The 57,131-nt window shown below is 61.8% G+C and carries 51 protein-coding genes and 2 pseudogenes (1 of these 53 running past the window's edge); 25 read left to right on the top strand and 28 right to left on the bottom strand.

Features of this window, described 5'->3' with window-relative positions; translation table 11 throughout:
- Positions 1-841, top strand: the 3' portion of a protein-coding gene (locus tag F753_RS42800) for a cyclic nucleotide-binding domain-containing protein (protein WP_023446332.1). It extends 263 nt beyond the left edge of the window; only the last 841 of its 1,104 coding nucleotides appear in the window; its start codon lies off the left edge, out of view; the stop codon is at positions 839-841.
- A gap of 26 nt (positions 842-867) precedes the next feature.
- On the opposite strand, the gene F753_RS42795 is transcribed toward F753_RS42800, so the two are convergent.
- Positions 868-2,262, bottom strand: a complete 1,395-nt coding sequence (locus F753_RS42795; RefSeq protein WP_031298131.1) for an MATE family efflux transporter — start codon at positions 2,260-2,262, stop codon at positions 868-870.
- Between the two features lie 121 nt (positions 2,263-2,383).
- Between F753_RS42795 and pdxB the strand changes: the two genes are divergently transcribed.
- The 8 genes from pdxB (at position 2,384) to F753_RS42755 (ending at position 10,202) form a co-directional block, all read left to right on the top strand.
- The gene (gene pdxB / locus F753_RS42790; protein WP_023446330.1) at positions 2,384-3,529 is read left to right on the top strand and encodes a 4-phosphoerythronate dehydrogenase PdxB; all 1,146 of its coding nucleotides are present in this window, start codon (positions 2,384-2,386) and stop codon (positions 3,527-3,529) included.
- A gap of 87 nt (positions 3,530-3,616) precedes the next feature.
- Positions 3,617-5,629, top strand: coding sequence for a DNA polymerase III subunit gamma/tau (gene dnaX, locus F753_RS42785; RefSeq protein WP_031298129.1), 2,013 nt, complete (start codon positions 3,617-3,619; stop codon positions 5,627-5,629).
- A gap of 18 nt (positions 5,630-5,647) precedes the next feature.
- Positions 5,648-5,974 (top strand): YbaB/EbfC family nucleoid-associated protein, encoded by a 327-nt coding sequence (locus tag F753_RS42780; RefSeq protein ID WP_023446328.1) that lies wholly within the window; start codon positions 5,648-5,650, stop codon positions 5,972-5,974.
- Positions 5,975-6,134: 160 nt separating this feature from the next.
- Positions 6,135-6,734 carry a recombination mediator RecR gene (gene recR, locus F753_RS42775; RefSeq protein ID WP_014820524.1) on the top strand — a complete coding sequence of 200 codons (600 nt, stop codon included), beginning with the start codon at positions 6,135-6,137 and terminating at the stop codon, positions 6,732-6,734.
- A 145-nt stretch (positions 6,735-6,879) separates the two neighbouring features.
- Positions 6,880-7,869, top strand: a complete 990-nt coding sequence (locus F753_RS42770; protein ID WP_023446327.1) for an ABC transporter substrate-binding protein — start codon at positions 6,880-6,882, stop codon at positions 7,867-7,869.
- 102 nt (positions 7,870-7,971) lie between these two features.
- Positions 7,972-8,718 carry an ABC transporter ATP-binding protein gene (locus tag F753_RS42765; RefSeq protein WP_023446326.1) on the top strand — a complete coding sequence of 249 codons (747 nt, stop codon included), beginning with the start codon at positions 7,972-7,974 and terminating at the stop codon, positions 8,716-8,718.
- On the top strand, positions 8,715-9,488 hold the full coding sequence (locus F753_RS42760; RefSeq protein ID WP_023446325.1) for an ABC transporter permease: 774 nt from the start codon (positions 8,715-8,717) through the stop codon (positions 9,486-9,488). The genes F753_RS42765 and F753_RS42760 overlap by 4 nt, the downstream gene beginning before the upstream one ends.
- 9 nt (positions 9,489-9,497) lie before the next feature.
- Positions 9,498-10,202, top strand: a complete 705-nt coding sequence (locus F753_RS42755; RefSeq protein WP_023446324.1) for a type 2 periplasmic-binding domain-containing protein — start codon at positions 9,498-9,500, stop codon at positions 10,200-10,202.
- Between the two features lie 28 nt (positions 10,203-10,230).
- Here the strand turns inward: F753_RS42755 and F753_RS42750 are convergent, their stop codons facing one another.
- From F753_RS42750 to hemN, 4 genes are all read right to left on the bottom strand, one after another.
- The gene (locus F753_RS42750) at positions 10,231-10,833 is read right to left on the bottom strand and encodes an SCO family protein (protein ID WP_023446323.1); all 603 of its coding nucleotides are present in this window, start codon (positions 10,831-10,833) and stop codon (positions 10,231-10,233) included.
- Positions 10,834-10,880: 47 nt separating this feature from the next.
- Positions 10,881-11,429 (bottom strand): adenine phosphoribosyltransferase, encoded by a 549-nt coding sequence (locus tag F753_RS42745; RefSeq protein WP_014820518.1) that lies wholly within the window; start codon positions 11,427-11,429, stop codon positions 10,881-10,883.
- 27 nt (positions 11,430-11,456) lie between these two features.
- On the bottom strand, positions 11,457-12,191 hold the full coding sequence (gene fnr, locus F753_RS42740; protein ID WP_023446322.1) for a fumarate/nitrate reduction transcriptional regulator Fnr: 735 nt from the start codon (positions 12,189-12,191) through the stop codon (positions 11,457-11,459).
- 117 nt (positions 12,192-12,308) lie between these two features.
- Positions 12,309-13,685 carry an oxygen-independent coproporphyrinogen III oxidase gene (hemN, locus tag F753_RS42735; RefSeq protein ID WP_023446321.1) on the bottom strand — a complete coding sequence of 459 codons (1,377 nt, stop codon included), beginning with the start codon at positions 13,683-13,685 and terminating at the stop codon, positions 12,309-12,311.
- 206 nt (positions 13,686-13,891) lie between these two features.
- Between hemN and nadE the strand changes: the two genes are divergently transcribed.
- On the top strand, positions 13,892-14,719 hold the full coding sequence (gene nadE / locus F753_RS42730) for an ammonia-dependent NAD(+) synthetase (RefSeq protein WP_023446320.1): 828 nt from the start codon (positions 13,892-13,894) through the stop codon (positions 14,717-14,719).
- 18 nt (positions 14,720-14,737) lie between these two features.
- On the opposite strand, the gene F753_RS42725 is transcribed toward nadE, so the two are convergent.
- The 12 genes from F753_RS42725 to ccoN (F753_RS42670) all read right to left on the bottom strand — a co-directional run bounded on the left by F753_RS42725 (position 14,738) and on the right by ccoN (F753_RS42670) (position 26,829).
- The gene (locus F753_RS42725; protein WP_023446319.1) at positions 14,738-15,454 is read right to left on the bottom strand and encodes a sulfite exporter TauE/SafE family protein; all 717 of its coding nucleotides are present in this window, start codon (positions 15,452-15,454) and stop codon (positions 14,738-14,740) included.
- Positions 15,447-15,659, bottom strand: a complete 213-nt coding sequence (gene ccoS / locus F753_RS42720) for a cbb3-type cytochrome oxidase assembly protein CcoS (RefSeq protein ID WP_023446318.1) — start codon at positions 15,657-15,659, stop codon at positions 15,447-15,449. Before ccoS ends, F753_RS42725 begins: the two co-directional genes overlap by 8 nt.
- Positions 15,660-15,738: 79 nt before the next feature.
- Complete coding sequence (locus F753_RS42715) at positions 15,739-18,153, bottom strand: heavy metal translocating P-type ATPase (protein ID WP_023446317.1); 2,415 nt, start codon at positions 18,151-18,153, stop codon at positions 15,739-15,741.
- Between the two features lie 7 nt (positions 18,154-18,160).
- On the bottom strand, positions 18,161-18,661 hold the full coding sequence (locus F753_RS42710; RefSeq protein WP_023446316.1) for a FixH family protein: 501 nt from the start codon (positions 18,659-18,661) through the stop codon (positions 18,161-18,163).
- Positions 18,662-18,673: 12 nt separating this feature from the next.
- Positions 18,674-20,086, bottom strand: coding sequence for a cytochrome c oxidase accessory protein CcoG (gene ccoG, locus F753_RS42705; RefSeq protein WP_023446315.1), 1,413 nt, complete (start codon positions 20,084-20,086; stop codon positions 18,674-18,676).
- A 150-nt stretch (positions 20,087-20,236) separates the two neighbouring features.
- Complete coding sequence (gene ccoP / locus F753_RS42700; RefSeq protein WP_023446314.1) at positions 20,237-21,154, bottom strand: cytochrome-c oxidase, cbb3-type subunit III; 918 nt, start codon at positions 21,152-21,154, stop codon at positions 20,237-20,239.
- On the bottom strand, positions 21,155-21,340 hold the full coding sequence (locus tag F753_RS42695; protein ID WP_031298125.1) for a CcoQ/FixQ family Cbb3-type cytochrome c oxidase assembly chaperone: 186 nt from the start codon (positions 21,338-21,340) through the stop codon (positions 21,155-21,157). It lies immediately after the preceding gene.
- A gap of 6 nt (positions 21,341-21,346) precedes the next feature.
- The gene (ccoO, locus tag F753_RS42690) at positions 21,347-21,958 is read right to left on the bottom strand and encodes a cytochrome-c oxidase, cbb3-type subunit II (RefSeq protein WP_023446312.1); all 612 of its coding nucleotides are present in this window, start codon (positions 21,956-21,958) and stop codon (positions 21,347-21,349) included.
- An 11-nt stretch (positions 21,959-21,969) separates the two neighbouring features.
- Positions 21,970-23,397 carry a cytochrome-c oxidase, cbb3-type subunit I gene (gene ccoN / locus F753_RS42685; protein ID WP_023446311.1) on the bottom strand — a complete coding sequence of 476 codons (1,428 nt, stop codon included), beginning with the start codon at positions 23,395-23,397 and terminating at the stop codon, positions 21,970-21,972.
- Between the two features lie 352 nt (positions 23,398-23,749).
- A complete protein-coding gene (gene ccoP, locus F753_RS42680; RefSeq protein ID WP_023446309.1) occupies positions 23,750-24,685 on the bottom strand; it encodes a cytochrome-c oxidase, cbb3-type subunit III in 936 nt (311 codons plus the stop codon).
- Positions 24,686-24,779: 94 nt separating this feature from the next.
- Complete coding sequence (gene ccoO / locus F753_RS42675; protein ID WP_023446308.1) at positions 24,780-25,391, bottom strand: cytochrome-c oxidase, cbb3-type subunit II; 612 nt, start codon at positions 25,389-25,391, stop codon at positions 24,780-24,782.
- A gap of 13 nt (positions 25,392-25,404) precedes the next feature.
- A complete protein-coding gene (gene ccoN, locus F753_RS42670) occupies positions 25,405-26,829 on the bottom strand; it encodes a cytochrome-c oxidase, cbb3-type subunit I (RefSeq protein WP_023446307.1) in 1,425 nt (474 codons plus the stop codon).
- 62 nt (positions 26,830-26,891) lie between these two features.
- Between ccoN (F753_RS42670) and F753_RS42665 the strand changes: the two genes are divergently transcribed.
- On the top strand, positions 26,892-27,584 hold the full coding sequence (locus tag F753_RS42665) for an alpha/beta family hydrolase (RefSeq protein ID WP_031298124.1): 693 nt from the start codon (positions 26,892-26,894) through the stop codon (positions 27,582-27,584).
- 44 nt (positions 27,585-27,628) lie between these two features.
- Here F753_RS42665 and F753_RS42660 read toward each other — a convergent pair.
- A pseudogene (locus F753_RS42660) lies at positions 27,629-29,196 on the bottom strand (methyl-accepting chemotaxis protein).
- A 341-nt stretch (positions 29,197-29,537) separates the two neighbouring features.
- Entirely contained in the window at positions 29,538-32,213 is a 2,676-nt protein-coding gene (gene acnA, locus F753_RS42655) for an aconitate hydratase AcnA (RefSeq protein ID WP_023446303.1), read from the bottom strand.
- A 164-nt stretch (positions 32,214-32,377) separates the two neighbouring features.
- Between acnA and rlmM the strand changes: the two genes are divergently transcribed.
- The gene (gene rlmM / locus F753_RS42650; protein WP_023446302.1) at positions 32,378-33,427 is read left to right on the top strand and encodes a 23S rRNA (cytidine(2498)-2'-O)-methyltransferase RlmM; all 1,050 of its coding nucleotides are present in this window, start codon (positions 32,378-32,380) and stop codon (positions 33,425-33,427) included.
- Between the two features lie 65 nt (positions 33,428-33,492).
- A complete protein-coding gene (gene tusA, locus F753_RS42645; RefSeq protein WP_014820499.1) occupies positions 33,493-33,744 on the top strand; it encodes a sulfurtransferase TusA in 252 nt (83 codons plus the stop codon).
- Between the two features lie 29 nt (positions 33,745-33,773).
- Here tusA and F753_RS42640 read toward each other — a convergent pair whose 3' ends face one another.
- The 4 genes and pseudogenes from F753_RS42640 to coxB form a co-directional block, all read right to left on the bottom strand.
- Positions 33,774-34,601, bottom strand: coding sequence for a cytochrome c oxidase assembly protein (locus F753_RS42640; protein ID WP_014820498.1), 828 nt, complete (start codon positions 34,599-34,601; stop codon positions 33,774-33,776).
- A gap of 11 nt (positions 34,602-34,612) precedes the next feature.
- Entirely contained in the window at positions 34,613-34,972 is a 360-nt protein-coding gene (locus F753_RS42635; RefSeq protein WP_023446301.1) for a hypothetical protein, read from the bottom strand.
- Entirely contained in the window at positions 34,972-37,500 is a 2,529-nt protein-coding gene (gene ctaD, locus F753_RS42630; protein ID WP_023446300.1) for a cytochrome c oxidase subunit I, read from the bottom strand. Before ctaD ends, F753_RS42635 begins: the two co-directional genes overlap by 1 nt.
- Positions 37,497-38,388 (bottom strand): annotated as a pseudogene (gene coxB / locus F753_RS42625) (cytochrome c oxidase subunit II). The gene ctaD and the pseudogene coxB overlap by 4 nt, the downstream one beginning before the upstream one ends.
- A 147-nt stretch (positions 38,389-38,535) precedes the next feature.
- Between coxB and F753_RS42620 the strand changes: the two are divergent.
- Positions 38,536-39,012, top strand: a complete 477-nt coding sequence (locus F753_RS42620; RefSeq protein ID WP_003285475.1) for a DUF2231 domain-containing protein — start codon at positions 38,536-38,538, stop codon at positions 39,010-39,012.
- Between the two features lie 121 nt (positions 39,013-39,133).
- Here F753_RS42620 and F753_RS42615 read toward each other — a convergent pair whose 3' ends face one another.
- Together F753_RS42615 and F753_RS42610 are read right to left on the bottom strand one after the other, a co-directional pair.
- Positions 39,134-39,547 carry a CopD family protein gene (locus F753_RS42615; RefSeq protein ID WP_003285474.1) on the bottom strand — a complete coding sequence of 138 codons (414 nt, stop codon included), beginning with the start codon at positions 39,545-39,547 and terminating at the stop codon, positions 39,134-39,136.
- Positions 39,548-39,668: 121 nt separating this feature from the next.
- The gene (locus F753_RS42610; protein WP_031298120.1) at positions 39,669-40,520 is read right to left on the bottom strand and encodes an ion transporter; all 852 of its coding nucleotides are present in this window, start codon (positions 40,518-40,520) and stop codon (positions 39,669-39,671) included.
- 189 nt (positions 40,521-40,709) lie between these two features.
- Between F753_RS42610 and moaA the strand changes: the two genes are divergently transcribed.
- The 9 genes from moaA (at position 40,710) to F753_RS42565 (ending at position 53,781) form a co-directional block, all read left to right on the top strand.
- Positions 40,710-41,705 carry a GTP 3',8-cyclase MoaA gene (gene moaA / locus F753_RS42605; RefSeq protein ID WP_023446296.1) on the top strand — a complete coding sequence of 332 codons (996 nt, stop codon included), beginning with the start codon at positions 40,710-40,712 and terminating at the stop codon, positions 41,703-41,705.
- Between the two features lie 206 nt (positions 41,706-41,911).
- On the top strand, positions 41,912-45,400 hold the full coding sequence (gene smc, locus F753_RS42600; RefSeq protein WP_023446295.1) for a chromosome segregation protein SMC: 3,489 nt from the start codon (positions 41,912-41,914) through the stop codon (positions 45,398-45,400).
- A 181-nt stretch (positions 45,401-45,581) separates the two neighbouring features.
- Positions 45,582-46,403 (top strand): cell division protein ZipA, encoded by an 822-nt coding sequence (gene zipA, locus F753_RS42595; protein ID WP_023446294.1) that lies wholly within the window; start codon positions 45,582-45,584, stop codon positions 46,401-46,403.
- A gap of 303 nt (positions 46,404-46,706) precedes the next feature.
- Positions 46,707-49,073: an NAD-dependent DNA ligase LigA gene (ligA, locus tag F753_RS42590; RefSeq protein ID WP_023446293.1), complete on the top strand. Its 2,367-nt coding sequence runs from the start codon at positions 46,707-46,709 to the stop codon at positions 49,071-49,073.
- 404 nt (positions 49,074-49,477) lie between these two features.
- Positions 49,478-51,010: a flagellin gene (locus F753_RS42585; RefSeq protein ID WP_023446292.1), complete on the top strand. Its 1,533-nt coding sequence runs from the start codon at positions 49,478-49,480 to the stop codon at positions 51,008-51,010.
- Positions 51,011-51,124: 114 nt separating this feature from the next.
- A complete protein-coding gene (locus tag F753_RS42580; protein WP_003302379.1) occupies positions 51,125-51,418 on the top strand; it encodes a flagellar protein FlaG in 294 nt (97 codons plus the stop codon).
- Positions 51,419-51,483: 65 nt separating this feature from the next.
- Positions 51,484-52,932 (top strand): flagellar filament capping protein FliD, encoded by a 1,449-nt coding sequence (fliD, locus tag F753_RS42575; protein ID WP_023446291.1) that lies wholly within the window; start codon positions 51,484-51,486, stop codon positions 52,930-52,932.
- Between the two features lie 122 nt (positions 52,933-53,054).
- Complete coding sequence (gene fliS, locus F753_RS42570) at positions 53,055-53,441, top strand: flagellar export chaperone FliS (protein ID WP_026006571.1); 387 nt, start codon at positions 53,055-53,057, stop codon at positions 53,439-53,441.
- Between the two features lie 46 nt (positions 53,442-53,487).
- Positions 53,488-53,781 (top strand): flagellar protein FliT, encoded by a 294-nt coding sequence (locus F753_RS42565; RefSeq protein ID WP_017245261.1) that lies wholly within the window; start codon positions 53,488-53,490, stop codon positions 53,779-53,781.
- A 126-nt stretch (positions 53,782-53,907) separates the two neighbouring features.
- On the opposite strand, the gene ppnP is transcribed toward F753_RS42565, so the two are convergent.
- Together ppnP and F753_RS42555 are read right to left on the bottom strand one after the other, a co-directional pair.
- On the bottom strand, positions 53,908-54,189 hold the full coding sequence (ppnP, locus tag F753_RS42560) for a pyrimidine/purine nucleoside phosphorylase (protein WP_003302386.1): 282 nt from the start codon (positions 54,187-54,189) through the stop codon (positions 53,908-53,910).
- A 77-nt stretch (positions 54,190-54,266) separates the two neighbouring features.
- Entirely contained in the window at positions 54,267-54,608 is a 342-nt protein-coding gene (locus tag F753_RS42555) for a DMT family protein (RefSeq protein ID WP_003285450.1), read from the bottom strand.
- Positions 54,609-54,736: 128 nt separating this feature from the next.
- On the opposite strand from F753_RS42555, the gene F753_RS50075 reads away from it, so the two are divergent.
- Entirely contained in the window at positions 54,737-54,988 is a 252-nt protein-coding gene (locus F753_RS50075; RefSeq protein ID WP_082041303.1) for a YkgJ family cysteine cluster protein, read from the top strand.
- Positions 54,989-55,241: 253 nt separating this feature from the next.
- Here F753_RS50075 and gltA read toward each other — a convergent pair whose 3' ends face one another.
- Positions 55,242-56,513: a citrate synthase gene (gene gltA, locus F753_RS42550; RefSeq protein WP_003294794.1), complete on the bottom strand. Its 1,272-nt coding sequence runs from the start codon at positions 56,511-56,513 to the stop codon at positions 55,242-55,244.
- 360 nt (positions 56,514-56,873) lie between these two features.
- Here gltA and sdhC point away from each other — a divergent pair.
- The coding region (gene sdhC / locus F753_RS49225) for a succinate dehydrogenase, cytochrome b556 subunit (RefSeq protein WP_156924050.1) at positions 56,874-57,131 on the top strand (258 nt) is incomplete at its 3' end.

Genomic DNA, 57,131 nt, shown 5'->3' with positions numbered 1-57,131 from the left:
GCTGGAGGCGAGGGCGCTGGACGACTGCCAGCTGCTGACGGTGGACAGCGCGGAGTTGGAGCGCCTGCTGTCCTGGCGCCAAGCCCTGCAAGATGTGCTGCTGCAGCTGTCGATGGAGGGCGAGGACGGCGAGTGGCTGGAGCGCCTGCTGGAGAGTCCGCTGTTCGCCCAGGTTCCACCGGCAAATATTCGCAGCATGCTCAGCCGCCTCGTTGAGATCGAGGTATCCGCCGGGCAAACCCTGCTACGCGAAGGGGAAGCCGGCGATTGCTGCTATTTCCTCAAGAGCGGCGGCGCCCAGGTCCTGAAGGCCGCCGGCAGCGGTGAGCAGCTGTTGGCCGAGCTGGAACCCGGAGCCTGTTTCGGTGAAGAGGCGCTGCTCGAAGAGCGACCGCGTAATGCCAGTGTCGCGATGGTTGAGGACGGTCGGGTGCTCCGCCTGGCGCGGGCGGACTTTCTCGAGCTGCTCAAGGCACCGGTGGTTGGCGAAGTCGATCTGGATGGCGTGGCTGATCTGCTGGCGTGCGGTGCGCAGTGGCTGGATGTGCGTCTGCTTGATGATTACGAGCAGGGCCATGCCATGCAGGCGCTGCACATGCCGCTGCACCTGCTGCGTTTGAAAACCCGTCTGCTGGACCCGCAGCGGCCCTACCTTTGCTATTGCGAAAGCGGCAAGCGCAGCGCCAACGCGGTGTTCCTACTGACGCAGCTCGGCTTCACCGCCTATGCGCTGCGTGGTGGACTCGACGCACTTGGTACCGAGGACCGCGCTGCACTGCTTTGGGAGTGTGGCACGGGTTACCTGGCGCGCTCCGACGGCCGAATCGACCGCAGCCTATGATCCGCACCGCCCCATCCCGACCTTTGTCAGACGGCCGCCCTGCGAAGCGCAGTGTGCCGACGAATCTCGCGTCGGGCGCTGCGGGCCAGGCGCACGCTGAGCAACAGAGCTGCGCAGCTCAGGCCGGCGATCAGGCCTTGCCATAGACCGGCAGGCCCACTGGCGGCGCCGAGGTGGTCGGTCAGGCCGAGCAGATAGCCCAACGGCAAACCGATCCCCCAGTAGGCGAAGAGGGTGTAGACCATCGTCATGCGGGTGTCCTGATAGCCGCGCAACGCGCCAGCAGCCGTGACCTGAACCACATCGGAGAACTGGAACAGCGCGGCGTAGAGGAACAGGCTGGCAGCGACGGCGACCACGGCCGGATCCGGGGTATAGATTCGCGCGATCTGCTCGCTGAACAGCAGCATGGCGCTGGCGGAAAAGCAGGCATATACCAGGGCGGCGCCGATCCCGACGCCGGCGACAAAGCGAGCGTCGCGTGGAGCGTTGCGGCCCAGCTCCTGACCAATACGCACGGTCACCGCCATACCCAGCGACAGTGGAATCATGAAGATCAGCGACGTGAAGTTCAGTGCGATCTGGTGACCGGCGACGACCGTTGCCCCGAGGGCGCCGATCAGCAGGGCGATCACCGAGAAGATGCTGGCCTCGGCAAACACCGCGACCCCGATTGGTACGCCGACCGAAAGCAGATGACGCAGCATCGGCCAGCGTGGCCATTCGAAGTGGGAAAACAGCTGACTGGCCTGATAGGCCGGTGCGCGCTTAAACCAGAGGCTCATCGCCACCAACATGAACAGCATCACCAATGCCGTGGAAACGCCGCAACCGACGCCGCCCATCGCCGGCACGCCGAACTTGCCGTAGATGAACACGTAGTTCAGCGGAATGTTCAGTAGCAGGCCGAGGATGCCGATCACCATGCTTGGCCGCGGATGGCCCAGTCCGTCGCTGAAGCAGCGCAGCACCTGATACAGCGCGACCGCCGGGAAGCCGCAGGCGACGGCGCGCAGGTAAGCCATGGTCGGATCGACCAGCGCTTGATCGACGCTCAGCAGATGCAGGACGGGCTCCGCGTTCCACATCAATGATGCACTGAGCACACCGATGCCGCCGCCCATCCACAACGCCTGGCGAACCAGCGGGCCGATTTCGCCATGCCGCCCTGCGCCGAAGCGCTGTGCGACGTTCGGCGTGGTCGCCAGGGTGATTCCGCAGACGAGCAGATAGACCGGCACCCAGATCGAGTTGCCTAGCGCGACGGCGGCCAGATCCTGCGGGCTTACGCGTCCGGCCATAACGGTATCGACGAAACCCATCGCCGTGCTGGCCAGCTGGGCGATCATCATGGGTAGGGCAAGGGCAAAGAGGGTGCGCAATTCGAGGCGGACCCGTCTGAGTCTGAGCTCAGTGGGCATTACTGGGCGTTCCGGTTGTATACAAGAAGCGCGCTAGTCTACGCCGCGTGGCTACGCTCAGGAAGGCGGCAAAGCAGTGGCAAGCCGTCTAGAATGTGCTTCCCCTCACCGGAGCCGTGCAATGCATATCCTCGCCGATGAAAACATTCCGCTGGTCGATGAGTTCTTTGCCGGTTTCGGCGAGATTCGCCGCATGCCCGGCCGCAGCATCAATCGAGCCGCGCTGGAGAATGTCGACGTGCTGCTGGTTCGCTCGGTGACGCGGGTCGACCGCGAGATGCTGGAAGGCAGCGCAGTGCGATTCGTCGGGACCTGCACGATAGGCACCGATCATCTGGATCTGGATTATTTCGAGCAGGCCGGCATCGAGTGGGCCAGCGCACCGGGGTGCAACGCGCGGGGCGTGGTCGACTATGTGCTGGGCAGTTTGCTCGCGCTGTCGGAGGTGCGCGGTGAAGCGCTGGCACGGCGGCGCTTCGGCGTGGTCGGTGCCGGTGAGGTGGGCGGGCGGCTGCTCGAAGTGCTGCGCGGGCTTGGCTGGGACGTGCGCGTCTGCGATCCACCGCGGCAGGTCCGCGAGGCAGGCGATTTCGTCTCGCTGGATGAGATCCTCGCGGAGTGCGATGTGATCAGCCTGCACACGCCGCTGACCCTGGGGGGCGACTGGCCGACCTTTCACCTGTTCGATCAGGCGCGACTGTCGAGGTTGCGACCCGGTACCTGGCTGATCAATGCCAGTCGGGGGGCTGTGGTGGACAATGCCGCGCTACGCGATCTGCTATTGCAGCGGCCGGACCTGGAAGCCGTGCTGGATGTCTGGGAAGGCGAGCCTCAGGTCGACGTCGCACTGGCCGGCTTGTGCCGTATCGCTACGCCGCACATCGCCGGGTATAGCCTGGATGGCAAGCTGCGCGGTACGGCGCAGATATATGCGGCGCTTTGCGCGGCGCGTGGTGTCGAGCCGGCTATCGAACTGGCGCAGCTGATGCCCGGCCCGGCACTCACCGAGCTGGCGTTTGCATCCTCCGCAGAGCCCGCCGAGATGCTGGCCACACTGTGCCGGGCGGTCTACGATCCGCGTCGCGACGATGCTGACTTCCGCCGCAGCCTGCTTGGCGATGAGGCGCAGCGTCGGGCCGGGTTCGATCTGCTGCGCAAACAGTATCCGCCGAGGCGCGAGATCGATGGCCTCAAGGTGCGGATCGGCGGGCACAACCCGGCGCTGGCTACGATAGTCGAGGCGCTTGGCGCGCGATTGCTGGGCTAGCCGGCGGTTCGAGTGCAGCCCGGATGCAATTTCCATCCTGCTCCGCTAGCATTACCCGTCCTCTGCCTTGTCCCCCGCGATGGTGTTATGAGTTATCAGGTTCTTGCACGAAAATGGCGTCCGCGCTCGTTCCGCGAAATGGTCGGCCAGACGCATGTGCTCAAGGCCCTGATCAACGCGCTGGACAACCAGCGCCTGCACCACGCGTACCTGTTCACCGGCACGCGAGGCGTGGGCAAGACGACCATTGCGCGGATCATCGCCAAGTGCCTGAACTGTGAAACCGGGGTCAGCTCGACGCCCTGCGGTGTGTGTTCGGTATGCCGGGAAATCGACGAGGGGCGCTTCGTCGACCTGATCGAGGTGGACGCCGCGAGCCGTACCAAGGTCGAAGACACCCGCGAGCTGCTGGACAACGTGCAGTACGCGCCGAGCCGCGGGCGCTACAAGGTTTACCTGATCGACGAAGTGCACATGCTCTCGTCGCACTCATTCAATGCGCTGCTCAAGACTCTCGAGGAGCCGCCGCCCCACGTCAAGTTCCTGCTGGCGACCACCGATCCGCAAAAGCTGCCGGTCACCATCCTCTCGCGCTGCCTGCAGTTCTCCCTGAAGAACATGCCGCCCGAGCGGGTGGTTGAGCACCTCACTCATGTGCTGGGCGTCGAGAACGTTCCCTTCGAAGACGATGCGTTGTGGCTGCTGGGGCGTGCCGCCGATGGCTCGATGCGCGATGCGATGAGCCTGACCGATCAGGCGATCGCCTTCGGTGAAGGCAAGGTGCTGGCCGCCGATGTGCGCGCCATGCTCGGCACCCTCGATCATGGTCAGGTCTATGGTGTGCTGCAGGCATTGCTTGAAGGCGATGCCAGAGCGTTGCTCGAGGCCGTTCGCCACTTGGCGGAGCAGGGGCCGGACTGGGCTGGGGTGCTGGCCGAATTCCTCAATGTGCTGCACCGCGTCGCCATCGCCCAGGTGCTGCCGGAGGCAGTGGACAATGGCCAGGGCGATCGTGATCGCGTGCTGGCGTTGGCTCAGGCGCTACCGGCCGAAGATGTGCAGTTCTACTATCAGATGGGTTTGATCGGCCGGCGCGATCTGCCGCTGGCGCCTGATCCTCGCAGCGGTTTCGAAATGGTGCTGCTGCGCATGCTGGCATTTCGTCCTGCAGGCAGTGATGGCGCACCGCGAACACCGCTAAAGACACTGGGAATCAGCCCGGCCACAGCTGATTCCAAGCCCGCAGCGGTGGCCGATTCCGCTCCCGCTGGCGTGTCTTCCACTCCATCCGCTGCGATTGCCGTAGCAGCTGCGCCAGAGCCCGCTCCCGTTGCGCCGGCCGTTACCATGCCAGTGAACGTGCCGGCTCCCACGCCCTCGGCAGTGACCCTGGTCGCCACTCATGTGGTGGAAGCGCCGCAGGCCGCGCCTGTCATCGATGTGCCGTGGAATGAGCCGCCTGACGTACCGCCCGTCGCGGTCGAGGCTGATGCCGTTTTACCCGAACCTGTACCGGTGGACGGCGCTGCCGATCACGTGGCGTCCGTGGTACAGGTCGAAGAGCCGGATGATGACGAACCGCCGCTGACGGACGAGGACTACTTCGAGGTCGAGAACCAGGCCGAGGCCTATCTGGACGAACTGGAACACTCAAGGGATGAGCCGGAGCCCGTCGAGCCACTGCCTGCGGTAGAGCCTGCGACCGGGCTGGCTGCCGAGTGGCTGGAGCTGTATCTCAAGCTCGGCTTGTCCGGTCTTACCGGCAGCATTGCCGCCAACTGTACGTTGATTGCCGTGGAAGGCGACCGTTGGCTGATGCATCTCGATCCTGCGCAGAGCGCACTATTCAACCCCACGCAACAGCGACGACTCAACGACGCCCTGAATCAATACCACGGGCGTACGCTACAGCTCGAGATCGTGCTGCAGAAGCCGGAGCAGGAAACTCCTGCGCAGGCCGCTCAGCGTCGCCGTGCCGAGCGGCAGCGTGCAGCGGAACAGTCGATTCACGCAGATCCCGTGGTCCGGCAGCTCATGCAGCAGTTCGCCGCTGTGATCCGCGAAGGCACCATCGAACCCGTAGAACACTCCGAAACCTGATTAATTGAGGTGATTCCCATGATGAAAGGTGGCATGGCCGGCCTGATGAAGCAGGCGCAGCAGATGCAGGAAAAAATGCAGAAGATGCAGGAGGAACTGGCGAGCGCCGAGGTGACGGGCCAGTCTGGCGCCGGGCTGGTCAGCGTGGTGATGAACGGTCGCCATGACGTCAAGCGCGTCAGCCTCGACGACAGCCTGATGCAGGAAGACAAGGAAATCCTGGAAGACCTGATCGCTGCCGCCGTCAATGACGCGGTACGCAAGATCGAGCAGAACAGCCAGGACAAGATGGCCGGGATGACCGCCGGCATGCAGCTTCCGCCAGGCTTCAAGATGCCTTTCTAACCCGAACGGCCAATCGGCGCGCATGGGCGCGCTTCTCGAAGGGCGGGGCATCGTCATTTACGCGCAGTAGACTCCGATGTCCCGCTTTCTTGCCTCTGGTCCTGCAAGCCGCCTGAATCCCTGGCACTGTGCTGCCCCTTTGCATAGCGACGCTTAATTTATGAGCTTCAGTCCCCTGATCCGCCAACTCATCGACGCCCTGCGCATTCTTCCCGGCGTGGGCCAGAAAACTGCACAGCGCATGGCGTTGCAGCTACTGGAGCGAGATCGCAGCGGCGGCTTACGCCTGGCGCAAGCGCTGAGCAAAGCGATGGAAGGGGTCGGCTACTGCCGGCAGTGTCGTACCCTTACCGAAGACGACCTGTGCCCGCAATGCGCCGACCCGCGACGCGACGATTCGCTGCTCTGCGTGGTGCAGAGCCCGGTGGACGTTTTCGCCGTCGAGCAGACGGGCTTTCGCGGGCGCTACTTCGTGCTCAAGGGGCATCTGTCGCCGCTCGATGGTTTGGGTCCTGAAGCGATCGGCATTCCCGAGCTTCTGGCGCGTGTTGCAGACGGTGCGTTCACTGAAGTCATTCTCGCGACAAACCCGACGGTGGAAGGCGAGGCAACGGCGCATTACATCGCGCAGATGCTGATTCCAAAGGGGCTGACCATCAGCCGAATCGCTCATGGCGTTCCGCTGGGCGGCGAGCTGGACCTGGTCGACGGCGGAACCCTGGCCCACGCACTGGCCGGCCGCAAGACAATCCGCCTATAACCCGAAGTACTGACGATATGCCACCTCGGTAGTGCAGTTTTCTGGGTGATTCAGGTAAAGTTCTAAGCCATCAACGTTAGATAACTAAAACGAATATAGTCCTTCGTTCTGGTTATATGTGCTGGCTATCCGAATCGAGGTCGAAATGAAAGCAAAGCATTGGCTGGTTCCAGCTCTGCTGCTGCTGAGCGCGTTTGCTCAGGCGCAGGAGAAGTTCAAGGTTGGCTACATCCGTGTGATGGACGATGCCCAGGCCATGGTTGCACACGAGGCCGGTCTGTATAAGAAGCATGGCCTTGACGTCGAGCTGATCGAGTTCAGTTCCGGTACCGACCTGATCAAGGCGATCGTCGGCGGGCAGTTGGATACCGGCGTCCTCGGCTTTACCAACGCGGTGGCCTGGGCCTCCAAAGGTGCTGACCTCAAGGTGGTCGGTGGTGCTCAGCAGGGCTACCACTCCATCGTGGCGCTTGAGGGGTCGGGTATCGAGAAGGTTGCCGACCTGAAGGGCAAGATCCTCGCTTCGCAGAAAGAGGGGAGCACCGCCGATGCAGTGCTGCGTGGCGTGACCTTGAAGAATGCCGAACTCAAGCCGAGCGACGTCAACATCATGGGTGTCAGCCCGGCCGTTGCGGTGCAGTCGCTGGTGTCCGGGCGTGTCGATGCGGCGTTCCTTTTCGAGCCGTATGATCGCATCGCGCAGCTGGTTGCCCCGGTTCAGCAGGTCTACGAGATCGGTGAAGTGTGGCCATTCCCGTGCATGGTGGTGATCACCTCCGGCGATACCCTGGCCAAGCGCAAGGATGCCGTCTGGAAGTCGCTGGACGCCCAGCGCGATGCCATCGAAATGCTCGACAAGCAGCCTGCCGAGGCAGCCAGGCTGATCGCCGACTACTTCATCGCCGAGCCGACGCTGAAGACGCTCAAGCGTGGTGAGCTCGCGCGCGAGGTTGTCATTGAGGAGGCGATCGGAACCCAGACCTTCAGCGCCAAGCTTGGCAAGGACGATCTGGCGCGCATCCAGGAGCTGGCGGACATTCTGCAGGAGCTCGGTTCGCTGAAGACCCGCGATGGCAAGCCGTTCGACACCAGTGCCATCGTTGATCTGTCCTGGCAGGAAGCTCGCGAACTCTGATTGCTTGACTCTGGTTTGAAACTACACGGGTCCGGCCTTTGTGCCGGGCCGTTTGCATCGCCCGCATTGCCGGGCAATTTCGTTTCTGGATTTGCGGATTTTATGCAACTCAGGTTTGAAGAAGTAGACAAGTGCTTCGGGCAGCTCGAAGTCATCAAGGGCTTCAGCGGTGAGTTCGCCCAAGGTGAACTGGTGGCTCTGGTTGGACCTTCGGGTTGCGGCAAGTCGACCCTGCTGCATCTGGTTGCCGGGCTGGAGAAGCCCAGCGCGGGCCGCGTGCTTGCTGACGAAAAACCGATCACCGAGCCGAGCCCTCGACGTACGCTGGTGTTCCAGGAGCATGCCCTCTATCCCTGGCTCAGCCTGCAGGGCAACGTTGCCATGGCGCTGGAACTGCAGGGCGTGGCCAAGGCCAGCGCATTCGAACAGGCGCAGGCCTGGCTCGAGCGGGTCGGCCTCAATGGATTCGAGCATTACTACCCGCATCAGGTCTCCGGCGGCATGCGCCAACGCACGGCCCTTGCCCGCGCATTCATCGCCAAACCCGAGGTGCTGTTGCTGGACGAGCCGTTTGGCGCCCTTGATGCCCTGACCCGAATGGCATTGCAGGACGTGTTGCGTGAACTGATCGAGGAGCATCAGCCGACGGTGCTGTTGGTCACCCATGATGTCGATGAGGCCCTTTACCTGGCCGATCACGTTCTGGTGTTCAGCGCGCGGCCGACTCGCGTGCTGAAAACCTTCAACTTCACCCATTGCGAGAAGAGCCACGATCTGTCCGACTTCGCTGCCGAGCGTAAGGAAATTCTCAGTCTGCTGGGTATCAAGACGGAGGTAGCGCATCCATGAGTCAGGCTCGCCGTCTTACTGGCCCAAAGAAGTACCTCGCGGTCGTTCTGGCCATCCTGTTCATTCTTCTGATCTGGCAGGCCGCAGCATGGAGTTTGCCGGCCTTTCTGATGCCAGGTATCCCGATCGTCTTCGAGCGTCTGTTCAGCACTATCCAGGAGCCAGAGTTCCGCGAAGGGCTTTACGGCAGTATGAGTCGCCTCGGCAGCGGCTACAGCTTCGCGCTGCTGTTCGGTATCGGTTTCGGCCTGGTGGGTGGGGTACTGTTCTTCTTTCGCGAGATCCTGCGCTCGGCCATCGTCATTCTGCAGTCGATTCCGTCGATCGCCTGGGTGCCGTTGTTTCTGATCGTGATGGGTTTCGGCAATCTGCCGATCATCGTGGTGGTCGCCCTGGCCGCTTTCTTCCCGATGGCGCTGTCGGTGATGAATGCCACCGAGAGCGTGCAGCCGGTGCACGTCGCCGCGGCGCGGGTGATGGGTGCCTCGCGCTGGCAGCTGCTGCGCCGCGTTTATCTGCCCGCCGTGATGCCAGAGTTGATCACCGGCGCGCAGCTGGCCTTCGGTAACGCCTGGCGTGCACTGATCTCCGCCGAAATGCTGATTGGTTTCGGCCAGGGGCTCGGGCGTTCGCTCGCGTACTCGGGCGAGATTGCTGACATGGTTGGCGTGATGATGAACATTCTGGTCATCGCCATTCTCGCCACGCTGATCGATCAGGTTGTACTGGAGAAGTTCAAGCAGCGGATGCTTCGCTATCAGTACGTCTGAGGCCATTGCATGTCTGTTCCCTCGCGCATTGCCATATGGCTCGTTCTGTTGATGCCGGTTGCGGCGATGGCCGAGTCGTTGCGGGTGCAACTGCCCGAACATCGGGTGTTGTCCAGCAGCGAAACGGAGAGTTTCGAGTCGGCGCTGATCGAGCAATTGGCCGAAGCGCTTGGGCGTTCCGGGTCTTCCGTGGTCAGCGCAGATGACGCTGAAGTGCGCCTGGTCGCAGGCGATCGGGTCGGTCCGGCCACCTACTATCATGCTGTGCCTGCCGCGCTAAGCGCGACGGAAGGTGAGTTGCTTGCCTGGTCCGATCTTCAGGGGCAGACGGTTTGCGTCAATCACGCGAGTCCATATGGAGCGTTGCTTAGCGAGCGCTTCGCGGCGGTGCCTCGGGACTATCCGAGCGCGGCGCATGCGCTGATCGGACTCAGGCTTGGTGAGTGCGCTGCGGTTGTCGAAGATGATGTGCTGCTGACGGAGATCGCCACCTTGCCCGAGTGGCAGCGCTACAAGCACCTGTTACCGTCGATTTTCGATGCCGGGTGGCAGCTAAGCCTGACCGTCGCCGATGACGCTAACCTGCAGCAGCAGATCAACGCACTCTTGGCGCAATGGTCAGCAGAAGGGCGGTTGGCGGGGCTGACCCAGCAATGGGTCGATGAGGTGGCGTTTCAGGCATACGTGCTGGCCGATACCCTGGACTGCCACTGATTCGGTAATTCGGATTCGATGGCCAGGTTCAGCGTTCGTTCTCGAGTATCTGCGGCAGCATCCGCTGCAAGCCCTCCAGTTTCAGCGGCGCACGAATATGCCCGCGCAGGCTGCCATCCGGTGCGACCAAGGCCAGATTTCCGCTATGACTGACACTGTAGTCGCCTTCTGTTTCGCGCGCCGGAACGAAAGGGAGGCCCAGCGCCCTGGATAGCCTTAGCAGTTGCTCCATGTCGCCGGTCAAGCCGCTGAAGCCGGCGCGGTAGTAGCTCAGGTAGGCCTTGAGTTGTTCCGGCGTATCGCGCGCGGGATCGGCGCTGACCAATACCACCTGCAGCTGCTCGCGAGTCTCGGGCGGTAGCCGGCTGATCAGCCGACGCATGTCGCTCAGCGTGGTCGGGCAGATGTCGGGGCAGGCGGTAAAGCCGAAGAACAGGATGTGCCAGCGCCCCTGCAGCGACGAAGTACTGAAAGGCTGGCCGTCCTGGTCGATCAGCTCGAGCTGGGGAATGGGCCGTTCACGCGGCAGCAGCAGGATATTCGCCTGGTCCAGCAGTGCATCGCGATCGAGTGCGAACCCGGGAGGAGTACAGGCCAGAACTAGGATAAGCAGGCTGCGCCTTAACGTCATTAACACGGGCAGATCCTTTACCTAGCGGCGGCGCGGAGAATTCGCCGTCAGCGGTCGCTTAGGGCGAAGGCGGTCAGAGTGAACGTGGGAATGCCAATGTCCTGAAGTTTCTGCGATCCGCCCAGTTCGGGCAAATCGATGATGGCAGCGGCCTCATGAATGCTCGCGCGCATGCGTCGCACAAGCTGTGCGGCGGCTAGCAGCGTGCCGCCAGTCGCAATCAGGTCATCGAACAACAGCACCGAATCGCCCTCGCAAAGGCTGTCGGCGTGAATCTCCAGATGCGCTTCGCCATATTCGGTGCTGTAGGCCTGCGACAGCACGTCGGCCGGCAGCTTGCCCTGCTTGCGAAACAGCACCAGAGGTTTGTTCAGCTCATAGGCGAGAATCGAGCCGACCAGGAACCCTCGTGCATCAAGCGCGCCGATATGTGTGAAGTCGGCCTCCACATAGCGCTGAATGAAGCTGTCAGCCACCATGCGTAGCGCCTTTGGCGACTGGAATAACGGGGTGATGTCGCGAAACACCACACCCGGGCGGGGAAAGTCCTGCACCGGGCGGATCAGGGTCTTGATGCTGAACTCGTCGAAGATCATCGGATCTGCTACTCCAAACGCGCTGACTCAGACATCCATTGCGCCGCCGGCTAGGGCGCACAGTCCGATGGAATCCAGAATGCGTACTTCCTTGCCCTCGGCCTCGAGTAAGCCACTCTGCTGAAAACGGGTGAATACACGGGAAACGGTCTCGACCGCCAGGCCCAGGTAATTGCCGATCTCGTTGCGCGACATCGGCAGGGGGGACTGATTGGCCGAGAAGCCGCGTGCGCTGAAGCGTGCAGAAAGGTTGATGAGGAAGGTCGCGATGCGCTCATCGGCGGTCTTTTTCGACAGCAACAACATCATCTGCTGATCATCGCGGATTTCGCGGCTCATGATGCGCATGAGCTGGCGACGCAGCTGCGGCAGCAGGACGCTCAGTTCGTCGAGTCGTTCGAAGGGAATTTCGCAAACCGAGGTGGTTTCCAATGCCTGCGCGGTGACTGGATAACTTTCGGTATCCATGCCGGAAAGACCGACCAGCTCGCTGGGCAGGTGGAAGCCGGTGATCTGCTCCTCGCCGCCATCGGTAACGCTGAAGGTCCGCAACGCGCCGGAGCGTACGGCGAATACGGAACTGAACACGTCGCCCTGGCGGAACAGGGTTTCGCCTTTCTTCAGGGGGCGGCCGCGTTTGACGATGTCGTCCAAAGCGTCCATGTCCTGCATGTTCAGCGACAGGGGCAGGCACAGCCCGGACAGGCTGCAATCCTTGCAATGAGCTTGCCGCTGCGCACGGACCTTGATCGATTCGGACATAGAGGGCTTCCTGGAAACCTAGTTATAGCGCGCAAGGTTAACTCAGGACGTCGGCGATGGCCAATCGGCTCAAGGGTCGCAGGCAATGATTTGGACGATAGTCTGAGGCGCTCTAGATCAGGCGCGACTGGCCTGGCTGACCTGCTCGGGGAGGTAGTGGTCGAAGAGCATGCATATCGAGCGAACCAGTAGCCGGCCAGCAGGCTGAATCAGCAGATGGCTCTCGGTGATTTCGATCATCCCATCAGCGGCCATCTGCTCGAGCATCGGCCAGGCTTCGGCGAAGTACTGTCTGAACTCGATGTCATGCTCGCTCTCGATTTTCGTGAAGCTCAGCTCGAAATCGCAGATCAGAGACTGGATGACGGTGCGGCGGATATGGTCGTCCTGTTTGCAGCGTAAGCCTCTGGCGGTGGCTAGCTGATGCTGATCCAGCTGATATTGGTATTGTTCGATGTCGCTGGTGTTCTGGCAGTAGAGATCACCGATCTGGCTGATGGCCGAAACGCCGAGGCCCACCAGATCGCAATGGCCATGGGTGGTGTAGCCCTGGAAGTTGCGCTGCAGGCTGCCATCTTCTTGCGCCATGGCCAGTTCATCGTCCGGCAGGGCGAAGTGGTCCACGCCTATGTAGCGGTATCCCGCGTCGGTGAGTAAATGAATGCTCTGCTCCAGCATGGCCAGCTTTTCGGCGGGGGCCGGCAGGTCGTTGGCATTGATACGGCGCTGCGGCGCGTATTGCTCAGGCAGATGAGCATAGTTGAACAGCGAGAGCCGGTCCGGCTGCAGGTCAATGATCGCTTCAACGGTTCTGGCGAAGCGAGCTGGCGTCTGCAGCGGCAGGCCGTATATCAGATCGATGCTCAGCGAGTGGTACTGCAGCGTGCGGGCCGCCTCGATGATGGTGCGTGTTTGCTCCAGGGTCTGTATGCGATTGATGGCGCGCTGAACGTCCGGGTCCAGATCCTGCACGCCGATGCTGATGCGGTTGAAACCTAGTTCGCGGAGCAGGCCGATGGTTGGCCAATCCGCTTCCCGGGGGTCGATCTCGATACTGAAGTCGCCATGATCATCGTCCTGCAGGTTGAAGTGCTGGCGCAGATGGCCCATCAGCCGACGCAGTTGATCATGGCTGAGAAAGGTAGGTGTGCCGCCGCCAAAGTGCAGCTGCTCGACCACCTGGTCCTTGCCCAGGTGGCAGGTGATCAGCTCGATTTCTTTCTCGAGGCGTTCCAGATAGGGCTGTGCGCGTGTCCGGTCGTTGGTCACCACCTTGTTGCGGCCGCAGTAGTAGCACGCGTTGGCGCAGAATGGCAGATGGACGTACAGCGACAGAGGGCGTGACGCCTGGCGGCTGCCGCGCAATGCGTGCAGCAGGTCGAACGAGCCGACCTTTTCATTGAACTGGGCCGCGGTCGGGTACGACGTATAGCGCGGGCCGGCCTGATCGTAGCGACGGATCAGGTCGGAATCCCAGCGAATGGAGTCGAGCATGTGGCGTTCCCGGTCATGACGGCGGTCGCTGGATTCTAGGGGCAGGGCATTGCGGCGGACTTGACCTGTATCAAACTTGATCCGACCCTAGCGCGCTGGGCCAGATCGGCGCCGACATCCGGAAGGATCGCGCTGATTGGCGGTCAGATGATCACGTCAGCGTCTTATGCTTCAGCAGCGCCTTCATATCGCCAAAGGAGAGATTCATGCACAGCCGCCAGCAGGAAATCGCAACCGCGCTCAACGTCTGCGCACCATTTACCGGGCCGGAGTCGGTACAGGCCGAGATTGATCGTCGGGTGAGCTTCATCCAGACCTGCTTGCGCGAGTCGGGCCTGAAGACCTTGGTGCTCGGGATCAGTGGTGGCGTCGATTCGACCACGGCGGGTCTGCTGGCCCAGCGGGCGGTCGCCGGCATGCGCGAAGCAGGGGAAGGCGACGACTATCGCTTTATCGCCGTGCGCCTGCCTTATCAGGTGCAGCATGACGAGCATGAAGCGCAGCTGGCGGTGGATGCGATCAAGCCCGACGAGTGCCACACCGTGAACATCGGCACCGCGGTGCTGGGCCTGGCTGCCGCCACGCAGGCGCTTGATCCTTTGAGCCCGGCGCAGCGTGATTTCGTGCTGGGCAATACCAAGGCGCGGATGCGCATGGTTGCTCAGTACACGATCGCCAACGCGCGCCAGGGCCTGGTCATCGGTACCGACCATGCGGCAGAGGCGGTGATGGGCTTCTTCACCAAGTTCGGTGATGGCGCGTGCGACCTGACGCCGCTGGCGGGTCTGGTGAAGGATCAGGTTCGACAGATAGCCGCGGCATTGGGCGCTCCCGATCAGTTGGTGCACAAGGTGCCAACCGCGGATCTCGAAGAGCTGTCACCTGGCAAGCCCGATGAGGCCGCTCATGGTGTCAGCTACCGCAACATCGATGATTTTCTGCAGGGTAAGCCGGTACCGGACGAGGCGGCCCGGATCATCATCGATACCTACGACAAGACTGCTCACAAGCGCCAGTTGCCCAAGGAGCCCTGAGCGCTCGCAAGCCTTCCGCTAGTGCGCGTGTGTCTCGTGAGATGGCGCTGAGCTATGCCCCATCAGCCACTGCTGATGAGGGCCTGGCAGCGTCCAGATACCGAACAGAATCACCATTACCCCGCCGACGACGCGCACGCCACGCTTGCGCAGCAACGCTGTCAATCGCTCGGCAGCAAGGCCGGTGGCAAGCAACACCGGCCAGGTGCCGATGCCGAACGCCAGCATCAGCAAAGCGCTATCCAGTGCATCGCCCTGGCTGGCTGACCACAACAGGGTGCTGTAGACCAGGCCGCACGGTAGCCAGCCCCACAGCGCCCCCAGTATCAGGGCGCGTGGAACGCTCGTTACTGGCATGAATTTGCTAGCGATAGGCTGGATATGACGCCAGAGTCCGCGCCCTAGCGACTCGATGCGTGTCAGCCCGCTCCACCAGCCGGCGAGGTACAGGCCCATGGTGATCAGCAGAAGTGCGGCGACGACTCGTAACGCCATGGCCGCTGGACTGTTGGCAACGGCCAAGCCCGCCAGGCCGATCAGGAATCCGGCAACGGCATAGCTTGATACGCGTCCGAGGTTGTAGGCGACCAGGAGGCGCAGGCGCCTGCCGCGCTGATCCGGTGGAATGGCCATGGTCAGTGCACCCATCAGGCCGCCGCACATGCCGAGGCAATGGCCGCCACCCAGTAGTCCCAAGACCAGTGCAGACAGCAGCAGGGGCAGCAGTTCAGTCACCTTTGCGTTGCTCCGGCTGATCTTCCGAGGATTCCGCTGCATCGACTGCGGAAGGCTTCTGCGGCTCGTCGTCGTCGAACAGGATGCTGTGCGCCGGTCCGTCGAGATCGTCGAACTGCCCGCTGTCCACCGCCCAGAAGAACACCCAGATTGCGACGGCCACCAGGACCACGGCAACAGGGATGAGGATGTACAGAGCGGCCATTAGGACCTCCAGGATCCGAAGCGAAGTCTTCAGCTGCGTAAAGTGCGCCGCTGCGCCAATGACGTGCGTTGCAGCAGATTCAGCCGTGACTTGCCGGCTGACGTGTCAGCCGCAAGGCGTTCAAAACCACCAGCAGCGAGCTGAGCGACATCCCCAGCGCGGCCCATAGTGGGGTGACCCAGCCAAAGGCGGCGAAGGGCAGAATCAGGCCATTGTACAGGCTTGCCCAGGCCAGGTTCTCGATGATGATGCGGCGGCTGCGGCGTGCGACGTCGAATGCCTGCGCCAAGCTGCCTAGGCGGTTGGATAGCAGCACCGCATCAGCACTGGTCTTGGCCAGGTCGGTCGCCGAGCCCATAGCGACGCTGATATCCGCTGCGGCAAGCACCGGGACGTCGTTGACGCCGTCGCCGAGCATTAGCACCCGGTGTCCGGCGGCCTGCAATGCCTGCAATCGGGAGAGCTTGGCAGCAGGGGTCATGCCGCCTTCGGCCTCATCGATGCCCAGTTCCCTGGCAATCTGGCCGACCATCGGTGAGCTGTCACCGGATAGCAGTAGCGTCTGCCAGCCACGGGCGCGACAGGCCTCGAGGAGTGCCGGGGCATCGTCGCGAAGCCGATCGTCCAATACCAACCAGGCCAGCGGGCCTTGATCGTCGCCCAACAACAGCCATTGCCCCTGGTCGCCGGGAATAGCGGGTGCCGGTTGGGCGAAGCCTTCGGCGACGAAGCTGGGCTGACCGATCCGCAGGTTGCGACCTTCAACGTTGCCTTGCAGGCCCAGGCCCGGCACCGTTTCGACCGATTCCGCCGCCAGCGGCGCACGTCCGAAGGCGCGGGCAATCGGGTGTTCGGAGCGGTTCTCCAGGGCTGCGGCCAGCGCCAGGCAGGCATCGGCATTCAAAGCTCCGAGCGGGTGCACGGCGCTAAGTGTCAGGCGGCCCTCGGTCAGGGTACCGGTCTTGTCGAACACCACGGTATCGATATGATTCAGGCCTTCGAGCACATGCCCGCGGGTCAGCAGCAGACCGAGCTTGTGCAGCGTACCGGTGGCCGTGGTAAGTGCTGTGGGTGTCGCCAGCGACAGCGCGCATGGGCAGGTCGCGACGAGCAATGCAAGAACGATCCAGAACGCGCGTTGCGGATCGATCTGCCACCAGACCACCCCGACGACGGTTGCAACGAGCAGCACCACCAGCAAAAACCACTGCGCGACGCGGTCGGCCAGCTCGGCAAGCTTCGGTTTGTCTGCCTGAGCACGCTCCAGCAGGCGGACAATGGCGGATAAACGGGTGTCATCGCCCAAGGCCTGGACTTCCACGGTCAGCGGGCCTTCGACGTTCAGTGTGCCAGCGGTTACTGCATCGTCCACGCCGCGGGGCAGGGGCAGGTACTCACCGGTCAGTACCGACTCATCGACGCTGGACTGACCGCTGATGATGAGGCCGTCTGCCGGAATCAACGCACCGGGTTGCACCAGTACGCGGTCGCCGAGCTGCAGCTCGCTGAGCAGGATGCGATTGCTGTGACCGTCTGCGTCGAGTTTCAGGCAGGACGCAGGCAGCAAATTGACCAGTTGTGCGGTGGCGGCTGCGGTGCGTTCGCGCGCGCGCCGCTCCAGGTAGCGCCCGGCCAGCAGGAAAAGGGCAAACATGCCCACCGCGTCGAAATAGAGTTCACCCTGGCCGGTGATGGTGGACCAGATGCCGGCGACGTACGCACCGCCGATCGCCAGCGACACCGACACGTCCATGGTCAGGTGGCGGGTGCGCAAATCGCGCAGTGCTCCTTTGAAGAAGTCGGTGCAGCAGTAGAAAACGATCGGCGTGGTCAGCAGCAGGGCGGTCCAGCGAAGGGTGACGAAGAAGCTCTCCGACAGGTCCAGGTTGAACTCGGGCCAGGTGGCCATGGTGGCCATCATTACCTGCATCCACAGCAGTCCGGCTACGCCCAGCTGGCGCAGCGAACGGCGGTTCTCGCTGGCCAGGCGCTCGGCAGCCTGGTCGGCCTGGTAGGGGTGTGCTGCGTAGCCGATCCGTCGCAGCTCGCCGAGCAGCTCGCTGAGCGGCAGCTGTGCGTCGCTCCAGCGTACGTTCAGGCGATGATTGGACAGGTTGAGGCTGGCCTCGGCCACGCCGTGCAGGTTGCGCAAGTGGCGTTCGATCAGCCAGCCGCAGGCGGCGCAGCTGATCCCTTCGATCATCAGCGAAGTGCTTGCCAGATCGCCCTGGTGCTGTACGAACGGCTGTTGGACGTCCTCGCGGTCGTACAGCGCCATCTCTTCGCTCAGTTCCTGAGGGAGAGTCTGCGGGTTGATGGCGGTGTCGCTGCGGTGCTGGTAGTAGCTCTCCAGCCCACCCTTGACGATGGCTTCCGCAACGGCCTGGCAGCCTGGGCAGCACAAGGCCCGCGTCTCACCCAGCACGCGGGCCTGGAACGGGCTGCCGGCTGGCACCGGCAGGCCGCAGTGATAGCAGGGGAGAGGCTTTGCCATCAGCGGCTCAAGGCTTCAGTTCGAGGGCGCGGCCGGTTTCGATGGTTTTTTCCCCGTACAGGCGCCAGTCCTGATCACCTTCGCGACCGAGTAGCTCGATGAAGCGGCGGCCACTGATCGATTCCTGCATCTGGCCCTGATAGATGCCTTCACCCTGCGGCTGCAGGATGATGCGACGGTCGCGCTCGGGTTGGGTCGGAGAGATCAGGTTAAGCACCAGTTGTTGCGGGCGGCTTGCGCCGCTCAGATGCACTTCGGCCAGGCCGCGTTCATCATTGAGGGCGATGCGTGCCTGCATCTCCAGGCGCTCTGCCAGTTTCTCGCGCTCCAGCGACTGGTTGATGCCCTTGCCAGCGTCGTAATAGTTGTCCGCGACCAGGGTGTCGGCATTCTTGATCGCCAACGTCAGCAGAGACACGCCCAGTATCACGGAGCTGAGCAGGATGGCGATGACAAACCAGGCCCAGAACTGGGTGTACCAACGCGTTTGTTCGTTATCAGAGCGCATGCATTACCTTACTTAGCGGATGCTCGGGCCGATGAAACGGCTGTCTGCATCGTCGTTTATCGAGTCGTCGTCTACCGAGCGAATGTGGAAGACGATTTCATTAGTGCTCGAGGGCAGCTTCTCGGCGGCGATGGACAACTCGACCGGGATCGTGACGAGCTCGCCGCCCTCGGCGCGGATCTCGCTACGGCCTTCGTAGACCAGACCGTCGAGGCCGGTCGCTTCGATCACGAAGGTCTGTTCTTGCTGAGCCTTGTTCATGACCTTGAGGGTGTAGACGTTCTCGATGTTGCCCTGCTCGTTCTCGCGGTAGAGCACGCGATCCTTGAGCACGTCGAGTTTTACCAGCGGGCGATCATACACGGCATAGGCGAACAGCCCCATCATGGCCACCAGCGCGATGGCATAGCCGATCAGGCGCGGGCGCAGCAGATGAGTCTTCTGCCCGGACAGGTTGTGTTCGGTGGTGTAGCTGATCAGCCCGCGCGGGTAGTTCATCTTGTCCATGATGGCGTCGCAGGCGTCGATACAGGCCGCGCAGCCGATGCATTCGATCTGCAGGCCGTCGCGGATGTCGATCCCGGTCGGGCAGACCTGTACGCACATGGTGCAGTCGATGCAGTCGCCGAGGCCCATGGCCTTGTAGTCGGCGTCTTTCTTGCGCGGTCCACGCTTCTCGCCGCGCCGCGGGTCGTAGGAAACGATAAGGGTGTCTTTGTCGAACATCACGCTCTGGAAGCGCGCGTAGGGACACATGTAGATGCACACCTGCTCACGCAGATAGCCGGCATTGCCGTAGGTGGCGAGCGTGAAGAAGGCCACCCAGAACAGGGCCCAGCCGCCAACCTGCAGGGTGAGCAGGTCAGGTACCAGTTCGCGGATGGGGGTGAAGTACCCGACGAAGGTGACTCCCGTCGCGAACGACACGGCGAGCCAGATGCCGTGCTTGCCCAGCTTGCGGATGAACTTGTTGCCGCTCATGGGCGCCTTGTCCAGCTTCATGCGCTGGTTGCGGTCACCCTCGGTGACCTTCTCGGCCCACATGAAAACCCAGGTGAACACGCTCTGCGGGCAGGTATAGCCACACCAGACGCGTCCGGCGAACACGGTGATGAAGAACAGGCCGAAGGCACAGATGATCAGCAGCCATGACAACAGCATGAAGTCCTGAGGCCAGAAGGTTGCCCCGAAGACGTGGAATTTGCGCTCCGGAAGATCCCACCAGACAGCCTGTCGGCCGTTCCAGTTGATCCACGCGGTGCCGAAATAAAGGATGAAGAGAACCGCTCCGCCGACGCGACGGACATTGCGAAACAGGCCGGAGAAGGCTCGGGTGTAGATTTTTTCACGCGCGGCGTAGAGGTCTGCCGACGCTCCTGCCTTGGACGGGGGGGTTACATCACGAACGGGGATCTGCTCAGTCATCGAGTGCGTACCACGGCGGAAGGTGGGTGTCCCGGCCGATACGTGCCAACCGGGATCATTTTTCTGTCCAGCTGCGAATGGTACGCCCGGAGTGTGTACGCCCGGAGTGTCGGGGTCGGGTGCGACAGGTCGTCACCCCGACCCTTTGTATCACTGCTCCGGCTGCTGCGACAGGCTGTAAACGTAAGCCGCCAGCAAGTGCACCTTGTCGTTGCCAAGGATTGCTTCCTGGGCCGGCATGCGGCCATTGCGACCGTAGCGAAGGGTCTGCTGGATCTGAGCGAAGCTCGAACCATACAGCCAGACATTGTCGGTCAGGTTCGGCGCGCCCATGGCTGCAACGCCCTTGGCTTCCGGTCCATGGCAGACTACACAGTTGGTCGCGAAGATTTTTTGACCCTGCTCAATGTCGACGCTAATACCCTCTGGGGTATCACGACCGGACAGGCTGCGCACATAGCCGGCAACGTTGCGGATGCCTTCTTCGCCGATCACGTCCCGCCAGGCCGGCATCGCCGCCTGGCGGCCGTGCAGGATTGTGGTCTTGATGGTTTCCGGCTCGCCGCCCCACAGCCAATCGTTGTCGGTCAGGTTCGGGAAGCCGTAGGCGCCCTTGGCATCGGAGCCGTGGCAGACCGAGCAGTTGGAGGCGAACAGGCGACCGCCCATCTTCAACGCCTGAGCATCCTTGGCGACTTCCTCTACAGGCATGGCGGCGTACTTGGCGAAAAGCGGACCGTACTGCTCGTCCGCCTTATCCATCTCGCGCTGCCATTCCTTGACCTGAGTCCAGCCACCTTCATAGCCCGGCAGGATGCCTTTCCAGTTGCCCAGCCCGGGGTACAGCACCAGGTAGCCGAGGGCGAAGATGACGGTGCCGACGAACAGCATGAACCACCAGCGCGGCAGCGGGTTGTCGTATTCCTCGATACCGTCATAGGAATGGCCAACGGTTTCTTCAGTGCTGTCAGGGCGTTGGCCCTTGCGAGTTGCCAGTAGCAGCCAGACCAGCGCGGCAATGGTGCCGAGGCTCAGCAGGGTGACGTACCAACTCCAAAACGAGGTCATTTATTTCTTACTCCTGGAAGCTTCTTCATCACGCTTCTTGGCGTCGGTCTCGTCGTCCGCGAAGGGCAGGTTGGCAGCTTCGTCGAAGCTATTCTTGCGTTTGCTGCTGTAAGCCCAGAGCACCACGCCGATAAAGGCGACGAATACCAGAATTGTGCCCAAGCCGCGAAGAGTCCCGATTCCCATCATGCGTTACCGTTTGTTGGTGAGTGCAGTGCCGAGTACTTGCAGGTAGGCCACCATGGCGTCCATTTCGGTCTTGCCACGGACGGCATCCTTGGCGCCGGCGATGTCTTCTTCGGTGTACGGCACGCCGAGAGTGCGCAGTGCCGACATCTTCTTGGCGGTGTCCTTGCCGTCGAGGGTGTTCTCGACCAGCCACGGATAGGACGGCATCTTCGACTCGGGCACTACGTTGCGCGGGTTGTACAGGTGCGCGCGGTGCCAGTCATCGGAGTAGCGGCCACCGACACGGGCCAGGTCCGGACCGGTACGCTTGGAGCCCCACAGGAACGGATGGTCATAGACGCTTTCGCCGGCGACCGAGTAGTGGCCGTAACGCTCGGTTTCAGCGCGGAACGGGCGCACCATCTGCGAGTGGCAGCCGACGCAGCCTTCACGGATATACAGATCACGGCCTTCCAGTTGCAGCGCGGTGTAGGGCTTCATGCCTTCGACCGGCTCGTTGACAGCATCCTGGAAGAACAGCGGGACGATCTGGGTCAGACCGCCGATGCTCACCGCCAGGATCATGAACAGGGTCAGCAGACCAATGTTCTTTTCGAGTATTTCGTGGTTCTTCATCTATCCGTTCCTCAAGCGATCTGCGCAGCAGCGTCGTACTGAGCTGCTTTGGCGACACGCACAGTGCGCCAGGTGTTGTAGGCCATCAGCAGCATGCCGGCGAGGAAGAAGGCGCCGCCCAGTGCGCGGACGATGAAGCCGGGATGGCTGGCTTCCAGTGCCTCGACGAAGGAGTAGGTCAGCGTGCCGTCTTCGTTGATCGCGCGCCACATCAGGCCCTGGGTGATGCCGTTGACCCACATCGAGGCGATGTAGAGCACGGTGCCGATGGTGGCCAGCCAGAAGTGCGCATTGATCAGGCCGATGCTGTGCATCTGCTCGCGACCGAACACTTTCGGGATCAGGTGATACATGGAGCCGATGGTGATCATCGCCACCCAGCCGAGGGCGCCGGCGTGTACGTGGCCGATGGTCCAGTCGGTGTAGTGCGACAGCGCGTTGACTGTCTTGATCGCCATCATCGGACCTTCGAAGGTCGACATGCCGTAGAACGCCAGAGATACCACCAAAAAGCGCAGGATCGGGTCGGTGCGCAGCTTATGCCAGGCGCCCGAAAGGGTCATCATGCCGTTGATCATGCCACCCCAGCTCGGAGCCAGCAGGATGATCGACATCACCATGCCCAGGCTTTGTGCCCAGTCCGGCAGAGCGGTGTAGTGCAGGTGGTGCGGACCGGCCCAGATATAAAGGGTGATCAGCGCCCAGAAGTGAACGATCGACAGGCGATAGGAATACACCGGGCGTTCGGCCTGCTTCGGCACGAAGTAATACATCATGCCCAGGAAGCCGGTGGTCAGGAAGAAGCCCACTGCGTTGTGGCCGTACCACCACTGCACCATCGCATCGGTCGCACCCGAATAGATCGAGTAGGACTTGAACCAGGACACCGGGATTTCCAGGTTATTGACGATGTGCAGCATCGCCGTGACCAGGATGAAGCCACCGAAGAACCAATTACCCACATAAATGTGCTTGGCCTTGCGCTTCATGATCGTGCCGAAGAACACGCCGATGTACGACACCCACACCAGCGTGATCAGGATGTCGATCGGCCACTCCAGTTCCGCGTATTCCTTGGAGCTGGTGAAGCCCTGTGGAAGCGTGATGACTGCAAGCACGATCACAGCCTGCCAACCCCAGAAGGTGAAGGCCGCGAGTCCGTCGGAGAACAGACGCGCCTGGCAAGTGCGCTGAACCACGTAATAGGACGTGGCAAACAGTGCGCAACCGCCGAATGCGAAGATCACCGCGTTTGTGTGCAATGGTCGTAGACGGCCGAAGCTCGTCCACGGCAGGTCGAAGTTGAGCGAGGGCCACACCAACTGCGCGGCGATCAAAACACCCAGGCCCATCCCGATGATTCCCCATACCACCGTCATGATGGCGAATTGGCGAACCACCTTATAGTTATAAGCAGTCTCACTTATTGCTGTGCTCATGCAAGGCTTCCACGCTAATGGCATTTTCGAAGGCAAAAACGGCGGCAAGTATGGAGAAAGCATGGGGGCAATGCAAACGACGCCCGGGCTCTCTTTGCTGGCCAAAACCCTGATTTAAAGCGTTTTCCATGCGCTGCGCAGGGATGTTTCGCACCAGGCCGGTGCGCCAGAAATACCGAGTTCGCCTTATGCTTCTAGGTGGCGCGGCGAGTCGGAAGCAAAGCTTAGAAGTGCGTGGGCGGGCGGGGAAGGTCTTCGGTCGGCTGATGATGCGACAGATGGTCGCAGCGCGACGAGAGTTGCCTGAAGACAAGGCGAGAAGGGCGGTACGAGTGTACCGCCCTTTTACGACTTACTGCTTGGCGAGTTGTTCCGGTTTCTGCGACAAGCTGTAGACGTAGGCGGCGAGCAGGTGAACCTTGTCGTCGCCCAGGTACTGCTGCTGGGCAGGCATCTGGCCGTTGCGGCCGTGGCGGATGGTCTGCTGCAGCTGGGCGAGGCTCGAGCCGTAGATCCAGCCGGAGGCATGCTGAAGATTCGGCGCACCCAGTGCCGCCATACCTTCTCCACCCTGGCCGTGGCAGACGGAGCAGGTCTGTGCATAGACCTCTTTGCCTTTGCCCGTATCAGCGTCGGTGCCTTCCGGCAGCGCCAGGCCAGCGAGTTCCTTGCGGACGAAGGCTGCCACGTTCTTCACGCCTTCCTCGCCGATAGCCTGACCCCAGGCCGGCATTGCTGCGATACGGCCGTTGAGGATGCTGGTCTTGATCGAGGCTGCATCACCACCCCAGCGCCAGTCATGGTCAGCCAGGTTCGGGAAGCCCAGGGAGCCCTTGGCATCGGAACCATGGCAGATGGCGCAGTAGTTGGCGAACAGGCGAGCACCCATCTTCACGGCTTGCTCGTCCTGAGCGACTTCTTCCACCGACATGGCAGCGTACTTGGCGAAGATCGGACCGTATTTCTCATCGGCCTGAGCGACCTCGCGCTCCCACTGCTTTTCCTGAGTCCAGCCACCCTCGTAGCCGGGCAGTACGCCTTTCCAGTTACCCAGGCCCGGATAGAGCGCGAGGTAAAGGATGCCGAACACCAGGGTGCCGATGAACAGCAGGAACCACCAGCGCGGCAGCGGGTTGTCGTATTCCTCGATGCCGTCGAAGGCATGACCCATCGTTTGGTCCGTGGTGCCGGCCGACTCGCCCTTGCGGGTGGCGAAGATCAGCCAGAACAGAGCGACGATGGTGCCCAGCGTCAGCAGGGCGATGTATCCACTCCAGAAAGTGCTCATGTGCTACTCCTGGACAGCCCGAGCAACTCTGGCTGTCCGCGATTGAAGTCCCTGACGGCTGCGAAGCCAGCCGTCATTTTTCTTGGCTGTGCGATTAGCGCTTGTTGGTCAGAGCCGTGCCGAGCACCTGAAGATAGGCCACCATGGCGTCCATCTCGGTCTTGCCATTGACGGAGTCGCGAGCGCCGGCGATGTCCTCTTCGCTGTACGGCACACCGAGGGTGCGCAGTGCCGACATCTTCTTGGCGGTGTCCTTGCCGTCGAGGGTGTTCTCGACCAGCCACGGGTAGGACGGCATCTTCGACTCGGGCACTACGTTGCGCGGGTTGTACAGGTGCGCGCGGTGCCAGTCATCGGAGTAGCGGCCACCGACACGGGCCAGGTCCGGACCGGTACGCTTGGAGCCCCACAGGAACGGATGGTCATAGACGCTTTCGCCAGCGACCGAGTAGTGGCCGTAACGCTCGGTTTCAGCGCGGAACGGACGGATCATCTGCGAGTGGCAGCCGACACAGCCTTCGCGGATGTACAGATCGCGGCCTTCCAGCTGCAGCGCGGTGTATGGCTTCATGCCTTCGACCGGCTCGTTGACGGCGTCCTGGAAGAACAGCGGGACGATCTGGGTCAGACCACCGATGCTCACCGCCAGGATCATGAACAGGGTCAACAGCCCGACGTTCTTTTCTAGTTTCTCGTGCGATTTCATTTACCTAGGCTCCTCAGGCGATCTGCGCGGCAGCGTCGTACTCGGCGGGCTTGGCAGCCTGCACGGTGCGCCAGGTGTTGTAGGCCATCACCAGCATGCCGGCGAAGAAGATCGCGCCACCGATCATCCGCACCACGAAACCGGGGTGGCTGGCTTCCAGTGCTTCGACGAAGGAGTAGGTCAGCGTGCCGTCGTCGTTGATCGCGCGCCACATCAGGCCCTGGGCGATACCGTTGACCCACATCGAGGCGATGTAGAGCACGGTGCCGATGGTGGCCAGCCAGAAGTGGGTGTTGATCAGCGCGACGCTGTGCATCTGAGCGCGGCCGAAGACCTTCGGAATCAGGTGATACAGCGCGCCGATGGACACCATGGCAACCCAGCCGAGGGCGCCGGCGTGTACGTGGCCGATGGTCCAGTCGGTGTAGTGCGAGAGGGCGTTGACGGTCTTGATGGCCATCATCGGGCCTTCGAAGGTCGACATGCCGTAGAACGCCAGCGAAACCACCAGGAAGCGCAGGATCGGGTCGCTGCGCAGTTTGTGCCAGGCGCCCGAGAGGGTCATCATGCCGTTGATCATGCCGCCCCAGCTGGGAGCCAGCAGAATCAGCGACATCACCATGCCCAGGCTCTGCGCCCAATCCGGCAGAGCGGTGTAGTGCAGGTGGTGCGGACCGGCCCAGATGTAGACGGTGATCAGTGCCCAGAAGTGGACGATCGACAGGCGATAGGAATACACCGGACGCTCGGCCTGCTTCGGCACGAAGTAGTACATGATCCCGAGGAAGCCGGCGGTAAGGAAGAAGCCCACGGCGTTGTGGCCGTACCACCATTGCACCATCGCATCGGTCGCACCGGCATACAGCGAGTAGGACTTCATCGAACTGACCGGGATTTCCAGGTTGTTGACGATGTGCAGAATGGCCACGGTCAGGATGAAGGCGCCGAAGAACCAGTTACCGACGTAGATGTGCTTGACCTTGCGCGTCGCCAGCGTACCGAAGAAGACGACCGCATAGGCCACCCAGACGATGGTGATCAGGATGTCGATCGGCCACTCCAGTTCCGCATATTCCTTGGAGCTGGTGAAGCCCAGCGGCAGGGAGATCGCGGCGAGCAGGATGACCAGCTGCCAGCCCCAGAACGTGAACGCGGCCAACTTCGGCGCGAACAGTGTGGTCTGACAGGTACGCTGTACCGAGTAGTAGGAAGTTGCGAACAGAGCACAGCCGCCGAAGGCGAAGATCACCGCGTTGGTGTGCAATGGACGTAGACGACCGAAACTGGTCCAGGGGAGGTCAAGGTTCAGAAATGGCCAGGCCAATTGTGCTGCGATGAAAACGCCGAGCCCCATCCCGACGATTCCCCACACCACCGTCATGATGGCGAATTGGCGGACCACCTTGTAACTGTAGGCGGTACTGGTTGCTGTGTTCATGTATGGACTTCCATCCACGGGTAATGAGCAGTTTTTTCTTTCTAATAGAAAGCGGGGCAAGGATGGGGAAAGGGCAATCTGCCGGTATTGACGCGGGTCAATACACACAAAGTGACAAAGGGTATCTCGTCAGGTGGAACCGGCCGTCTGGCGGCGCATGGGTGAGCCTGATCCTGGCGCATGGTGCAGGCGCACCGATGGACAGCCCGTTCATGGAACAAATGGCTGCGCGCCTTGCTGCGCGCGGGATAGCGGTTTGCCGATTCGAGTTCGCCTACATGGCGGCGCGACGTGCCGGGGCAGGCAAGCGGCCGCCCAGTCCACAGGCTCAATTGTTGGCCCAATGGCGTGAAGTCCATGCCCTGGTGCGACAGCAGGCCACAGGACCGCTGGCCATCGGTGGCAAGTCGATGGGGGGACGAATGGCCAGTTTGCTGGCCGATGAGTTGGGCGCGGATGCGTTGGTCTGCCTGGGTTATCCGTTCTATGCCGCCGGCAAGCCGGAAAAGCCTCGGGTGGCGCATCTCGCCACGCTGCAGACACCGACCTTGGTTGTCCAGGGTGAGCGCGACGCCTTGGGTGATCATGAAACGGTGGCACAGTACGCGCTATCCCCGGCGATTGCGCTGCACTGGCTGGCCGCCGCCGATCACGATCTCAAACCGCTAAAACGCTCGGGCCTGAGCCACGACCAGCACCTCGACAGCACTGCCGATGCGATTGCCGCGTTTCTCCAGGGTGTGATCTCGCACTGAGCGCTGCCTGCAGCCGGATCGAGCGATACCGGCTGCGGCTTTTCCTAGCGGTTGAAGCGCTCGACCAGGGCGTACTGCCCTTGCGCCGTGGCGGCGAGGTCCTCGCTGAGCAGCGCAGAGCTGCGCGCGTCACCAGTGGTCTGTTCGGCCAGCTGGGCGATGGTGCTGACGTTGTTGCTGATCTCGTCGGCCACCGCGCTCTGCTGCTCCGTCGCGGACGCGATCTGCGTGGTCATGTCGATGATATTGCCCATCGCCTCATTGATCCCGCTGAGGGCCTGATCGGCCTGGACCACCTGATCGACGCCGCGCGTCGCATGCACGCGGCCATCCTCGGTGGTCTGCACGGCGTGGCGCGCCTGCGACTGAAGCTTTTCGATCAGTTGGTGGATCTCACCCGTGGCACTGGCCGTTCGTTGGGCAAGCTGGCGGACTTCGTCGGCGACCACCGCGAAGCCGCGGCCACTTTCACCGGCACGCGCAGCCTCGATCGCGGCGTTGAGTGCCAGCAGGTTGGTCTGGTCGGCGATGCTCTTGATCACATCGACCACGCTGCCGATCGCCTCGCTGTCGTTGGCCAGTTGGTTGACCGCTTCGCCCGTCTTGGCGACGGATTCGGATAGCTGCTGAATGGCCTTGCGTGTCTCGGCAGTGACCGCGCGGCCCTGATCGGTGAGGCGGCTGGCCTCTCGGGTCGCGTCGGCGGCCAGCGCGACGTTGCCGGCGACTTCCTGCGTCGTCGCGGCCATCTCGTTGATCGCCGTTGCGACCTGCTCGGTTTCCTGATGCTGCTGCACCAGGCCGTTGGCGCAGTTCTGTGCGAGCGAGTCGGCCTGTTTGGCTTGCCCTGCAACTGCACGGCCATGTCCTGCAAGCGCGTGAGGCAGGTCTTCAGATGCGCGTGCTGGCTGAGCATCGCCATTTCCAGCTGGGCTTCGACCTCGCTGCTGTCGGTATACATGCGTGCGATGAGCGGGTCACTGGTGCTCTCGCTCGCCAGCTGCAACAGGCGCTTTATGCCACGTTGCTGCCAGTGCAGCGCGACCAGGCCGAACGGTACGGCCAGCAGCGCGGCGGCGATGAACCCCAATGCATGATCGAAGCTGGCCCCGACCAGAAATCCTACCTGGCTGATGACCAGAAACGGCAGCCATTTGCTCAATACGGGCAGCCAGGTGTCGCGGCGGGGCACGCCGGACTTGCCGGAATTGATGCGCGCATACAGGGCTTCGGCTCGCTGAACCTGTTCGCGGGTCGGTTTGGTACGCACCGACTCATAGCCTGTTACCTGGCGCTGCTGATCGAAAATGGGCGTGACGTAGGCGTTGACCCAATAATGGTCGCCGGTCTTGCGCCGGTTCTTGACGATGCCCATCCACGGCTTGCCCTGCTTGAGGGTCGTCCACATGTGGTCGAACACGGCCGGCGGCACATCCGGATGGCGCACCAAGTTATGCGGCGCGCGAATCAGTTCGTCACGAGCGAAGCCGCTGACCTCGGCAAATATGTCGTTGCAGTAGGTGATCTGGCCTTTGAGGTCGGTGGTCGAGATGAGGCGTTGCTGATCAGGAAACGCGTATTCACGCTGAGTTACGGGTTGATTGTTACGCATCGACTATCACGCCTGGCAGAGGAATCGTAGGGTGTCGCACCCGACCTTATGTTTTTCTAATGGGTCAGGCTGACCAGTTGGTCGGCCGGAGAGTGGCGTTCTTGAGCCAAAGCTGATCTGTGGATCAGCTTCTCCTGCGCACAGGCGACCAGCGGCAGCCATGGCTTAATGGTTCTGTAACGGGTTTTGGGCATTGTCGGTGCGTGTCCGGTGCTTCGCGATGCGAAGCGAACTCAGGGAGCCGGGCAGCGGGCAGGGACGTCAGGGCAGCTGGAAACCAATCGCCGAAGGACCGGCGGACGCCGATTCGAAAGGAATCGCATCGGCGTTTCCGGTTTCGCTCAGCTCCCGATCAGCTGGCGCAGCACGTAGTGCAGAATCCCGCCAGCCTTGAAGTACTGCACCTCGTTGAGCGTATCGATGCGGCTCAGCACCTGGAACGAGTCACGCGAACCATCGGCGCGCTCCACATCCACGGTCAGCATCTGGCGCGGCGCGATATCGGCGCCTAGACCGCGGATCGACAACTTCTCCGTACCGTTCAGGCCCAGCGACTGGCGCGTCTGATCACCGACGAACTGCAGCGCCAACACGCCCATGCCGATCAGGTTGGAGCGATGGATGCGCTCGAAGCTCTCGGCGATCACCGCCTTGACGCCCAGCAGATTGGTGCCCTTGGCCGCCCAGTCACGGCTGGAACCGGTGCCGTATTCCTTGCCGGCGATCACCACCAGCGGTACGCCCTCGGCCTGGTAGCGCATGGCGGCGTCGTAGATCGAGAGCTTCTCGCCACTCGGCTGATAGAGCGTGTTGCCACCTTCCTCCCCGCCGAGCATCTCGTTCTTGATGCGGATATTGGCGAAGGTGCCGCGCATCATCACTTCATGGTTGCCGCGGCGCGAACCATAGGAGTTGAAGTCCTCCGGCGCCACGCCCAGCGACTGCAGATAGGTGCCGGCCGGTGAGCTGGCCTTGATATTGCCGGCCGGTGAGATGTGGTCGGTGGTGATCGAGTCGCCGAACAAGGCCAGCACGCGAGCGTTTTCGACATCTGCCGGTGGGGTCGGAGGCTGGCCGATATCCTCGAAGTAGGGCGGGTTCTGCACGTAGCTGGAGCCAGCGTCCCACGCGTAGGTATCTCCGGCGCTGACCGGAATCTTCTGCCAGTGCTCGTCGCCGCTGAACACGTCGGCATAACGGCTGCGGAACATCTGGCCATCGATGCTCGCCACCGCTTCGGCGATTTCCGCGCTGCTCGGCCAGATGTCCTTCAGGTACACCGGCTGGTTTTGCGCGTCATAGCCCAGCGGTTCGCGGTCCATGTCGATGCGTGTGGTGCCGGCCAGTGCAAAGGCGACCACCAGCGGCGGTGAGGCCAGCCAGTTGGCCTTGACCAACGGATGTACGCGCCCTTCGAAGTTACGGTTGCCGGACAGTACGGAAGAAACGATCAGATCGTTATCGGTGATCGCCTGGCCGATGGCATCCGGCAGCGGCCCGGAGTTGCCGATGCAGGTGGTGCAGCCGTAGCCCACCAGGTTGAAACCGAGTTCGTCGAGATAGCGGGTCAGGCCGGCGCGCTCGAGGTAGTCGGTCACCACTTTCGAACCGGGCGCCAGAGAGGTTTTGACCCAGGGTTGGCGTTGCAGGCCGCGCTCGATGGCCTTCTTCGCAACCAGGCCGGCGGCCATCAGCACGTTCGGGTTCGAGGTATTGGTGCAGGAGGTGATGGCTGCGATCACCACCGCGCCGTGCTTGAGCTGGAACTGTTCACCAGCGACCGCAAAATCGGTATCGGCCTGTTGCTTACGCCCGCTGGTTTCAAGCAGCAGGTCGAAGTTCACGCCGATATCGCCGAGGGTCACACGATCCTGCGGACGCTTGGGCCCCGCCACGGACGGTCGAACCTGGCTCAGGTCCAGTTCGAGGGTAGCGGTGAACTCGGGATCGGGCGAGTTGCTGTCGCGCCACATGCCCTGCGCCTTGCTGTAGGCCTCGACCAGTGCGACGCGCTCTTCGTTGCGGCCGGTCAGGCGCAGGTAGTCGATGGTCACCTGATCGACCGGGAAAAATCCGCAGGTGGCGCCATATTCCGGGGCCATGTTGCCGATGGTGGCGCGGTCGGCCAGCGGCAGGTGATCCAGGCCGGGGCCATAGAACTCGACGAACTTGCCGACCACGCCGTGCTTGCGCAGCATCTGCGTCACGGTCAGCACCAGGTCGGTGGCGGTGACACCCTCGTTGAGCTTGCCGCTGAGGCGGAAACCGATCACTTCGGGGATCAGCATCGACACCGGCTGACCGAGCATTGCCGCTTCGGCTTCGATCCCGCCAACGCCCCAGCCCAGCACGCCGAGGCCGTTGATCATGGTGGTGTGCGAGTCGGTGCCGACCAGGGTATCCGGATAGGCGAAGGTTTCGCCGTTCTCTTCGCGGGTCCAGACCACCTGGCCGAGGTATTCCAGATTCACCTGGTGACAGATGCCGGTGCCCGGCGGCACTACGGCGAAGTTGTCGAAGGCCTGCTGGCCCCAGCGCAGAAACTCGTAGCGTTCACCATTGCGCTGCATCTCGATCTCGACGTTCTGCTCGAATGCCTGATCGTTGCCGAAACGGTCGACCATCACCGAGTGGTCGATGACCAGATCCACCGGCGACAGCGGGTTGATCTTCTGCGGATCACCGCCAGCTTTGGCGACGGCGTCGCGCATGGCTGCAAGATCGACGACCGCCGGGACGCCGGTGAAGTCCTGCATCAGTACGCGGGCAGGGCGATACTGGATCTCCATCGTGGAACTGCGGGTATTCAGCCAGCTCACCAGGGATTTCAGGTCGTCGGCGCGCACCGTCTGGTTGTCTTCCCAGCGCAGCAGGTTTTCCAGCAGCACCTTCAGTGACGTGGGCAGGCGGCTGATATCGCCGAGTTGGGCGGCTGCGTCGGGCAGGCTGTAGTAGTGGTAGGTCTTGCCGGCAACTTCGAGGCTGCGGCGGCAATTCAGGCTATCCAGGGAAGGCATTCCTCATCTCCTTGTGCCCACACGGTAAGGGCTGGCTGATGAACGAGCGGTGAAACCCATGGGGCTTCGCTACTGCACTGGACCGGGTCATGCGGGCGAGGGTTCCCATGGTCAGCTATGATGCGCGGCTTTGGCGCTGGCCCGATCGCTGACAGGATTCGAACATGAACACATTGCTGCTGCATTGCCGCCCCGGTTTCGAGGGCGAGGTCTGCGCGGAAATCAGCGAACACGCCGCCATTCTGGAAGTGACCGGCTACGCCAAGGCGCGGCCGGAGAGCGCCAGCGCGGAATTCATCTGCAGCGAAAGTGGCGGCGCCGAGCGGCTGATGCGCAAGCTGCGTTTCGCCGAACTGATCTTTCCGCGGCAATGGGCGCGCGGCGAGTATCTGCAACTTCCTGAAACGGATCGTATCAGCGTGCTGCTGGCGTATCTGGCCAGCTACCCGGTGTGCAGCGGCCTGTGGTTGGAAGTGCTGGATACCAACGACGGCAAGGAGCTTTCCAACTTCTGCCGCAAGTTCGAGGCACCGCTACGCAAGGCGCTGATCAAGGCCGGCCGCCTCGACGAGCAGGGCAACGGCCCGCGACTGTTGCTGACCTTCAAGAGTGGCCGTGAGGTGTTCGTCGGTATTGCCGAGGTGAACAACAGCGCCTTGTGGCCGATGGGTATCCCGCGACTGAAGTTCCCGCGCCAGGCGCCCAGTCGTTCCACGCTAAAGCTGGAGGAGGCATGGCACCATTTCATCCCGCGCGACCAGTGGGATGCGCGTTTGGCGGCGGGCATGACCGGCGTCGATCTCGGCGCAGCGCCGGGTGGCTGGACCTGGCAGCTGGTCAACCGACACATCAAGGTCAGCGCCGTGGACAACGGCCCGATGGACGCCGAGCTGATGGATTCCGGGCTGGTCGAACATTTCCGTGCCGACGGCTTCACGTTTCGCCCGCGCAAGCCGGTGAACTGGATGGTCTGCGATATCGTCGAAAAGCCGGCGCGCAATGCTGCACTGCTGGAAACCTGGATCGGCGAGGGCCTGTGCCGCGAGGCGGTGGTGAACCTCAAGCTGCCGATGAAGCAGCGCTACGCCGAGGTCAAGCGGCTGCTGGAGCGCATCGCCGATGGCCTGGCCGCGCGCGGCGTCAAGGCCAGCATCGGCTGCAAGCAGCTGTACCACGACCGTGAAGAGGTGACCTGCCACCTGCGGCGTCTCTGATCAGCCAGCGGATGACCCGCCTGCGCGCATGCGTAACAATGCACGCCAGTTTTCCGGAGCCCAAGATGACCCAATCAGCTGAAATGTCCGTCGATGCCGTGCTCGATGCCAGCGGCCTGAACTGCCCCGAGCCGGTGATGATGTTGCACAACAAGGTGCGCGATCTGGCCGGTGGTGCGCTGCTCAAGGTGATCGCGACCGATCCCTCGACCCAGAGAGATATTCCGAAGTTCTGCATCTTTCTCGGCCATGACCTGGTCGAGCAGCAGGAAGCGGCTGGCACCTACCTCTACTGGATTCGCAAGAAGAGCGAATGAGCGACGCGGCTGCACGCTCGTTCGCAGCCTCAGCCCAGCTCCTCCCGGGCAGCACCCGTTTGCTGGCGCCGCCACATGCGGGTCAGCCAGCGCCAGGCGATCCAGCCCCCGCCGATCAGATAGATAAGCCCACCGGGTACCCACATGATCAGGCCGGCGAGTTGCTGGTCGTCCACCGAGCGACCTTCGCCATAGAACGAGACGGTGCCGAAGGTTAGCAGGGCGCCCAGCAGGCCGGTGTGCATCAGCGTCAGCAACACGGCCATCAACGCCTGGGGCACCTGCTTCGGATTGGCGCGCAGCACCGACCACCAGAACAGCCAGCCGGTGAACAGAAAGCACGCATGTTCAAAGGCGTGCCACCAGAGGTTGTCCAGCGCCAGCACATAGAGCTTCGGCGTGTGCCAGATCCAGATGATCGCACCATGCAGCAGCGCCAGCAGCGTGGGGTAGCGGCCGGCGCGCAGAATGCCGGTCCACAGCGGCTGGGCAAAGCGGCCGGTGACGCCGCGCCATTGCGGCAGCGGCCGGGCCAGCGCCCACAGCGGCGCGATCACGATGATGAACAGCATGTGCTGGGTCATGTGCCAGCTGGTGCTGCTTTCCGCCCAGTCGTCGATGGGGCCGAAAACCGAGAACACCGCCAGCAGCATGGCGCTGTGAAAGCAGAGGGCCTCGCTCCGCCGCGGCGGTACCTTGCGGGCGCCCAGAACATAGAGCAGCCAGGCGGCCGCGACCAGCACCGCCGTGAGCAGCAATGGCGCGCGGTCCAGCAGGTGGGCATCGAAAAGGCCATGGGCCTGCGCCGATACCGGCAGGAAGATGGCGGTCAAGGCTGCAGCGGCTGCCCAGCGCATCGGGGGCCGAATTACAGGCATGGCGGAATCTGCAGCAGCGGAATGCCAACGAACAGGGTCGCCAGCGCCGCGATGAAGTGAATGCCGGCAGCCAGCTTGGTGACGAACTGCTGGCGTTCGTTCAACTGCTCCGGTCCCCGTGACAGGCGCCAGAAGTAGCGCGCCATCCACAACAGTAATCCGAGCGTAAGCAGGGTCAGCACGCCGAGGCTGCCGTTCAGCCAGTTCCATACGCCGTCCGCGGGGTCCGGTGGGCTCACCTTGCAGATCACCGCCTGGCCACCGTACATCGCGACAAACCACAGGCTCCAGATGATCAGGCCGATCGGGATCTGCACCGGGTGAAAGGGCGACGTGCGTGCATAGGCCATCAGGCACCTCCCCAGGTCGCCGGGAACAACACGATCGCCGCATAGCTGACCCACAGCACACCCAGGTTGTAGTACCAGAGCTGCTCGACCACGATGGGCTCGTATGGCGCTTTGTCGCCCACGTAACCGAGGGCTACCCGCCACGCCTGCAGGCCGGTCAGCACCGCTGCCAGCGTGCAATGAATCAGGTTGTACGCCAGCATTACGAAGATCACTGCATCGTGGGCCGTTTCGGTCGGTGCCAAACCGGCCGATAGCATCAGCCAGAGCAGCAGCGCCGATTGAATGAAGGCGACGATCGCCAACACGGCAAGTTGCCCCATCAGCCCGCGATGCATACCGGCGCGCAGACGCTTGATCAGCTGGTGCAGCCAGAGCGTGCCGGCACTCAGTAACACGGTGCTGGCCAGCATCAACCAACCGTTCAGGTCGCTGTCCGGCACCTGCCATTGCGGCGACACGGTCCACAGATAGAACCAGCCGAACAGCAGCGAAAGGTACAGCGCGCCATTGGCCAGCAGCGTCACGCCCATGCCCCACAGGCCCGGGCCGTCGAACGTACGCGAGTGCAGCGGTGGCTCGCCCGGTTGGGTATGGGCGTCCGGCGCGGCAGCAGGATGGGCGCCGTTTTCCCAGGACCAGCGCAGCAGCACGATCAGCGTTGCCACGGTGGCGATGATCGCGAGGATGTACGCTTTGTTCAGCAGGCTCAGGCAGAGCACCGCAAGGAACACCGAGGCAATGAACGGCAGCCAGCTGTTGCCAGGCAAATGAATGATCTCACGGACCTTGCCCGTCAGCGGATCACTGCCCCAGGTCTCCCGTCGACCGTGGTCGATCACCGTCAGCGCATGTTCGCCGCGGGCGATGCTGTCGGGCAGGGCCGGGTCTTTCCACAACGGATGACGGTCCGTCACGTCGGGCAGGCTGACGAAGTTGTACGCGCTGGGTGGCAGGCTGGTGGCCCACTCGAGGGTATCGGCTTTCCAGGGATTCTTCGGCGCCGGGATGCCGAAGCGGAAGTGCAGGATGATGTCCAGCAGGATGGTGGCGACACCCACGGCCATGATGAAGCTGCCGATCGACGACACCAGGTTGGGCATGTCCCAGCCGAGGCCGGTGTCATAGGTGTAGACGCGCCGTGGCATGCCGATCAGGCCCGTCCAGTGCATGATCATGAAGGTCACGTTGAAGCCGATGAAGAACAGCCAGAAGCCCCAGCGGCCGAGCTTTTCCGACGGCATGCGCCCGGAGAAGTGCGGCAGCCAGTAGTACAGACCGGCCATCAGCGGGAACAACATGCCGCCCACCAGCACGTAGTGCATGTGCGCGACGACGAAATGGGTGTCGTGTACCTGCCAGTCGAACGGCACCAGCGCCAGCATGACCCCGGTCAGGCCGCCGGCGACGAAGACGATCAGAAAGCCCACCAGCCAGAGCATTGGCACCCTGTACACCGGTTTGCCGAGCCAGAGCGTCGCCAGCCAGGCGAAGATCTGCACGCCGGTGGGGATTGCCACCAGCATGCTCGCCGCCGAGAAGAACGCCGTGGCCAGCTGCGGAATGCCCACCGTGAACATGTGGTGCACCCATAGTCCGAAGCTGATGAAGCCGGTGGTCAGTACGCCCAGCACGACCCAGCGGTAGCCCACCAGCGGGCGCTGGCAGAACACTGGAATCAGCGTGGAGACGATGCCAGCGCCGGGCAGGAAGATGATGTACACCTCCGGGTGACCGAACAGCCAGAACAGGTGCTGCCAGAGCACCGGATCGCCACCGCGGGCGACATCGAAGAACGGCATGCCGGCCGCGCGCTCCAGCTCCAGCAGGATCGAGCCGAGGATCAGCGGCGGAAAGCCGACCACGATCATCATCGCCATCACCAGGATGTACCAGGCGTACAGCGGCATCTTGTGCAGCGCCATGCCGTTGGTGCGGGTGCGCAGGATCGATACCACCAGTTCGACGCCAGCGGATACCGCGGAAATCTCGACGAAGGTGATGCCCAGCAGCCAGAAATCCGAGTTCACCCCGGGGGTATGTGCCGAGCTGGACAGCGGCGTGTACATGAACCAGCCGGCCTTGGGCGCGACGTCGAGAAAGATGCTCGACAGCAGGATCAGCCCGCCGAACAGGTAGCAGTAGTAGCCCAGGGCGGAAAGGCGCGGGAAAACCAGGTCGCGGGCACCGATCATCTTCGGTATCAGGTAGACCGCCAACCCCTCCATCATCGGCACCGCGAAGAGGAACATCATCACCGTGCCGTGCATGGTGAAGACCTGGTTGTAGACGTCCGGCTCCATCAGCTCGTAGCCGGGGAGGGCGAGCTGTGTGCGGATCAGCATCGCCAGCAGGCCGCCGACGAGGAAGAAGAAGGCTCCGGTGACCAGAAAGCGCAGACCGATGCTGGTGTGGTTGACGATGGTCAGCGCACGCCAACCACGGGGGTTGCCCCAGACCTCGTTGAACTGGTCCTGCAACTGGTCGAGATCGGTGGCGGGCGCGCCGCTCTTCGGGGTCGGTGTCATGGAGCGAGTGTCTCCAGCCAGTCGGCAAGCTGGCCGAGGGTTTCTTCGGGAATGTCGTCGTGCCGCGGCATGGCGTTGCCGTGCTTGAGGCTCTGGTGATCGCTCAGCCAGCGGCGCAGGCCGTCCGCATCGTTGGCGATCACGCCGGCGCCGAGGCTCGGACGGGTGGCGAGATCGCTCAGGTCCGGTGCGCGATTGCCCTCGCTGACGCCAGTGACGCGGTGGCATTGCCCGCAGCGCTCAGCGAAGACGCGACCGGCATCGCCGCTGGGTGGCTGGTGCTGCAGCTCACGGCGGGGCTCGATCCAGCTGGCAAAAAGCGTCAGCTTCCAGCGCCTCTACGTGCAGAATCATGTGCGCATGCTGACTGCCGCAGAACTCCGAGCATTGCCCGCGGAAAATCCCGCTCTGCGCGGCCTGCACACGCAGGGTGTTGGTCCGGCCGGGAACCATGTCCAGCTTGCCGCCCAGGCGTGGCACCCAGAACGAGTGGATCACGTCCGCGCTGGTGACCTCGACGTCCACCGGGCGATCGACCGGCAGGATGAATTGGTTGGCCGTCACCACCCCGCTTTCCGGGTAGCGCACCTCCCACCACCATTGGTGGCCGATGACCTGGATGCGCAGCGGCTGCTCGCCCTCGAGCGGCAGTGGCAGCATGCCGCGCCCGGTGGGAATGCCGAACGCCAGCAGGGCGATGATGGTGACGGTGGGCAGGATCAGGCCGCCGCCGATGATCCAGCGACGATTGATCCGTTTGGCTTCTTCGGCGGTGTGCGTTCGCGGGCGGCGCAGCATCGCGTAGATCCACAGCGCGCTCACTACCAGCAGCACCACCACGGAAAAGCCGAACATCGCCCACCAGACGTTCGCCACGTCGCGGGCCATCGGGCCGGCCGGTGAAAGCGCCGATTGCGGACCGTCGCAGGCCGCGAGTAAAGGAACTGCCAGCGCCAGCGTGGTCCATTTGAAAGGGTTGCCGCCTCGTCTCGACCACCGGGCGGCCCGTTTCACTTCAGTGCCTGGGAGGGCCGGATGGCCACAGAACGCGAGTCCATCAACAGCAACGCCGCCATTGCCGGCCATCCGCTGCACCCGATGATGATTCACTTCCCCGTCGCGGCGTTGATCGGCCTGGTGCCGGCGGATCTCGCCTACCTGTGGACGCTTGACGAATTCTGGTGGCGCGCTGGCCTCTGGCTTTCCGGTGTGGGTGCGATCGGCGGCTGGATCGCCAGCGTCGCCGGCGTGATTGATCTGGTCACCGTGCAGCAGATTCGCCGCAAGGTGACCGCGTGGTGCCATGCGATCCTGGCGGTGATGATGCTTTCCCTGGCCTCGCTGAACTGGCTGTTGCGCTACCAGGGCATGGATCGCGGTGACGGCGATGCCATGTGGGGTCTCTACCTGTCGCTGCTGACCGCCGTGCTGATCTCGCTGGCGGCCTTTCTCGGCGGGCGCCTGGTCTACGAGCACGCGGTTGGTGTGGACGTTGAAGGTGATGGGCCGTAAGCGCGAGTCGCAACTGATCGAGTCGTCTCCTGGCGACCTGCCGGGCTGCGCCGCGCAATGGCGCTGAGGGTATACGAATCGGGCCGGAGAGTCGGTCATGCGAGGCGGTCGTTCCTTGAGGTCAGAAGGGCTTGGCCAGCACCAGCCACAGAGTCAGGGCGATCAGCACGGGCACCATCACGCCCAAGGTGATGCACTGGTATGTGACGCCACGCTCCGGCTCGCGTTCGATGCGCAGGACGAGAACGCCGCACAGCGCATGACAGAGCGCCATCGCCGTCACCACCGTGAGCTTCATGATCAGCCAGCCTGCCAGCGTGCCGTCGCGCAGGAACAGCGCCGTGCCGGAGCCGATCGCCAGCAGCGCAGCCGGGGTGCTGATGAGGGTGAAGACCATGCGGGTGAGGTGTGCATGGTCACGGTAGAAGAGCTGATCGCTACGCTTGGTGCCCGCCGCGATCAGCGCCGGGAGATAAAGCAGCGAGCCGCACCAGCAGAGCAGGGCAGCGAAGTGCAGCAGTTTGAGCAAGGGCATGCCGGTCTCCATCCTGCCTGACGCGAGTCAGAGGATGTGACAGCCCTGCTTCAGGGCAGTTCGCCATGCCGTTGGCGATGCAGCGGGTCGGCAACCCAGCCCGCGCGACGGTTGGCTCGTGTCAGTCGCGCGCCTCGCCTTCGCGTCGCTCGAACAGCTGGCTGCCGCAGCGACTGCAGAAGGCCGCATTGGGCTCATGGGTGAGCTTGTCGCAGGTCGGGCAGCTGTGGCGCAGGCTGTCCTGGCGCATGGCATTCGCCAGCTCGGCGGTGAAGATGCCGGTCGGCACGGCGATGATCGAATAACCAGTGATCATCACCATCGTCGCCAGCGCCTTGCCCAACGGCGTATGCGGAACGATATCGCCGAAGCCGACCGTGGTCAGTGTGACCACCGCCCAGTAGATGCTTATCGGAATGCTGGTGAAGCCATTGCCTGGCCCTTCGATCACATACATCAGCGTGCCGTAAACGATGATCAGGGTGGTTACGCTGACGAGGAAGACGATGATCTTCTGCCGGCTGCCCTGCAGCGCCACCAGCAGGAAGTTCGCCTGGCTCAGGTAGGGCGTGAGCTTGAGTACACGGAAAATCCGCAGCATGCGGACGATGCGTACCACCAGCAGGTACTGCGCATCGGGTAGCAGCAGGGCGATGAAGGCCGGCAGCACCGAGAGCAGGTCCACCGCGCCGTAGAAGCTGAAGATGTATTTGCGTGGCTCGGGGTGGGTGTAGATGCGCACCAGGTATTCCAGGGCGAATATCGTGGTGAATCCCCATTCCAGAGTGGTCAGCAGCTCCCCGTGGCGCTCATTGAAGGAGGCGATGCTGTCGACCATCACCACGACCAGACTGGCGAGGATAATCACCAGCAGCCAGGTATCGAAGCGTTTTCCCGCTGGGGTATTGGTGAAAAAGATGATGACGTATAGCCGTTCGCGCCAGCTCATCGCTTTCAAGGAGTCGTTATCCATTCGCTGTGGTCTCTCGCATGGGTTGCAGGTCAGCGGGTCGCCTGCCAAAGCGGCTCATTAAAGCATTGCGACCGTGATGCTGCATGCCCGGCGGTGGCGCGGACCGCTCGCCGTTGGTAACGTCACTTTGCCTGATTCGCGCTTAGCGCATAGTCTGAATACAGGCGCAGCCAGCAGTTGGAGAGTTCCATGCCCGATTCCCAGTTGGTCGACCCGTTCGGCCGGCGCATCACCTACCTGAGGTTATCGGTAACCGATCGCTGCGATTTTCGCTGCACCTACTGCATGAGTGAAGACATGGTCTTCGCTCCCCGCGCGCAGATACTTACCCTCGAAGAGCTCTATGCCGTGGCCGATGCCTTCATCAGTCTCGGTGTCAAACGCATTCGCGTGACCGGCGGCGAGCCGTTGGTGCGCAAGGGGCTGACCGGCCTGCTGGCGCAACTGGGCGCGCGCAGCGAGCTCGAAGACCTGGCAATCACCACCAATGGTTCACAGCTGCCAAGTCTGGCGCCGGCGCTGCGTGATGCCGGGGTGAAGCGCCTGAACATCAGCCTCGACTCGCTCAAGCGCGACCGCTTCGCCGAACTGACCCGCCGTGACCGCCTCGATCAGGTGCTGGCAGGCATCGAGGCGGCACGCGCTGCTGGCTTCAAGCGGATCAAGCTCAACAGCGTGGTGCAGAAGGGGCGCAACGACGACGAGATTCTCGATCTGGTGGAGTTCGCCATCGAGCGCGGCCTGGATATCAGCTTCATCGAGGAGATGCCGCTGGGCAGCGTGTCCAGTCATCAGCGCCAGATCACCTTCTGCTCGAGTGACGAAGTGCGCGAACGGATCGAGGCGCGGCACACCCTGGTGCGCAGCAGTCACGCTACCGGCGGCCCGTCGCGTTACTGGCAGGTAGCGGGCAGCGAAACACAGGTCGGCTTCATTTCGCCCCACAGCAACAACTTCTGCGGCAGTTGCAACCGCGTCCGCGTGACTGCCGAAGGCAAGCTGGTGCTATGCCTCGGCCACGAGGGTGCGCTGGATCTGAAAAGCCTGATGCGCCGGCATCCGGGCGATGGCGAACGCCTGCGCAATGCGCTGGTGGACGCACTGCAACTCAAGCCGGAGAAACATCACTTCCGCACTGATGAGCAGGTTCAGGTGGTGCGCTTCATGAGCATGACGGGCGGCTGACGAATCGTCTTTCCAGCCCGAGCGCCGCTTGCACTTCTGATGCCTTCACCTGCCACACCGTTCTGTGCGCCGCCACGCTGCGAGCGGAGCCAGGCTGCGTGATAAACTCCCTGGCTTCTTGCCAGTACCCATTCGATGCCAGGATTTCCGATGTTCACGGCGACCCCGCTTGTTCGTTCCCACGCTGACTGCCACGGATAGGCCGCATGCGACTGAAAAGCATCAAACTCGCCGGCTTCAAATCCTTCGTCGATCCCACCACGGTCAGCTTTCCGAGCAACATGGCGGCGGTGGTCGGGCCGAACGGCTGCGGCAAATCCAACATCATCGACGCCGTGCGCTGGGTAATGGGCGAAAGCTCGGCTAAGAACCTGCGTGGCGAGTCGATGACGGACGTCATCTTCAATGGCTCGAACACGCGCAAGCCGGTAACCCAGGCGAGCATCGAGCTGATCTTCGATAACTCCGACGGCACGTTGACCGGTGAGTACGCAGCCTTCGCCGAAATTTCCATCCGCCGCCGCGTCACCCGCGACTCGCAGAACACCTACTTTCTCAACGGCGTGAAGTGCCGGCGCCGCGATATTACCGATATCTTCCTCGGCACCGGGCTCGGGCCGCGTAGTTACTCGATCATCGAGCAGGGCATGATCTCCAAACTGATCGAGGCCAAGCCCGAGGACCTGCGCAACTTCATCGAGGAAGCGGCCGGCATCTCCAAGTACAAGGAGCGCCGGCGCGAAACCGAGAACCGTATTCGTCGGACGCACGAGAACCTGGCTCGCCTGACCGACCTGCGCGAAGAGCTGGAACGCCAGCTCGAACGTCTGCACCGTCAGGCGCAGTCGGCGGAGAAATATCAGGAATACAAGGCCGAAGAGCGTCAGCTTAAGGCGCAGCTGTCGGCACTGCGCTGGCAGGCCTTGAACGAGCAGGTCGGCCAGCGCGAGCAGGTCATTGGCGATCAGGAAGTCGCCTTCGAAGCGCTGGTCGCCGAGCAGCGCAACGCCGACGCGAGCATCGAACGCCTGCGTGACGGCCACCACGAGCTGTCCGAGCGCTTCAACCAGGTGCAGGGTCGCTTCTATTCGGTTGGCGGCGATATCGCCCGGGTCGAGCAGAGCATCCAGCACGGCCAGCAGCGCCTGCGTCAGTTGCAGGACGATCTGCGCGAGGCGGAGCAGGCGCGACTGGAGACGGAATCACACCTCGGCCACGACCGCACGCTGCTGGCCACGCTCGGCGAGGAACTGGCGATGCTCGAGCCAGAGCAGGAGCTCTCCGGCGCCGCCGCGGAGGAATCTGCCGTCCAGCTGGAAGAGGCTGAAGCGGCCATGCAGGGCTGGCAGGAACAATGGGAACGCTTCAATCAGCTCAGCGCTGAGCCACGCCGCGTGGCTGAAGTCCAGCAGTCGCGCATCCAGCAGCTGGAGCAGAGCCTGGAGCGGCTGGCAGAACGTCAACGTCGGCTGGATGACGAACGTGCGCTGCTGGCTACCGATCCTGAAGATGTGGCGATTCTCGAGCTGGGCGAGCAGCTTGCCGCCAGTGAGCTCGATCTCGAAGCGCTCGCCGCGGCCGGCGATGCCCTCAATGAACGTCTGGAGCGATTGCGTGAAACGCTGCAGCAGGCGACCCAGACGCAGCAGCAGGCGCAGGGTGAGTTGCAGCGTCTGAATGGTCGCATCGCCTCGCTGGAGGCGCTGCAGCAGGCGGCGATGGACCCCGGCAAGGGCGTCGGCGAGTGGCTCCGCGAGCAGGGACTGGATCAACGCCCGCGCCTCGCCGAAGGGCTGCGAGTCGAGCCCGGTTGGGAAGTGGCGGTTGAAACCGTGCTGGGTGCCGATCTGCATGCCGTGCTGCTGGATGATTTTACGGCGGTCGATTTCGAGGGCTTCGAGCAGGGCGACCTGCGGCTGGTCAGCCCTGCAGATGGCGGTGCGCGCCGCGCTGGTAGCTTGCTCGATCTGGTCGAGTCCGCTATGGATCTGTCGCCCTGGCTGGGCAACGTGCGTCCGGTCGATTCGCTGGAGCAGGCGCTGGCCGCGCGCTCGGGTCTCAACGACGGCGAAAGCCTGGTCAGCCGGGACGGTTACTGGGTCGGTCGGCATTTTCTGCGGGTGCGGCGCGCCAGCGAGGCCGAATCTGGTGTGCTCGCCCGCGGGCAGGAACTGGAGCGGTTACAGGCAGAGCGCGAAGAGCGTGAAACCGCCCTGGCGGCAGTTGAAGAGCGCATCGCTGAGTTGCGTAGCGATCAGGCCCGTCTCGAAGACGAGCGCGAGCAGCAGCGTCGTCGGCAGCAGGAGGAAGCTCGCAGCCATAGCGATCTCAAGGCGCAGCTATCTGCCGGGCAAGCGCGCCTCGAGCAGTTGGCGCTGCGCCGCCAGCGTCTGGATGAAGAGCTTTCCGAGCAGAACGAACAGCGCGAGATCGAGACCGAACAGCTCGGCGAGGCGCGTCTGCAACTACAGGACGCGCTGGATGCGATGGCCCAGGACACCGAGCAGCGCGAGACATTGCTGGCCAGTCGCGACGGCATTCGCGAGCGGCTCGATCGCATTCGCCAGGATGCCCGTCAGCACAAGGACCAGGCGCATCAGCTGGCGTTGCGGGTCGGTTCGCTCAAGGCGCAGTACGAGTCCACCCGGCAGGCGCTGGAGCGATTGGAGCAACAGTTCGAACGTGCCATCGAGCGCCGCGAGCAGCTGACGCTGAACCTGGAGGAGGGCGAGGCACCGCTGGAAGAACTGCGCATGAAGCTCGAAGAGCTGCTGGAGCGTCGCATGGGTGTCGAAGACGAACTCAAGCATGCGCGACTGGCCCTGGAAGACGCCGACCGCGAGCTGCGTGATGCCGAAAAACGCCGCACTCAGGCCGAGCAGCAAGCGCAGCTGCTACGTGGGCAGCTGGAGCAGCAAAGGCTGGATTGGCAAGGGCTGAGCGTCCGCCGCAAGGCGTTGCAGGACCAGCTGCAGGAGGACGGCTACGATCTGCATGGCGTGCTTGGCACGCTCCCTGCCGATGCAGACGAGCCGCGTTGGGAGGCGGAGCTGGAGCGCCTTGGCCAGCGCATTCAGCGCCTGGGCCCGATCAACCTCGCGGCGATCGATGAGTACCAGCAGCAATCGGAACGCAAACGTTACCTCGATGCGCAGAACGATGATCTGGTCGAGGCGCTGGATACGCTGGAAAACGTCATCCGCAAGATCGACCGGGAAACTCGCAACCGCTTCAAAGAGACCTTCGATCAGATCAACGGTGGCCTACAGGCGCTTTTCCCGAAAGTGTTCGGCGGCGGCAATGCCTATCTGGAACTTACCGGAGAAGATTTACTCGATACCGGGGTGGCGATCATGGCGCGTCCGCCCGGAAAGAAGAACAGCACCATTCACCTGCTTTCCGGTGGCGAAAAGGCGTTGACGGCGCTGGCGCTGGTTTTTGCCATCTTCCAGCTCAATCCCGCGCCGTTCTGCATGCTCGATGAAGTTGACGCACCGCTGGATGATGCGAACGTCGGTCGATACGCGCGCTTGGTGAAGGAGATGTCGGAGAAAGTGCAATTCATCTACATCACCCACAACAAGATCGCCATGGAAATGGCCGATCAGCTGATGGGTGTGACCATGCATGAGCCGGGCTGCTCACGCCTGGTGACAGTCGACGTCGAACAGGCCGTTGCACTCGCCGAAGCCTAGGATTAAGCCGCGTGTTTGAGCATTTTTGATACAAGGAACGCTATAAAAAGAGAACTACCGCACGGTGCAAAGTTACCGTTCGTCGTGCTAGCTTAGAGCACAATTTTTGCGATGCGCTTGAAGCAGTCCCAAGTGACTGTTCGTTGCGTCTTTATCATCGAATTCAGAGGTTAAAGCATTAATGGATATCGGTCTGCGCGAGTGGCTGATCGTCATCGGCATCATTGTCATTGCCGGCATTCTGTTCGACGGCTGGCGTCGCATGCGCGGTGGCAAGGGCAAGCTGAAATTCAAGCTGGACCGCAGCCTCTCCAACCTTCCCGATGCCGACGATTCTCCGGAGCTTCTAGGCCCGGCGCGCGTGGTTAATCGAGATCATGAGCCTTCTCTGGATGAGGGCGACATGCCGACGATGAGCGCGCGCGAGTCCGGCAAGAAGCGCCGGCAGAACGAACCCTTTCAGGGCGACCTCCAGCTCAACAGCGACGAGCCCGTACCGACGCTGCTCGATCCGGTTGTTGGTGATGACGAGGAAGGGAAAGACCAGCCGCAGAAGGAACTGGCGCCCGTCGAGGAAGTACTCGTCATCAACGTCATTTGCCGTGATCCTCACGGTTTCCGTGGTCCGGCGCTGCTGCAGAACATTCTCGAGAGTGGCCTGCGCTTCGGCGAAATGGACATCTTCCATCGCCACGAAAGCATGGCCGGCAATGGCGAGGTGTTGTTCTCCATGGCCAATGCCGTCAAGCCTGGTACTTTCGATCTGGACGACATCGATCACTTCACCACGCCGGCCGTGAGCTTCTTCCTTGGTCTGCCCGGCCCACGCCATCCCAAGCAGGCCTTCGATGTCATGGTTGCTGCGGCGCGCAAGCTGTCCCAGGAGCTCAACGGCGAGCTGAAGGATGACCAGCGCAGCGTTCTCACCGCCCAGACCATCGAGCACTACCGCCAGCGCATCGTCGAGTTCGAGCGCCGGCAGATGACCATCAAGCAGCGTTGAGTGATATTTGCACCGGGCCTTGCGCCCGGTGTTGTGTGTTAGCAGACGTGGCTTGCTCGCGCCGTCTCATGCTCCTGTCTCCAGTGCAGGCATTCCATTGACGGGCGCGCTCCGCCTCTGTCCATCAGTGAGCAGTTTGATTCGGGATGGCTGAGGCCGTCCCGCTGCACTTCCAGCCTCCGACTAGCCAAAGCCGCGAACCTGCCTTCGATTGCGCATTCGGCTAGAATCCGACGCCTCACTATCAACCAAGGCGCGCTGATACGGTCTGAATCAGCACAGCCCCAGCCACGGCTCCGTCTTATGCCTTCCGCCCAAACTGCCGCCGAGCGCATCGCCGAACTGCGCGGCGAAATCGACGCCCACAACTATCGCTACTACGTGCTCGACGAGCCGAGCGTTCCTGACGCCGAGTACGACCGCCTGTTTAACGAGCTCAAGGCGCTCGAAGCAGAGCACCCGGAACTGGTAACGCCCGAGTCGCCAACCCAGCGGGTTGGAGGAGCGGCGCTCGCGGCATTCGGTCAGGTGCGCCACGAAGTGCCGATGCTGAGTCTGGGCAATGCCTTCGAGGAGCAGGATCTGCTCGATTTCGACCGCCGCGTGCGCGAAGGGCTGGATCTGCCGGCGGGCGACCTGTTCGGCGATGACGCTGTGGTCGAGTACAGCTGCGAACCCAAACTGGATGGTCTGGCGGTCAGCCTGCTTTATGAGAACGGCCATCTGGTGCGCGGCGCCACCCGGGGCGATGGCAGCACGGGTGAGGACATCAGCGCCAACGTGCGCACCGTACGCAACATTCCATTGAAGCTGCATGGCAGTGGCTGGCCTGCGGTACTCGAGGTGCGCGGCGAGATCTACATGCCGAAGGCCGGCTTCGAAGCGCTCAACGCGCGACAGCTGGAAAGCGGCGGCAAACCCTTCGCCAATCCTCGCAACGCCGCTGCTGGAAGCCTGCGTCAGTTGGATTCGAAGATCACTGCCAGCCGTCCGCTCGAACTTTGTGCCTACGGCGTAGGGCGCAGCGATGGCGAGCTGCCGGGTACGCACATCGGGATTCTCGAGGCGCTGAAAAGCTGGGGCCTGCCCATCAGTCGAGAGCTGAAACTGGCCAAGGGCGTCGCCGAATGCCGCGCCTATTACGACGCCATCGGTGAAAAGCGCGACGCGCTGCCTTACGAAATCGACGGTGTGGTGTTCAAGGTCAACGCGGTCGCGCAGCAGCGTGAGCTGGGCTTCCGGGCGCGCGAGCCGCGCTGGGCCATCGCCCACAAGTTTCCCGCGCGGGAGGAAATCACCGAACTGCTCGATGTGGAATTCCAGGTCGGCCGCACCGGTGCGATCACCCCGGTCGCACGGCTAAAGCCCGTGCAGGTGGCGGGCGTTACGGTGTCCAACGCGACGCTGCACAACATGGATGAAGTGGCGCGGCTTGGCGTGATGATCGGCGATACGGTGATCGTGCGACGTGCGGGCGACGTGATTCCCCAGATCCTCGGCGTAATCGCCGAACGCCGCCCGGCCGACGCGCGCGCCGTGCATGTGCCGGAGCAGTGCCCGGTGTGCGGTTCTGCCGTGGAGCGTACCCAGCTGATCAAGCGCAGCAAGGGGCGTGAGTCGGTGAGCGAAGGCTCGATCTACCGTTGCGTCGGCCGTCTGGCGTGCCAGGCTCAGCTTAAGCAGGCGATCATCCATTTCGTATCGCGCCGAGCGATGGATATCGACGGCCTGGGCGACAAGCTCGTCGAGCAGCTGGTCGACAGGGGGTTGGTCAAATCGCCGGCGGATCTCTACTGCCTGACCCATGAGCAGGTCATTGAGCTGGAGGGGTTCGCCGAGATTTCCACGCGCAACTTGCTTAACGCCGTCGACGCCAGCCGCAAACCAAGCCTTGCGCGTTTCGTCTACGCCCTTGGCATACCCGATGTCGGCGAGGAAACCGCCAAGTTGTTGGCACGAGCGCTGGGCTCCTTGGATCGCATAGGTCGCGCGCTGCCTGATGTGCTTGTTTACCTGCCCGATGTCGGCCTGGAAGTCGCTCATGAGATCCACAGCTTCTTCGAGGACGAACACAACCGCACGGTCATCGCGCTGCTGCGCGAACGCGGCGTCGAACCACAGGAGGAGGGCGCCCTTCACCCTGAATTCGCCGCCTGCGCGACGCTGGCGGACCTGCTCGACCGGCTCAACATCCCCTATATCGCCCGCACCGGCGCCCAGCGCCTGGCAGAACGTTTCGGCAGCCTGGACGCGATCATCGCCGCCGACTGGCTCGATCTGCGCCAGGTTGAACGCCTTACCGAAAAGGCCGCACGCTCGCTGCGCGATTACTTCGACAAACCTGAAAACACCGAACGCGCCCGCGCTATCGAATCGCAGTTGCGGGAATTCGGTATGCATTGGGAGAGCGAACGGAAGTCCGCGGAAGGTCTGCCGCTGGCCGGGCAGACCTGGGTGCTGACCGGCACGCTCGAAGCAATGAGCCGCGACGAAGGCAAGACGCGGCTGGAGGCGTTGGGGGCCAAGGTTGCCGGTTCCGTGTCGGCCAAGACGTCCTGTGTGGTGGCGGGGCCCGGCGCGGGTTCGAAGCTCACCAAAGCCAACGAACTCGGCGTGGCGGTGCTCGACGAAGCGCAATTCCTCGAGCGCCTCGCACAGCTTGGTTCATAGCACGTCAGCAACGCCTCATCCCAGTGAGCTTCGCTGTCATACCCGCTCCCCAAATGTTTCACCGAATCTGTGGGAGCGGCCTTGGCCGGGACGCGCCAGCAAAGCTCACCAGCAGTGAGCGAGCCCCTTTGACCCCAGGTCAGGGAAACGGCTTCAGCTATCCCCCCCTAAAGTTTTCCCCGCCTCACCCGAAAAGCTAGTCAAGCAAGTCCGCAGTATGGATGCGCTGGCGTAGCGTTGGAGCGGTACCGGGCTCACGAAAAAGTTCGAATTTGCCCTAAAGCCAACCCAAACGGCGCCGATAAAAGGAACGAATGCGAACTCGATGGGTGCCTGGGCACAAGCCGGCCCGGAGTCGCAAGCTCAGGCAACCAAAGTAACTAGCGCCCTTGGAGGCAAACACCATGGCTCTTACCGTCAATACCAATATTGCTTCGCTGAATACTCAGCGTAACCTGCAGTCCTCTTCCAATGCGTTGCAGACTTCCATGCAGCGCCTGTCCACCGGTAGCCGTATTAACAGCGCCAAGGATGACGCCGCGGGCCTGCAGATTTCAAATCGTCTGACTAGCCAGATTAATGGCCTGGGTGTTGCTGTTCGTAACGCCAACGATGGCATCTCGCTCGCCCAGACAGCCGAAGGCGCGTTGCAGCAATCTACAAATATTCTTCAGCGTATGCGCGACCTGGCTCTGCAGTCAGCAAATGGTAGTAATTCGACTACTGAGCGCCAAGCGCTGAACGATGAGGTCAAACAGCTTAAGGATGAGCTTAATCGAATTGCAGAAACGACCACCTTCGGTGGGCAGAAGCTGCTAGATGGTGCCTTTGGTACCAAGAAGTTTCAAGTCGGCGCAAATGCTAATGAAACTATTGGTGTTACAGTAAATGCATCCGGCGCAAAAAATATTGGTGCAGATAAGTTTAATCTCGCCGGAAGCGGGCTTGGTAAGGTGGTGCAGTCTACGGCCGCTGGCACTGTGCCGGCCTCTGCAGTTGGCGGTGCGGCCGCGAAACTTACGGTTATGGGGTCAAATGGCGTTTCAAAAGAAACGGCTAACATTGGTCTGGGCTCAGCAAAAAATGTTGCGGACGCAGTTAATCTGCTTTCTGAAGAAACCGGAGTAAGTGCTGATGCACGGACGTCGGTTGAGATGTCGGGTGTTGGGGTGGGTAGTATTTCGTTCACGCTGACCGGCAACACAGGGGCCGGCAATGATGCGACTGTTAGTGCTATTATCACGGATGCCAATGATCTCTCGGCACTGGCTAATTCTATTAACGCCCAAAGCTCAAAGACTGGTATTACAGCTACTCTTACTGCAAACAATGCGAAAATAGAGCTTACTAGCGAGGCTGGTGATGATATTGCCATCAAGAGCTATGCTAATAGCGGCTCTGATAAAGCTATCGATCTGAAGTCGATTAGTTATGACGGAAAAACCTATGGAACAGGCGTCACCGTTACGTCGGCAACTGGCGCGACTCCTAGTAATACGGACTCTGCAAGGATTCAGGGTAATGTACAGTTGAGTTCTACTGGCGCGTTCCAAGTTTCGGGTGACGGTGCTGAATCGGAAACTCTCGTCACTGCTGAGGATACTGCGTATGTTTCAACCCTGGACAAAGTCTCTGATGTGGATATCAGCTCCGCACTTGGTGCTCAGAATGCCATTTCGGTAATCGATGCAGCCATCGCAGGTATCGATAAGAATCGCGCCTCGCTGGGTGCTGTGCAGAACCGTTTTGACAACACTATCGCCAACCTGCAGAGCATTTCCGAGAACGTCTCTGCAGCCCGCGGTCGTATCCAGGACACCGACTTCGCCGCTGAAACTGCGAATCTGAGCAAGAACCAGATTCTGCAGCAAGCCGGCACCGCGATCCTGGCCCAGGCGAAGCAGCTGCCGCAGGCCGTTCTCAGCCTGCTGCAGTAAGCGAGGCTCACCGATGGGGTGGTCATTCCACCCCATCGATTCATTGAGAGGTGAATCATGGACGTCGCAAGAGCAGCGAGTGCCACGCTTGCGTCATCCTCGTCGAGCAACGCGATGCCCAGCTTTCGTCAGGAAGCTGGGCTTTCTTCGTTGCAGGGCGAAGGTGGCTCTGGCAAGGCTCCACAGAAAGTAGATGTAAACGAAGCAGTAGAGCGCATTCGCACGCAGGTGCAGACCTTGCAGCGCGATTTGAACTTCAGCGTGGATGATTCCACCGGTCAGGTTGTGGTGCAGGTGCTGGATGGCGACTCGGGCAAGGTGGTGCGGCAGATTCCGTCCGAGGATATCCTGCGCCTGGCCGAGCGACTGGATGAAATGCGCAGCCTGTTATTCGAGGCTAAGGCCTAGCGGCACGTTTCTTGTTTGGTTTTCGATCCAATACGGTCGTGTGGTTTATTTGACGAGGTGAAGCTATGGCAAGCGTATCAGGCATCGGTTCCGGCATCGACATCGATAGCATCGTTGCGAGTATGGTTGCCGCTGAACGTGCTCCGAAGGAAACCCAGCTTGCAACCCTCGAAAAGAAGACCACTACGCAGATCACGGCGGTTGGTGCGCTAAAGGGTGCAATCAGTGATTTCCAAACTGCACTGGGTGCGTTGAACAAGCCAGAGCTGTTCCAAGCGCGCTCGGCTACTTCCAGCAAGTCGGACCTCGTCGGCGTTACGGCGTCAACCGCCGCGGGAGCTGGCAGCTATCAACTGGAAGTCAAATCACTGGCGAGCAGCAGCAAGGTTGCATTGGCAGCGATTCCCAATACGGCCGAAGCCCCGGCGCGTTTTACCAGTGGAACGTTCGAGGTCTCGCTTGGCGTGCCAGGCATCCCGCCCGCGCCGAACACCAAGGAATCCTTTTCTGTCACGATTGACGAAAACACCAACACGCTCGCCGGTGTGCGTGATGCAATCAACACGGCCGGGAAAGACATGGGTGTTAGCGCCACCATTGTCACGGACGAGTATGGTTCTCGACTGGTGCTGAGTAGCAGCAAGACGGGCGCAGGGCGCGATATTACCGTCACTGCAACCGGGGCAGACGAACCTGGGCTCACCGGTCTTTCCGCATTGAACTTCGACGGCACCTCAGGCACCGGCAAAGATGCTCGCGTGTTGACCTCGGCACAGAGTGCTGAATTGTATGTCGACGGTTTGAAGGTAATCAGCGAGACCAACAAAGTCGATGGTGCCATTGAGGGCGTCACGCTCGACCTTAAGGCCAAAACCGTTGCAAACGAACCGCTGACCATCGCGGTGGCGGAAGACAAGGCAGGAGTCAAAAAGCAGATCCAGTCCTTTGTCGATAGCTACAACAAGCTGATCGGTGTGATCAATGCGCAGACCAAGGTTACATCGGTGGGTGAGGGTAAGGCGCCCGTAACAGGCGCATTGGTGGGCGATGCCACAGCACGCACCTTGCTCAACACGATTCGCAACGAGCTGGTTAACGTGCAGGGTGATGGTGCACTGCGTGCGCTGACCGATATTGGTATCACCACACAGAAGGATGGCACGCTCGCCATTGACAGCGCCAAGCTGGACAAGGCGATGGCCAGTAGCTTCGGCGAATTGTCGGGCCTGTTCACAGGTGACAAGGGGTTGGCTTCCAGGCTTGATGCGAAGCTGAAGCCATACACCGAGACCGGTGGAATACTCGAGCAGCGCAACAAGGCAATGACCGAGACGATCACCAAGATAGATGATCAGAAAGAGGCGCTCACCCGCCGTATCACCTCGCTTCAGGAGCGACTGTACAAGCAGTTCAATGCAATGGATCTGTTGGTGGGGCAGTTGTCTAATACGTCTTCGAGCCTTCTCGCGTCGCTGGAGAACCTGCCTTGGGCAGGAAGCAATTCGAAAAAGTAGGCCAGACTGCTTATACAAGAACCGCCGGTAGGCGGTTTTTTGTTTGCAAAACAAACTCAAGTCCTGCGCCAGATGACCGATAAACAGGTATGTGAGATCGATGTGGCAAGGGGCTCATCCAAATGAATGCTATGGCAGCAATGCGGCAATACCAGCAGGTTGGCGTAAAAGCCCAGGTTACCGAGGCCGACCCGCATCGCCTGATTCAGATGCTGATGCAAGGTGGTTTGGATCGTATCGCTCAGGCCAAAGGTGCGATGGAGCGTGAGGCTTTCGCTGAGAAGGGTGTGCTGATCGGCAAGGCCATCAATATCATCGGTGGGCTGCGTGATGCGCTGGATCAGGATGTTGGCGGCGAGCTGGCGGCCAACCTTGATCGTCTGTATGAATACATGACGATGCGCCTGTTCGAAGCGAGCCGGCATAATGATGTCGACAAACTGAACGAGGTGGGCAAGCTTCTGGGTGAGATAAAGCTGGCTTGGGATCAGATCGCGCCTAGGGGCTGATTCACCTGAAGCTGGCTTGCTGGCTTACCGCGTTTTCGGGGAAAAGATGTCGTTGAAGAAGCAAGCCTTCGCCGCGTTGGCGCAAAAGCTCCGCGGCGCACTGAGCGCAGGGGAGTGGGATGCGGTCAGCTCGCTGGATCATGAGTGCAGCGCGCTGGTGGCATCATTGTGCGACGAAGATGCAGCTGATGCCGGGCTGCGTGCGGAAATCGACGCAGTGGCGGCTCTGTATGATGAGCTTCAGCGGGCGGGGCGCGCTGAGCGTGAGCGGCTGGCCGCGGAGCTGACCAGGCTGAATCAGGCCAAGCAGGTCAGCCGCGCTTACGGGTCGTTAGGCTAGACGCCCGTCACGCTGGATTCTTCGCGCGGCGAAGAGCTGGGCGGTACCGAGGGTGCGTGGAGTAGGGTGGATGACGCTTCGCTCATCCACCGCGAACCCACCGTCTCAGGGAGTGCTCGCTGCGTCTCAGCGGTACTCGCACAGATACGCGGTGTCTACCTTGACCTTCAGCTGAAATTTGCTGTTCGCCGGTACGGTGAACTGGCTGCCGCTGGCAAAGGTTTCCCAGGCGTCGCTACCCGGCAGTTTCACGTCCAGGCTGCCAGCAACTACGTGCATGACTTCCAGTTGCGCAGTGCCGAATTCGTATTCACCTGGCGCCATGACGCCGATCGTGGCCGGGCCTTCAGTCATGTCGAAGGCGATGGATTTGACGGTGCCATCGAAGTACTCATTGACCTTGAACATTTGGATTCCTTTGCAGGGTCGGGAAAAGGGTCGCCAGTATGCCCAAGCGCCAGGCCTGGCGTCACCTGGCAGAAGTGCTAGCTGCGAAAAATGAAGTAGACCGCTCCGACCATGCAAAGCCCTGCCCATAGATAATCGAGCTTCAATGGCTGCTGCATGTACAGCACGCTGAACGGAACGAACACCATCAGGGTGATTACCTCCTGCATGATCTTCAGTTGGCCGATCGACAGCTCGGTATAGCCGATGCGGTTTGCTGGCACCATCAGCATGTATTCGAAGAATGCGATGCCCCAGCTGATCAATGCGGCGATGAGCCAGGGTTTGCCGTTCAGGCTCTTCAGGTGGCCGTACCAGGCGAAGGTCATGAATAGGTTGGAGCAGCAGAGGAGGGCGGCGGTTTGCAACCAGACAGGCATGGTGGGTGTGGGCTCGAAATGATGACGCGCTAGGGTATTTCCAAGCGTTTTCGCCTGCAATGGTGCATCTGGTGCGTAAGCTTCAGCCGGATTATTATCGCGCCCGTTTTTCACTGAGTGGCAGTTTTATGGATTGTCGCCCCGGTTGCGGTGCCTGCTGTATCGCCCCCTCAATTAGCTCCTCGATACCTGGCATGCCTCATGGTAAGCGCGCTGGGGAGCGCTGTATTCAATTAAGCGCTGACTTTCTCTGTTTGCTGTTCGGCGATCCGCGGCGGCCGGTTGTCTGCTCGGCTTTTTCGGCGGACCCTGTTTGCTGTGGTGAAACTAGGGAGGATGCGATTCGATTGTTGGGTTGGCTGGAGCAAGCGACTGCGTAGGCAAGTCTGCGTGTAGTTAAGTCCAAGATTGCGTATTCAACTGCTCGTCGGGCTATGAGTTGCTGGCTGCGCCGGTATGTCTGCTGAGAGCTGATCAATGACGTCAGGCCGGAAGATCGCCGATTGCGCTAGATGGCCATCGGCCACCTGTGTCGACCTCTAGTGAATCGAATGGAAGGGATAAATATTCAGTCGGCCCAAGGGGAATAAAAAAGGCTGCCCAAGGGCAGCCTTATTTTGCGCTGGTTGTCGCTTAACGCGGCAGGTCGCGCTTGGTGTGGCCGGTATACAGCTGACGCGGGCGGCCGATCTTCTGGCCGGAGGCGATCATTTCCTTCCAGTGGGAAATCCAGCCAACAGTACGCGCCAAGGCAAAGATGACGGTGAACATGCTGGTCGGAATGCCGATAGCCTTGAGAATGATGCCCGAGTAGAAGTCCACGTTCGGATACAGGTTGCGCTCGGCGAAGTAAGGATCGTTGAGAGCAATCTCTTCCAGCTTCATGGCCAGATCCAGCTGCGGATCGTTGATACCCAGCTCACCCAGCACCTCGTCGCAGGTCTGCTTCATGACCTTTGCGCGCGGGTCGAAGTTCTTGTAGACGCGATGCCCGAAGCCCATCAGCTTGAACGGATCGTTCTTGTCCTTGGCCTTCGCCAGGAATTTCTCGACGTTCGATACGTCGCCGATCTCGTCCAGCATGGTGAGTACGGCTTCGTTCGCGCCGCCGTGTGCCGGTCCCCACAGAGCGGCGATGCCGGCTGCGATACAGGCGAACGGGTTGGCACCGGTGGAGCCGGCGAGGCGTACGGTGGAAGTCGAGGCGTTCTGCTCATGGTCGGCGTGCAGGATGAAGATGCGATCCATTGCCTTGGCCAGCACCGGGCTGATCGGTTTGATCTCGCACGGGGTGTTGAACATCATGTGCAGGAAGTTTTCCGAGTAGCTCAGATCGTTGCGCGGATACATCAGCGGCTGACCGATCGAGTACTTGTAGACCATTGCAGCAATGGTTGGCATCTTCGCGACCAGACGCACCGCGGAAATCTCGCGATGGTGCGGGTCGTTGATGTCTAGGGAGTCGTGGTAGAAGGCCGAGAGTGCGCCGACTACGCCGCACATGATGGCCATGGGGTGAGCGTCACGACGGAAGCCATTAAGGAAGGACTTCAGCTGCTCGTGAACCATGGTGTGGTTCTTCACGGTGCTGACGAACTGTGCCTTCTGCTCGGCGGTAGGCAGTTCGCCGTTCAGCAGCAGGTAGCAGGTTTCCAGGTAGTCGGATTTCTCTGCCAGCTGCTCGATGGGATAGCCGCGGTGCAGCAGGATGCCCTTATCGCCGTCGATGTAGGTGATCTTGGACTCGCAAGAGGCGGTCGACATGAAGCCGGGATCGAAGGTGAAGTGACCCGTGGAGGTCAGGCTTCGTACGTCTATTACATCAGGCCCTACGGTACCGGTTAAAACGGGCAGTTCGACGGGGGCAGCGCCCTCGATGATCAACTGCGCTTTCTTGTCAGCCATGTATGGCCTCCTGTTTTGTGCTTGGAATCATCATGGCCCCCCACGCAGGGCCCGCATCACTATAGAGTGATAAATCGCAAAGTCAATTTGCGTGAACCCATGCCGTAGAGGGCTCTGCAGGGGGATGCGTACAGCTTGGATGCACTGTTTACGGCATTTATATAGGGGCTGCTATCAGCCTTTAGTGGCACTTCACCACATTGTCATTAGTGACCTAACTGTTTATACTCGGACACCGACCGGCAGGGGCCTTACAGGCAGTATTCTGTAGGTTGTCACTCGTGGGTAGCGGGTACTGCTGCGTACTCTTCCCAACAACTTTGCCCTGCGCTCTGGGGCTCTCAAGTGTGAAAAAAAGCCGTGAAAAGCCAACGACCTGTAAACCTAGATCTTAGGACAATAAAACTCCCCATCACTGCTTACACGTCGATTCTCCACCGTGTATCCGGTGTCATCCTGTTCGTCGGTGTCGCCTTGCTGCTGCTTGCGCTCGATACCTCGTTGTCTTCGCCAGAAGGCTTTGAGGATGTTCGTGCGTATCTGAGCAGTCCCCTGGCCAAGCTGGTGAGCTGGGCGTTGCTGTCCGCACTGCTGTACCACCTTGTGGCGGGGGGGGGG

It is taken from the genome of Stutzerimonas chloritidismutans AW-1, from assembly GCF_000495915.1.
Classification (GTDB): domain Bacteria; phylum Pseudomonadota; class Gammaproteobacteria; order Pseudomonadales; family Pseudomonadaceae; genus Stutzerimonas; species Stutzerimonas chloritidismutans.
The sequence above is the reverse complement of the archived record's forward strand: the minus strand, read 5'-3'. Positions and strand labels throughout refer to the sequence as shown.

Bases quoted from the DNA above. Each gene is read 5' to 3' on its own strand.
- F753_RS42795 (WP_031298131.1), bottom strand. From the start codon at position 2,262: ATGCCCACTGAGCTCAGACTCAGACGGGTCCGCCTCGAATTGCGCACC.
- pdxB (WP_023446330.1), top strand. From the start codon at position 2,384: ATGCATATCCTCGCCGATGAAAACATTCCGCTGGTCGATGAGTTCTTT.
- dnaX (WP_031298129.1), top strand. From the start codon at position 3,617: ATGAGTTATCAGGTTCTTGCACGAAAATGGCGTCCGCGCTCGTTCCGC.
- F753_RS42780 (WP_023446328.1), top strand. From the start codon at position 5,648: ATGATGAAAGGTGGCATGGCCGGCCTGATGAAGCAGGCGCAGCAGATG.
- recR (WP_014820524.1), top strand. From the start codon at position 6,135: ATGAGCTTCAGTCCCCTGATCCGCCAACTCATCGACGCCCTGCGCATT.
- F753_RS42770 (WP_023446327.1), top strand. From the start codon at position 6,880: ATGAAAGCAAAGCATTGGCTGGTTCCAGCTCTGCTGCTGCTGAGCGCG.
- F753_RS42765 (WP_023446326.1), top strand. From the start codon at position 7,972: ATGCAACTCAGGTTTGAAGAAGTAGACAAGTGCTTCGGGCAGCTCGAA.
- F753_RS42760 (WP_023446325.1), top strand. From the start codon at position 8,715: ATGAGTCAGGCTCGCCGTCTTACTGGCCCAAAGAAGTACCTCGCGGTC.
- F753_RS42755 (WP_023446324.1), top strand. From the start codon at position 9,498: ATGTCTGTTCCCTCGCGCATTGCCATATGGCTCGTTCTGTTGATGCCG.
- F753_RS42750 (WP_023446323.1), bottom strand. From the start codon at position 10,833: ATGACGTTAAGGCGCAGCCTGCTTATCCTAGTTCTGGCCTGTACTCCT.
- F753_RS42745 (WP_014820518.1), bottom strand. From the start codon at position 11,429: ATGATCTTCGACGAGTTCAGCATCAAGACCCTGATCCGCCCGGTGCAG.
- fnr (WP_023446322.1), bottom strand. From the start codon at position 12,191: ATGTCCGAATCGATCAAGGTCCGTGCGCAGCGGCAAGCTCATTGCAAG.
- hemN (WP_023446321.1), bottom strand. From the start codon at position 13,685: ATGCTCGACTCCATTCGCTGGGATTCCGACCTGATCCGTCGCTACGAT.
- nadE (WP_023446320.1), top strand. From the start codon at position 13,892: ATGCACAGCCGCCAGCAGGAAATCGCAACCGCGCTCAACGTCTGCGCA.
- ccoS (WP_023446318.1), bottom strand. From the start codon at position 15,659: ATGGCCGCTCTGTACATCCTCATCCCTGTTGCCGTGGTCCTGGTGGCC.
- F753_RS42715 (WP_023446317.1), bottom strand. From the start codon at position 18,153: ATGGCAAAGCCTCTCCCCTGCTATCACTGCGGCCTGCCGGTGCCAGCC.
- F753_RS42710 (WP_023446316.1), bottom strand. From the start codon at position 18,661: ATGCGCTCTGATAACGAACAAACGCGTTGGTACACCCAGTTCTGGGCC.
- ccoG (WP_023446315.1), bottom strand. From the start codon at position 20,086: ATGACTGAGCAGATCCCCGTTCGTGATGTAACCCCCCCGTCCAAGGCA.
- ccoP (WP_023446314.1), bottom strand. From the start codon at position 21,154: ATGACCTCGTTTTGGAGTTGGTACGTCACCCTGCTGAGCCTCGGCACC.
- F753_RS42695 (WP_031298125.1), bottom strand. From the start codon at position 21,340: ATGGGAATCGGGACTCTTCGCGGCTTGGGCACAATTCTGGTATTCGTC.
- ccoO (WP_023446312.1), bottom strand. From the start codon at position 21,958: ATGAAGAACCACGAAATACTCGAAAAGAACATTGGTCTGCTGACCCTG.
- ccoN (WP_023446311.1), bottom strand. From the start codon at position 23,397: ATGAGCACAGCAATAAGTGAGACTGCTTATAACTATAAGGTGGTTCGC.
- ccoP (WP_023446309.1), bottom strand. From the start codon at position 24,685: ATGAGCACTTTCTGGAGTGGATACATCGCCCTGCTGACGCTGGGCACC.
- ccoO (WP_023446308.1), bottom strand. From the start codon at position 25,391: ATGAAATCGCACGAGAAACTAGAAAAGAACGTCGGGCTGTTGACCCTG.
- ccoN (WP_023446307.1), bottom strand. From the start codon at position 26,829: ATGAACACAGCAACCAGTACCGCCTACAGTTACAAGGTGGTCCGCCAA.
- F753_RS42665 (WP_031298124.1), top strand. From the start codon at position 26,892: ATGGGGAAAGGGCAATCTGCCGGTATTGACGCGGGTCAATACACACAA.
- acnA (WP_023446303.1), bottom strand. From the start codon at position 32,213: ATGCCTTCCCTGGATAGCCTGAATTGCCGCCGCAGCCTCGAAGTTGCC.
- rlmM (WP_023446302.1), top strand. From the start codon at position 32,378: ATGAACACATTGCTGCTGCATTGCCGCCCCGGTTTCGAGGGCGAGGTC.
- tusA (WP_014820499.1), top strand. From the start codon at position 33,493: ATGACCCAATCAGCTGAAATGTCCGTCGATGCCGTGCTCGATGCCAGC.
- F753_RS42640 (WP_014820498.1), bottom strand. From the start codon at position 34,601: ATGCGCTGGGCAGCCGCTGCAGCCTTGACCGCCATCTTCCTGCCGGTA.
- F753_RS42635 (WP_023446301.1), bottom strand. From the start codon at position 34,972: ATGGCCTATGCACGCACGTCGCCCTTTCACCCGGTGCAGATCCCGATC.
- ctaD (WP_023446300.1), bottom strand. From the start codon at position 37,500: ATGACACCGACCCCGAAGAGCGGCGCGCCCGCCACCGATCTCGACCAG.
- F753_RS42620 (WP_003285475.1), top strand. From the start codon at position 38,536: ATGGCCACAGAACGCGAGTCCATCAACAGCAACGCCGCCATTGCCGGC.
- F753_RS42615 (WP_003285474.1), bottom strand. From the start codon at position 39,547: ATGCCCTTGCTCAAACTGCTGCACTTCGCTGCCCTGCTCTGCTGGTGC.
- F753_RS42610 (WP_031298120.1), bottom strand. From the start codon at position 40,520: ATGGATAACGACTCCTTGAAAGCGATGAGCTGGCGCGAACGGCTATAC.
- moaA (WP_023446296.1), top strand. From the start codon at position 40,710: ATGCCCGATTCCCAGTTGGTCGACCCGTTCGGCCGGCGCATCACCTAC.
- smc (WP_023446295.1), top strand. From the start codon at position 41,912: ATGCGACTGAAAAGCATCAAACTCGCCGGCTTCAAATCCTTCGTCGAT.
- zipA (WP_023446294.1), top strand. From the start codon at position 45,582: ATGGATATCGGTCTGCGCGAGTGGCTGATCGTCATCGGCATCATTGTC.
- ligA (WP_023446293.1), top strand. From the start codon at position 46,707: ATGCCTTCCGCCCAAACTGCCGCCGAGCGCATCGCCGAACTGCGCGGC.
- F753_RS42585 (WP_023446292.1), top strand. From the start codon at position 49,478: ATGGCTCTTACCGTCAATACCAATATTGCTTCGCTGAATACTCAGCGT.
- F753_RS42580 (WP_003302379.1), top strand. From the start codon at position 51,125: ATGCCCAGCTTTCGTCAGGAAGCTGGGCTTTCTTCGTTGCAGGGCGAA.
- fliD (WP_023446291.1), top strand. From the start codon at position 51,484: ATGGCAAGCGTATCAGGCATCGGTTCCGGCATCGACATCGATAGCATC.
- fliS (WP_026006571.1), top strand. From the start codon at position 53,055: ATGAATGCTATGGCAGCAATGCGGCAATACCAGCAGGTTGGCGTAAAA.
- F753_RS42565 (WP_017245261.1), top strand. From the start codon at position 53,488: ATGTCGTTGAAGAAGCAAGCCTTCGCCGCGTTGGCGCAAAAGCTCCGC.
- ppnP (WP_003302386.1), bottom strand. From the start codon at position 54,189: ATGTTCAAGGTCAATGAGTACTTCGATGGCACCGTCAAATCCATCGCC.
- F753_RS42555 (WP_003285450.1), bottom strand. From the start codon at position 54,608: ATGCCTGTCTGGTTGCAAACCGCCGCCCTCCTCTGCTGCTCCAACCTA.
- F753_RS50075 (WP_082041303.1), top strand. From the start codon at position 54,737: ATGGATTGTCGCCCCGGTTGCGGTGCCTGCTGTATCGCCCCCTCAATT.
- gltA (WP_003294794.1), bottom strand. From the start codon at position 56,513: ATGGCTGACAAGAAAGCGCAGTTGATCATCGAGGGCGCTGCCCCCGTC.